This window comes from Micromonospora sp. NPDC049359, from assembly GCF_044466585.1.
Lineage (GTDB): Bacteria > Actinomycetota > Actinomycetes > Mycobacteriales > Micromonosporaceae > Micromonospora.
The window spans coordinates 1,259,336-1,315,250 of sequence record NZ_JBITMW010000001.1 but is presented as its reverse complement, the minus strand read 5'-3'; the positions used below and the strand labels follow the sequence as shown (position 1 = coordinate 1,315,250).

Here is a 55,915-nt window from a genome sequence, read left to right as displayed (position 1 = left end):
GACGACTTCCAGCGCGGGCCGTCGCGCACCAATCTGGCGCTGAGCAGGACGAGTCCGAGCAGGCCGACGAGCCACGCCGCCTCGACGAGCGCGGGTCGTACGCCCACCGCCTCGGGGAAGTACGACGTGGTCTGCAACAGCGCGATGACGCTCCCGTTCGGGTGGATGACGCTGATGGTCCGGTACGGCTGCGGGAGGAGAGCGGTCGCCACGGCACCGCCCGAGGCCGCGTTGCCGATCGCGATGAAGATCAGCCACGTCGGGACCACCGCCCACCGGCCGATCAGGATCACCATCAGCGTGCTGAACAGGCCGGTGACGGCGATCTGGGCGGCCAACGTACCCCAGAGGGCCGGCAGGGGCGCCGGAAGCGCCCCGAGGATCGGACCCACGGTGACCGCCAGCGCGATCCCGCCCACGACGGCGAGGCCGGCGAGAATGGCGAGCCAGGTCCGCAGCGGCACCCGGCCGACGTTGATCCGCAGTTGCAGGGCCGTCAGGAAGCCGAGCAGGGTCGCGGCGATCATCACGTAGAACGCGGCCAGACCCGAACGGTCGGTGTCGGGCAGCGGCCGGACGTCCGTCACGAGCAGTTCCCGACCACCCTGCTCGTTGAGCTGTAGAGCGGCGTTGCGCAGCACCTGGGCGAGTGTGTTGCCGGCGGCGCTGGCGACCAGCAGCCGCGACCGGCCGGGTTCCACCACCAGCGCCGCGTAGACCCGTTGTCGCTCGATGGCGCGCTGGGCTTCTCCGGCGGTCGGGTAGCTCTGGTACCGCAGCGCGCCGCGCATGCGCGACCGCAGCTCCTGCGCGACCCCCGCGTCGGCAGTCGCGTCCCCGACGAGCGCCGTCGGGATGCGGTTCGGCGGCGGTCGGTCCAACGCCAGGGTGTACGAGGCCACGAAGGCCACGGCCAGCGCGATCCCGACGGCCACGACGGTCAGCACCGTGCTGAGCTCACCGGGTTTGTGCTCCCCGTCAGCCGTGTTCTCCGTCAAGAGAGTTCCCCCTGGTTCGCTTCGCGGTAATGACGAGCATGCCCTCGTCCTGTCGCACCCGTGCCGCGAACAGGGTGATCACCTGCGAATCGAATGGGGAAAGGCGAAACCAAATGTCCACCGTACGGCTCGACGCAGGTGCCGATGATCTGAATTCGGTGCGCAGGACAGCGCGACCCATCGTCGACAAGGGATACTCTCCGGGCCCACGCCGATGGTCAATTGACCTCGCGAGCAAGGAGAACCCCACCTCACCATGCCTAGAAGACTGCTCTGCGTGCTGATGTCCGCCAGTCTCGCCGTTGGTACGGCGCTCGGCGTGACACAGCCGGCGCAGGCCGCCGACCCCTCCGTCGACGGTGGTGGCCGGGCGAACGCCGGCATCGCCCCGGGCGCGCGCAGCTCCGCGATGGCCAAGAGCGCCGCCATCCCAGCGGGTTACACGGTCCGGGGAATCGACGTCTCCAGCCACGACCACAACCTCGGCCCGATCAACTGGCCGGCCGTCGCGGCAAGCGGCGTCAAGTTCGCCTACGTCAAGGCTACGGAAGGTCGGACGTACCTCAATCCGTATTTCGCCGAGGACTACGCGGCCGCCAAGGACGCCGGACTTCTCGTCGGCGCGTACCACTTCACCCGGCCGGACAAGCGCGACCCGATCAACGAGGCCAACTTCTTCGTCGACAATGCGAAGTTCGCCAAGGACGGTCAGACCCTCGTGCCGATGGTCGACATCGAGTGGCCGTACTGGAGCGGAGCGCCCACCTGTTACGGGCTCACCCCGACCGAGATGTCGAACTGGATCAAGTCCTTCACCGACCAGGTCAAGGCCCGCATTGGCCGGCCCCCGATGATCTACACGAACACCAACTACTGGAACCCCTGCACCGGCAAGAACGCGTCGTTCGGCGCGAACCCGTTGGACATCGCCGGCTACACCACGGCTCGTCCGCCACTGCCGGCGGGTTGGACCACGGAGGCCATCTGGCAGTACGCCGCCGGCAACCCGAGCCAGCCCGGCAACTACAGCCAGAACGTCTTCAACGGCACCTACGCGGCGCTCACCAAGCTCACCAGCACGCCGGTGGCCGCGCCTCCCGTCGCCCTCCGCTCGCGGGCGAACAAGCGCTACGTGGTGGCCGAGAGCGCCGGCACCAAGCCGCTGATCGCCAACCGCACCACCGTTGCCCGGTGGGAGCAGTTCGACGTGATCAGTGCCGGCGGCGGTTACGTCGCGCTCCGCTCGCGGTCCAACGGTCGGTACGTGAGCGCGGAGAGCAAGGGAACGAAGCCTCTCATCGCCAACCGGACCAAGGTCAGCACGTGGGAGAAGTTCACCATCGTCAACAACTCGGACGGCACGATCAGCCTGCGCGCCGCGGCCAACGGCAGATATGTGGTGGCGGAGAGCAAGGGCACCAAGCCCCTCATCGCCAACCGGACGTCGATCAGCAGCTGGGAGAAGTTCGACCGGATCTCCCTCTGATCGCCGCCGCCTGCCCGGTGCCCTGATCGCGGGGGCGCCGGGCAGGCGGTTCCGGGGCTACCGCTGCCCGCCGTCGAGGTAACGCAGCACCGCGGTGACCCGACGGTCGGCGCGGTCGTCCGGCGGCAGCTGGAGTTTGGCGAAGATGCTCCGGATGTGCTTGTGCACCGCGCCGTCGGTGACGAACAGCCGCTCGGCGATCGCGGTGTTACCGAGCCCTTCGGCCATCAGTCCCAGCACCTCGCGCTCGCGGGGCGACAGCTCGCCCAGCGCCGTGTCCGTCCGCCGGTTGCGGGCGAGCAGTTGGGCCACCACCTCGGGGTCGATAACGCTGCCGCCATCGGCGACCCGGCGCAGCACGCTGAGGAACTCCTCGACCCGGCCCACCCGTTCCTTCAACAGGTAGCCGAGGCCGACGGCGCCCACCGAGAACAGTTCGGTGGCGAACGCCTGCTCCACGTACGCCGAGAGGACCAGCACCGCGAGGCCCGGGCGACGTCGCCGGGCCTCCACCGCGGCCACGATGCCCTCATCGGTGTGGGTCGGCGGCATCCGTACGTCCACGATCGCCACGTCCGGCGCGTGCTCGTCGACGGCGACCAGGAACTCGCCCGGCGTACCCGCCGTGGCCACCACGTCCAACTCCTCCGCCCGCAGCAGCAGCGCCAACCCCTCGCGCAGCAGCGGGTCGTCCTCCGCGATCACGATCCGCACGGCAGCTCCACACGCATCCTCGTCGGTCCTCCCGGTGGGCTGGTCAGTGCCATCCGCCCGTCGTACGCCTCGACCCGCCGGCGGATGCCGGTGAGCCCGGAGCCACGCGCCTCGGCGGCGCCGCCGCGCCCGTCGTCCTCGACGGTCACCAGTAGCTGGCCCTGCTCACGACGGACGGCGACGTCCACCCGGCTCGCGCCGCTGTGCCGGACGACGTTGGTCAGCGCCTCGGCCACCACGAAGTACGCGGTGGCCTCGACCGATGCCGCGCAGCGGACGGCAACGTCGACCGTGAGCCGACAGGGCACCGCGCAACTCGCGGCCAGGCCCGCCAGCGCACCGGCAAGACCTCGATCGTCAAGCACCGGCGGCAGGATGCCCCGCACCACCGTACGGAGTTCGCCGAGGGCCTGTTCCGCCGCGTCCTGCGCCTGCCCGAGGATCTCGTCGGCGCGGTCGGGGTCACGCCGCACGGCCCGCCGCGCCGCCCCCAGCAGCACGTTGACCGCGACCAGCCGATTCTGCGTCCCGTCGTGCAGCGACCGCTCGATGCGGCGCAGCTCCAGCGCGTGGGCGTCCAGCGCGGCGGCCCGGGTGGCGGTCAGCGCGGCCACCCGCAGCGACAGGTCGATCCCCGGCGGCGGAGGCAGCAGCAACCGGCCGGGCCAGGCCTGGACCCGGGCCAGCGCCGGACCGAACCCGATCGCGGCGACCAGCCAGCCCACCCCGAGCAGGCCCACCAGGAGCGCTTCGGACAGCTCGTCCACGCGCCACCAGACGATCCCCGGAGCGCCGTCCTCGGGTGCGACCAGCCGGTACCAGAGCGGAAAGGTGATTTCCTGGAGGGCGTTGAGCGGCAGGGCGAGGCCGACCAGCCCCGACAGCAGTCCGATGACCGAGTGCAGCATGATCCAGCCGACTTCCCGGCGGACGAACGGATCACGTGCCGCCTCCCGCAGCCCCTCCTGCACCGGCCCCGGTGCCGGGATCGGCGCGCCCCAGCGGGACAGCCGGGCGCGCTCCCGATCGGCCACCGAACGCACCGCGCGCAGTGCGCCGGGCACCAATCCTCGGCCCAGTCCGGTCAGGCAGACAAGCGCCACGACCGCCGCCCACAGCAGCGCGCCCAACGCGAGCAGGGCGGTGCCGAGCCCGCCGACGAGGTGTTCGAGGGCGTCGACGGATGCCCGGAACCGGCCTCGCACGTACGCCATCGCCGCCCACCTCCCGCGCCAACATAGGTCACGGTGGGCACCCTCGGCAGCGTCCGCGGCGGAAAGTGCAGCCTGCTGTACCAGCGGTTGTCGAGCTGGGGGGATCGTCGCCGTGGGTTACCGCTTCGCCGCCATCCCGCCAGATCTGATCGGCCGTTCACGCCGAAGGCGTACCCGAATTGGTTCTAGCCGGTGGCGACCGCCGCCCGTCGGACGGACCCGGCGCGGGCCGCCCAGCGCCCGTCCTCGTGGCGTACCTCGATGGGGTGCGCGAAGGCCGCCGAGACCTGCGCGGTCGTGACCGTCTCGTCGGCCGGGCCGGCGGCGACCACGCTGCCGCCGTTGATCAGCATGGCGTGGGTGGTCGTCGCCGGAAGTTCCTCGAGGTGGTGGGTGACCATGATCGAGGCGAGGCTGGGGTGGGTCTCGCGGAGCAGGTCGATGGTCTCGAGCAACTGTTCGCGGGCCGCGACGTCGAGACCGGTCGAGGGTTCGTCCAGCAGCAGTAGTCGCGGCTGGCTGATGAGCGCCCGGACGATCAGGGCACGGCCGCGCTCGCCCTGCGAGAGAGTCGGCCAGCGCTCGTCGGCCCGGTCGACCAACCCGAACATGCCCAGCAGGGAATCCGCCCGGTCACGGTCGTCCCGGGTCGGCTGCCAACGCGGCGGCAGGTCGATCGACCCGACGAGCCCGGTCAGGACGACCTCCCGGATCGTCAAAGGTGACCGCAGCGGATGACGGGGGTTCACGTGACCGATCGCCCTGCGGAGCTGCTGCAGGTCGACGCGGCCGAGTCGTTGACCGAGGATCCGTACGGTCCCCGAGGTCGGGTGGGTCAGCGCACCGCAGAATCCCAACAGCGTGCTCTTGCCCGCCCCGTTCGGGCCGAGCAGCGCCCAGTGCTCGCCTTCGCCCACGGTGAGGTCGATGCCGTGCAGGATCTGCTTGCCGTTCCGCCGGAACGTCACGTCGCACAGTTCGACGACGGGAGACGGCGGGTGGGGCTCGGCGGTCCTGGGGAGCATGGGCCCTCTATCGGTACGGCGACGGTTGCCCTGCACCGTGCCACAGACCGGTCGTACGGGTCAGTGACCAGGGCCACCGCCGTCGTACGCGCCCCATCGGGGGTATCCCTCGACGGGCTCACTCGTTGGTAGCCGTGTGCCGCGCGCCATTCGGTCCGGATGTCCGGCGTCGTCGCGGCGGCGTGGGCGGACGACGGCAGCGGGGGCGGCGAAGCCATGACGAGGGCGGACCCGACCGGGCCACGACGCAAACCCAGCTCGTCGGCTCGGGCCACCCTCCTGGAGTTGTTCTTCGACGTCTTCTACGTGGCCGTGTTCGCGCAGTTGTCGATGCAGTTGGCCAATGATCCGACCTGGGCGGGGCTCGGGCAGCGACTCGTCCTGTTGTTGGCCGCCTGGTGGACCTGGTCGGTGACGGTGAACACCACCGAGTTCTACGAGCCGCAGCTCCGGGCGGTCCAGGGTGTGGTCGTCGGCACGATGGTCGGCGTGTCTCTGCTCGCGGTCGCCCTACCGGGGGCCTACGACGGGCGGGGCCTCCTCTTCGCCGCCGCGTACGTCGGCCTCCACCTGGCCCGGGGAATCATGCTGATCGTCGCGCTGCGTCCACGCCGGGCGCACGCGCGGGAGGAGCGCTTCCTCTTCTGGTTCGTCGTGTCCGGCGTGCTGTGGGTCGCTGGCGGCCTCGCCGAGCCGGGTTGGCGTACCGGCCTCTGGATCGGCGCGCTCGCGATCGACTACCTGGCGGCGGCGCTGCGCTACCCGACGCCACTGCGCGGACGGATACCGCTGGAGCAGTACAGCCAGTTGAGCGTCCATTTCGGCGAGCGCTATCAGCAGATCGCGATCCTGGCGCTCGGCGAGCTGACCCTGATGACCACGCTGACGTTCGGCAGCACCCCGTACACCCCGGCCCGCGCCGTCGCGTTCGCCGCCGCGATCCTCACGGCGCTGTTGTTCTGGCAGATCTACGTGTTGCAGAGCAACAAGCTCGTCGACCGCTCGGCGCACTCGCGCCCACGCCACTCGGTGTACCTCGCGCCGTACGTCTACGCCCTGGTGGTGACCGGGGTCATCGCCACGTCGGCGGGGGTGGACCTCGTACTCCACGAGCCCCTGCGGACCACCCCGGCGAGCTGGGTGGTCCTCATCGCCGGTGGGCCGGTCCTGTTCGTGATCGGGCGGATGAACTCCGAGTACGTACTCCTGGGCCAGCTACCGAAGTCGCGCCTGGCCTGGCTGGCGCTGCTGGTGGGCGCGACGCCCGTGTTGATGCTGCTCGACCCCGTCCTCGTCACGGTCGCCGCGGCGGGCGTCCTGGTCGGCATCACGCTCAGCGACACCTGGCGGCTTCGCGCCCGCGCCCTGGCGAGCTGAGGGCGCGGCTGCCGTCGAGGTAGACCAGATCGGGCCAATGAATCTACACTCATCTCTGTTAGCGCTCACACTCGTCCCAGTGCTGAGGCAGAACGCCGTGCCGATCCGACGATCGGCGCGAGCCGGGCCACGCCCGGCAGCCGGCGGCTGCTCGGTCCGGCCGGCCCCCTCTCGGATGTCGACTGCCCCGGGCGGCCCTACCGATCGGCCAACGCCCTCGGCCAGCTCTACCAACCAAGGGGAGATCCATGCGAACGAGGGCACGATGGCTCGCGACACTCGCCGCGCTCGGTGTCGTGATCGCCGGGGTGGTGGCACCCACCAGTCCCGCCAGCGCAGAGTCCAACGGTGGGGTACGCGTGATGCCGCTCGGTGACTCCATCACCGAGGGCACGCAGGTGCCCGGCGGATACCGCATCGGGCTCTGGCAGCGGCTCGCCGCCGGCCGGTACACGGTGGACTTCGTCGGATCGCAGTTCAACGGGCCAGCCAGCCTGGGCGACCACGACCACCAGGGGCATCCCGGCTGGCGGATCGACCAGATCGACGCGAACATCGTCAACTGGCTCAACACCCAGCGGCCGGCGACCGTCCTGCTGCACATCGGCACCAACGACATCCTGCAGAACTACAACGTGAGCACCGCGCCGAACCGGCTCTCCACGCTGATCGACAAGATCACCACCACCGCGCCCACCGCCGAGGTCTTCGTCGCCCAACTCATCCCGCTCTCCAACAGCAACCAGGAGAACGCCGCCCGGACCTTCAACGCGGCCATCCCCGGCATCGTGCAGAGCAAGGTCAACGCCGGTAAGCGCGTACACCTGGTCGACATGCACAGCGCCCTCACCACCGCCGACCTGATCGACGGCATCCACCCCACCTCCGGCGGATACGACAAGATGGCCGCCCGCTGGTACAGCGCGTTGCAGTCGGTCCCCGGCAGCATCGGCAACCCGAGCAGCGGCGGCGACCCGACCACCACCACCACCCTCGTGGGTACGCTGTCCGGCCGGTGCGTCGACGTCCCCGGCTCCTCCACCACCAACGGCACCCAGGTGCAGCTGTGGGACTGCCACGGCCGCACCAACCAGCAGTGGACCTACACGTCCACCAAAACCCTGACGGTGTACGGCAACAAGTGCCTCGACGCCGCCGGCTACGGCACCTCGCCGGGCACCCTGGTCACCATCTACGACTGCCACGGCGGAACGAACCAGCAGTGGAACGTCAACGCCAACGGCACCATCACCGGCGTGCAGTCCGGCCTCTGCCTGGACCCCTACAACCAGGGCACCGCCAACGGCACCAAGCTCGTCCTCTGGACGTGCACGGGCCAGACCAACCAGCAGTGGAGCCGTCGATGAAGCAGCCGACACGATGGCTGACGGCCGGGCTCGCGGTGGTCCTCGGCCTGGCGCTCGCCACGACGACCCGGGACGCGGCGGTCGCGGACAGCCCGTACCAGCGAGGCCCGGACCCCACCCTGGCCAGCGTGGCCGCCACCCGAGGTCCGTTCGCCACGACGCAGGCGACCGTGCCGGCCGGAAACGGCTTCAACGGCGGGTACGTCTACTACCCCACCGACACCAGCCTGGGCACCTGGGGCGCGGTCGCGATCGTTCCCGGTTACTCCGCGCTGTTCGCCAACGAGGAGGCCTGGATGGGCCCCTGGCTGGCGTCCTTCGGATTCGTGGTGATCGGCATCGAGACCAACAGCCGTACCGACGGCGCCGACGCGCGGGCCACCCAACTGCTCGCCGCGCTGGACTACCTCACCCGGACGAGCCCGGTCCGCAACCGGGTCGACCCGAACCGGCTGGGCGTCATGGGCCACTCGGCGGGCGGCGCGGGCACCCTGCTCGCCTCGCTGCGGCGGCCCACCCTGAAGACGGCGGTCGGTCTCGCGCCCGGCACCCCCGGCAACAACCTGAACATGTCCAGCACGCAGGTGCCGACCATGCTCATCTCCGGCCAGAACGACGGGACGGTCACGCCCTCGTACGTCCAGGGCATCTACAACAGCCTGCCGGCGAGCGTCGAACACGCCTGGGCCGAGCTGGCCGGCAACGACCATCTCTCCTTCACCAGGTCGAACCCGACCGAGATGCGGCTCCTGATCCCCTGGCTGAAGACGTTCCTCGACAACGACACCCGCTACACCCAGTTCCTCTGCCCGCTGGCGGACAGCCGGGGCGTGTCGCGGTACAGCGCCACCTGCCCCCTGGTGCCGCCGGGTGAACCGACACCACCACCCACCACGGGTACGCCCACCACACCGCCGCCCACCACGCCGCCTCCGACGACGCCACCACCCACCACGCCACCACCCACCACGCCGCCACCCTCCGACGCTGCCTGCACCGCGGCCTACCACACGGTCAACTCGTGGTCGGGCGGCTTCCAGGGTGAGGTCACGGTGACCGCGGGCACGACCGCCGTCAACGGGTGGACCGTCCGCTGGACGCTGGGCAACGGGCAGAGCATCAGCCAGGTCTGGAACGGCACGCTGAGCACCAGCAGCTCGACAGTGACCGTCCGCAACGCCACCTACAACGGCTCGCTCGCCCCCGGCGGCACGGCCACGTTCGGCTTCCTCGCCACCGGTACGCCGACCAACCCGTCGCCAACCTGCACCAGCCCGTGAACAGCCGCGTGGCGGTCGTCGGCCTGGAGTCCGCTGACGACCGCCACGCGGGTCCGAGCAGTTGCCCGGTCAGCGCCGTCATGCCCAGCGGCGCGGTCAGCGATCCTCGTCGTCGAGCGGAACCGGTTCGAGCGCGGGCAGGGGCAGCCAGAAGACGGGGATCATCAGGGCGTAGATGACCAGCCCGGCGGCGGGGGCGACCGTACCGACCGCCGCACCGAGGAGAGTCAGCACCGGTCCCGCCAGGAAGCGTCTCCCCACGAGCCTGCCCGCGTGCGCGCTGACCCGCGGATTCAACAGCCTCGGCGCGCGCATCGCGTACCACCAGAGGGCGTTGAAGAAGATCGCGCCCAGGCCGAAGGAGCCGCCGAAGAACAACACGGCGAGCGGCTCACCCGACCCGTTGCGAAAGGCCGCCGCGAGTACGGAGGCCGCGAACGGCAGGAACGCAACGGTCATCAGCAGCACGGTGTTGAGCAGGAGCACCCCTCGATCAGCGGCGACGACCTGGTCGAACATGACATGGTGGTTGGTCCAGATCGACGCGATCAGGAAGAAGCTCAGCACGTACGCCAGGAACGAGGGCCACAGCTCGACCAGACCCCGACCGAGGTTGGAGGTGTCCTCGGGCGGGTGGATCTCCAGCACCAGGAGCGTGATGGAGATGGCGAAGACGCCGTCGCTGAAGAACACGGTCCGGCTGGGGTCCCGGAGAGCGCTGTCCTGTAGCGCAGCCTCATCCCCCGGTCGTGTCCGCCGCCGGAAGCGCCACCGCCTGGCCATCAGCCTGCCCGGCCGAACGGACAAAAAGCCATAGATTGGAGCATAGTCGGGAAATCGTCCCGTCAACCTCCGACGTCGGGTGGAGAGGGCTGCTCGGGGGGTTTACCCATCGCGCGCATCGCGTCCGAGATGGCGATGCCGGCCAGGACGGCGACGGCGGTGCCGGCCACGGCCAGCGGCGGCACGAGGATCATCGCGGGCGCGACGGCGACCAGCAGGAGGGCGCCGATCAGCCGGGAGCGGGACACCCGCGCGAACACCGCGTGCTCGACCAGCATGCGTCCAGCCAGGAACAGCACCGGTCCGCCGAGGATGGCGATGATCCAGGAGGCACCGGTGGGCCCGAACGGATGGGTGATCACGATTTCGTAGCCGACGGCGATCGCGACGGTGCCGACGACCATGAGCATGTGGGCGATGAACGCCTCCCGGATGAGGTGCGCCGGGTCACGGGCGGCCGTGAGCGCCCCGGGCAGCAACTGGCCCGCCTTGAAGAGGTACACCCGGAACAACAGCACGGTCGTGGCGAACGAGACGGCGAACGCCGCAGCGGCGCCGCCCTCCTGGAACGACGTGTCGCTGTAGGCCGATCCGGTGGTCAGGATCAGCTCACCGAGCGCGATGATGAAGAACTGTCGGTACCGCTCGGAGATGTACTCCGCCGACACCGGCCAGCCCGGTCGGCTGGAGATGTTCCACGGCGCGGGGTAGAAGAGCAGCAGCGCCGTACCGTCGATGGCGAGGGCGAGCGCCCACAGCACCGTCCGCGCCGCACCCGGCAGCAGCGCTCCGACGATCCACGGGACGGCGGACATCGAGAACCACAGGAGCACCCCCGCCGCTCGACTCTGCGCCTTCAGACCGCGCAACGCCGGCACGATGACGAGGCCACGGACGATGTGCACCGCCACGTACGAGCCGGCGAAGACCAGACCCCCGGCACCGAACGCCTCCGGCACCGCGACCGCCATCATCAGGGCGCCGAGCATGGCCGTGTAGACCACGAACTGGACCTGCGGCCGCTCGGAGTTGTAGAGATCGGTGACCCACGCCGTGACGAACCAGAGCGACATGAAGGCCATCAGCAACAGGAACGTCTCGCCGACCTCGGCGAGGACCATTCGCCCCTCGGTCAGGTCCTCGACGAGCCGATGGGAGACCCGGTTGAGCGCGAAGACGAACACCAGGTCGAAGAAGAGCTCCAGGAGGCTCGGCCGCTGCGGCTGCTCCGGCTTGCGAAGCAGCGTTGCTGCGCCTGTCGACATCCCGCCGCCCGACCTTGCCCGGATTCTTCACCTGTTGGGAATTGATACCACCTTCGGCGGCCCATCGGGGCCGGTACGACATACCGCCGCCCTTTGGCGTCACCACCCGAGGCGTCCGGACCACGGAGACCGGCTTCCGCTCAGTCGTAGAACACGATGAACGCTGATGCGGAGTCGTTCGGGATCTCGTCTCCGCCACCCCTGAAATCCACTCCACTGTGCGCGGGAACGAACGTGATCCTGCCGCCGCCACTGCCGGCGGCGAAGCCGTGCTCGAAGACACCGATCGTGTGATTACTGCCGTTCCACACGGAGGACGCTGAATCGTTCAGGTTTTTTCCGTTGGTGTACTGGTACCAGCGGAAATCGGCGAAGCTGGCACCGGCATCGACGGTCCGGAACGCCATGGTCGAACCCGTCCAGCCAAAGTTCTCGTAGAAGCAGACCTCCACATACTTCTCGGCGCACCTGTACACCGCCTGTGCGGCCGTCGGGGCGACCGTCACCGAGACCACGACGGCCGCGGTGGTAGCGAACGTAGCCGCGAGAGCTTTGCGCTTCTTCACGTCATCTCCAACAAGAAATAGCCGGCAGAAATTTGCCACGAACCTACGGGCCAGTTCTTGATTCCTTCTGAACATCCCGTTCAGACGAGCTGCGGCGTTCTGCTCCAGGGCTCCGGCAAGAGCCCGAAAGGCCCCGGGCTCGAACGGCTCGCCCCACGGGAACGTCCCGGTCGTGCAAGGCCCGGAGAGCCCCGCAGACGCTCGCCGTACGCCACCGGTTCCAACCCCGCACCGGTCCCGACGGCGCGCTATCACGACCAGGTCCGGTACGTCGTCGCGAGTGATCAGGCGGCAGCGCCCGCCTTGAGGCGGGCGGTGATGTCGACGACCCGTCGGGCCTGATGGCGGGCCGCCTGGAGGACCACCTCGCCGGGCGGGCCGTCGCCGACCACGTGGGAGGTGCCGTAGGGGTTGCCGGCCTGGAACTGGACGGGGTCGGTGTAGCCGGGGGGCACGATGATGCCGCCCCAGTGGCAGAAGGTGTTCGCCAGCGCCAGGAGAGTGGACTCCTGGCCGCCGTGCGCCGTGTTGGATGAGGTGAACGCCGAGTACACCTTGTCGGCGAGCTTGCCCTGAAACCACAGCGGGCCCGTCGTGTCGATGAATGCGCGTAGCTGGCTGGCCGGGTTGCCGAAGCGGGTCGGGGTGCCGAAGAGCACCGCGTCGGCCCAGTCCAGATCGTCGTGGCTGGCCTCGGCGATGTCCGCCGTCTCCTGCAGGTGCCGGTCCCACTCCGGCCTGGCGCTGACCGCCGCCGCCGGTGCGGTTTCGAGCACCTTGCGCAGTCGCACGGTGGCGCCGGCCTTCTCGGCGCCCTCGGCGGCGGCCTGCGCCAGCGTGTGGATGGTGCCGGTGGAGCTGTAGTAGATGATCGCGACATGCACGGGTTCCACGGTCGATCTCCTCCCTCTGCGGTTCTGACCGGTACGACGAGACAGCGCGAGAAGATGTGAGGCGACCTGCGACCGCACAATTCGCGGCGACGGTTCGTCGTAAGGGGTGAGCCAGATCGTTCGAAGGAGTCGGTGAACCCATGGCCCACCCACCCGAGCGGCTGCACGACCGGCCCGATCCGAGCCTCAGCGCGATCATCAGCGAGCGCCGTCAGCTGACCAACCTGGCGTACCGACTGCTGGGCTCCCTGGGCGACGCGGAGGACGTCGTGCAGGAGACCTACGCCCGCTGGTACGCCATGTCCCCCCGACAGCAGGAGGGCATCGACGCTCCCGGCGGCTGGCTGACCACAGTTGCCAGCCGCATCTGCCTGGACCTGCTCCGCTCGGCGCGGGTCAGGCGCGAGCGTTACGTGGGCGAATGGATCCCGGAGCCGCTCCCCGACCGGGCCGAATGGATCAGCGGCCGGTCAAGCGGCGACGCCGACCCCGCCGACCGGGTCACCCTCGACGAGTCGGTCAGCATGGCCTTCCTGGTCGTCCTCGACGCGATGACCCCTGCCGAGCGGGTCGCGTTCATCCTGCACGACGTCTTCGGCTACCCCTTCGCCGAGGTGGCCGCGATCGTCGGCCGTACCCCCGGAGCCTGCCGTCAGCTCGCCACGTCGGCCCGCCGCCGCATTCACGTGCCGCGGCCCGATGCGGGCTCGTCGGCACGACGTGCCGATCTCGTCCGGGCCTTCAAACGCGCGTGGGAGGCCAAGGACATCGACGCGCTCATCGGCCTGCTGGCGTCCGACGCCACGGCGACCGGCGACGGCGGGGGGCACGTCACCGCCGCGCTCCGCCCGATCGAGGGAGCCGAGCAGGTAGCCCGCTTCTTCGTCGACCGGCCCACGGCGGCGGCCGGCGTGACACTTCAGGACTGCACGGTCAACGGCCAGCCCGGTCTGGTGGCTCGGCGGTACGGCGTCCCGGTGTCGGTGATGGCGTTCGACGTCAGCGACGACCACATCCACCACATCTGGGCCGTACTCAATCCCGACAAGCTCCGCTCCTGGAGAGCGACCTGTTGACCACGGGTCCACTGTGGAGGTTTTCGGGCGAGTGTCATGAGACTGTCATGTTTGGTCACCCGGCCGGGGGATACTTCAATCACGTTCGACTATCCACGGGGGATAGTGGTACGGGGGATCGGCTCAGCGGCCGAGTCAGTGCCGCCCGGCCACCGCCGCGCCGCAATGCCGGGTGAGATGATGATCAGGCCCGGTGTCTCCATGAGTTGCGGGGGACGACAGGACGTGCAGTCGCACACGCCAGGGCAGCAGTTCACGCAAGAAGGCGCTCAGGCCGGCTCGGTCGCGGGCTCACCGCAGGCGCCGGAAGTCGCCATCGATCGGCTGGCTCAGCTTTCGCAGGACCTGGAACAATTGGCCGAGGCGATCCTCGACCAGTGCGCGGATGTCAGCCAGCAAGATACCGAGTCCGATGCGGTTGAGCTGATCACCAAGGTGCTGACGCTGCAGACGCGCTCGGTCACCATGGTGGAATGCGCCGTCGCGCACGCCCGCTACCGAGGCGTCAAGTGGCGGCAGATCGGGGATCTGCTGGGCGTGAGCCGACAAGCAGCTCACGCCCATTTCAGCAACATCGTGCAGCAGCACCGGTGTCCCACGTGATCAGACCAGCAGGCGTGCGCCGGCCATGGCGAACAGGCCGGCGCCGAACGACCACAGGAACCGTCCGAGGCCCATGATGATGGCGACCGACACGTGCATGAGGATCGCGCAGACCATCCAGGCGATGAGCGGCCATCCACCGAGAATGAGGAAGATCGGGCAGGAGACCTCGATCAGGATCACGCTCCAGGCGGTGAGCCGCGTGATCGTGGGCCGGTTGAGCATGTGCCAGGCGATCTGCGCCGAGCCGAACCGCGGCGAGTTGACCGCCAGAGCGACCTGACGTCCGTGCCGCCACGCCGGCACCCGGAGCTTCGCCACGCCGCTCCACAGGTAGGCGAGGCAGACGTTCAGGGCGACCAGCCACGCCGCCCAGTCGGTCAGGGCGGTCGACGGCACCAGCCAGAGCACGCCGAGGCCGGCCAGCACGATCATGAGCATGATGTCCGCGCCGTCACCGAGCGGTTGGAGTGCGACCATCAGGTAACCGAGGATCAGAACGGCCGCCAGCCCTCCACCGGACAGGCACGCTCGCGGGTCGACGAGGAACCAGCCGCCGAGCAGGGCCGGCAGCAGGGCGATCATCCGGTGCGCGAGCACCCACCGCGGGCCGGCGGCGGCGTCCGGGCGCCGCCAGCGGGCCAGCCCGGGAAGCGCGGCGGTCAGCTCGGCGCCGGTCACCAGCAGGGCGATGCCGGCCACCCGGGCGGCCAGCGGGAACAGGTCGTCGGCGAAAAGACCGCTCGGGAACCATTCAGCTGTCATGACGGATCTCCGATCGGCTGCTTGCTGCGGGGAGGACGGGTTCGCGGGCGGACACGAAGATCGTGCGAGGCGGCGATGTGGTCCAGTACCCACGGGTCAGCACCAGCCGGAACTCGGCCCGGTCCGCAGTTGTGGGGTCGGCGGTCTGCAGCGCTGAGCGGCGTACCGACGCCATGACCCGCCGGTATGCGGGGTCGTCACGCATGTCGCGGCCGTCGGCCGCACCCCCGCTGATCAGCCGGTACGCCAGGATCTGCGCGCTCTGATCGGCGCGCTGGCTGGGCCGCCACATCGCGGACCACCAGCGCCAGCGGTTGCTCGTCAGCGGTGTCCAGGGGTGCTCGTCCGCGTCGGCCGAGGTGGCCGCCGCCGATCTGCTGTGCATCCGGTAGGACAGGTCGAGGTCGAACATGCCGAAGCGCTGAGCGAACAGCCCCCAGAACGGCAGGATCGACCGCAGCGTTGCGACCCCGATCCGGACCTGTCGCATCCGGCGGTCCACCGCCGGCACGAAGCTGATGATCGCGGCCGCGGTGTAGGCGGAGAACAGCAGCAGGAAGCACCACGCCAGGAGGTGACCGATCATCGCGCACCGACCGTGTCCGCCAGGGCCCGTGGGCCGGTGGCCTGGTGCCGGTCGCGCAACCCGGCCACGACGTCGGCCACGCGGGAGACGCCGCCGACCGCACGCAGCGCCCCCGTGCGCAGCACACCACCGATGTTGGCCTCCCCGGTGACGACGCCCCGCAGGGTGGCCGAGTCGGTCAGGATGCGGGCCCGCGGCAGGCACGGCCGGTCGCAGAACGACGCCTCGCCGGTCGCGGGGTCGATCAGCCAGGAGGACTGCCGGTCCTCGATCGTCACCAGCACGTGGTCCCGCAGGCGGTCCTGCTCGTGGGAGCAGAGCCGCGGGGCCGGATCGTCGCCGCCCAGCACGTCGGCCAGCGCAGTGACGGCAGACCGGCCCGGGCTTTCGCCCGCCGGCCCTTCGGACGGCAGGGCATTCCAGTCGGGTCCGACCTCCGGGTGGTCCAGCTGTCGCAGGCACTCGTTCATCCGCTGCATGAGGTCGGGCGGGATCAGGTGGATCGGTACGCGTCGTCCCGTACCCACGCTGTCGGCGGAGACCCGGTCGGTGAACGGCAGCTTGTGGTCGCCGGCGCCGATGTCGTGCTGTCCGGCGAAAGCCGACCGGGACAGGCCGGGGACGTCCTCGACGCCCAGGAATCCGGTCAGCCGGCGCAGCTCGCGGTCCGGGTCGCGGGCGAGGTCCTCGTACCGGACGCGCACCGTGCGGTCCGGGTTGCGTCGCTCGTAGCTCAGCAGCGCCTCGGTGTGATCGCACCAGTACCGCACGAGCGCGTGCACGGTGTTGCCGGGGGACTTCTGGACGTACTTCTCGAAACCGTACGCGGCGAAGCCCCAGCGGCTCGCGTCCAGGCCGGACATCACGAAGTCGAGGCAGTGCCGGTGCAGGGCGACGAAGCGGGCCTGCGGAAAGACGTCGGAGAGCAGCGGTGCCAGCCAGAGGTTATCGAGCGACTTGTCGCACCAGAGGCGCTTGTCGCGGGCCCGGGCGTACGCGCGCATCGGCCGGTCCACCGCCGTGCGGATCTCGTCGATCACCTCGGTCGGCAGCGGACCTCGACCACCGGAGAGGCAGACCTGCCGCCAGGCTCGTTCGGTGGTCTCGCACACCCGGGCCACGCTCGTCTCGGGTGGGCTCGCCAGCTCCGGATGGGCGTCCAGCAGAACCCGCAACAGGGTCGACCCTGACCGGGCGAAGCACAGGATGAAGACCGGGCCGTCGGTGCTGGTGCGCGGCTCGCTCGTCATGGCGTTACCTCCAGTCTGATCAGTTGACGGCGCTGACGTCGGTGAGGGACCGCGGGCCACCCGGGACGACCGTGAGCGGGGTGAGATCACCCGCGGTCATCCGCAGCGCCCGATCGCAGGCGCCGAGGACCGGCGCCGAATGGGCGACCACGATCCGGGTACCGGGCATCATCTGCAGCGCGGTGAGCACGGTCTGCTCGGTGCCCGGGTCCAGGTGGCTGGTGGGCTCGTCGGCCACCAGCAGGTCCGGCCGGGCCAGGAAGGCGCGGGCCAGGGCGAGGCGTTGCCGCTGCCCGCCGGAGAGGTGCATGCCTCGGCTGCCGATCGGAGTGTCGAGCCGCAGCGGCATCGCCGCGACGTCCTCCTCGACAGCGGCGAGCTCCAGCGCCTCCCATACCGCCCGGTCGGGCACGCCAGCGCGCCACGCCAGCACGTTGTCGCGGATAGTGCCAGAGAACAACTCCGGGTCCTGCGGTACGTAGGCATAGGACAATTCGCCGGGCGTCCGCCGGCCGCCTGCGTCGACGCGCACCCGGGTCACGGTGCCCGATCGCGGCTGGTACAGGCCGAGGAGAAGGTGGATGAGGGTGGTCTTGCCCCCACCGGTGGCCCCACCGATGCCGAGCAGTTCGCCGGGGCGCACCTCCAGTGACACGTCGTCGACCACATCGGCGCCGTCCTGGTGATAGCGATAGCTGACCCGCTCCAGCCGGATCGCCGCTCGGGCCGGCTGCCGGTCGGCGCCGGTGACGTCAGCGGTGTCCTGGCCGGTAGCCGTATCGCCGGCATGCGCGACCGGCGCCGGCGCTGCGCCGTCGATGATGTCCTCCAGCCGCTCCAGCTGGCCGCGGACCAGGAAGATGCCCTGCGCCCCGGTCACCAGGCGCCCGAGGGTAGCCAGGAACATGCCCGCGACGGTCAGCATGGCCAGGACGGAGCCGAGCCGTACGGTGCCGTCGGCCGCCAGCCAGACGCCGGTTAGCACGATGGTGATGGGGACGGCGAACTGCACGAGGCCGGTGAAGGCTTGCAGGGTCTGCAGTTCGGAGTCGCGCTTGAGGCCCCGGGCGGCCGACGCCGCGAAGGTCCGCAGCCAGCGTCCGGTCACCCCGGCTTCCAGCCGCATTGCCTTGATCACCGCGTAGTTGTTCACCGCGTCGACCGAGTTGATCTGAAGCTCGGCATCGGCGCGGAGTGCCTCCCGCTGGGCAGCCTCCACCCGCCGACCGAAGGCGACTGCGGCGCCCATCTGCAACGCGGCGCCCAGCAGCGCGATCACCGACAGGGCCGGCGAGACGGCCACCAGGGCGGCCAGATAGATCAGGGTCAGGGGCAGGTGCAGGCCGGCGGCGAGAAGCAGCAGGGTCAGGGAATCCCGGAGGGCGGCGTTGGCGGAGATCCGGGAGAGGATGTCCCCCGCCGCACGCTGCTCGAGGAATTCCAGGTCCTTGCCGAGGAGGTGGTGGACGAAGGCGGTCATCAACCGCGCGTCGATCCGGGCCCGTAGGCGCAGGACCAGTCCCGACTGCAGCAGAGTGCCCAGGAACTGCAGGCCCAGACAGCCGGCCGCCGCGACGCCGACCAGCCAGGGCGACAGGTGCCCCTCGCGGGCCACGGCGGCGTTGACCGCCTCGCGGGTGAGCAACGCCGGGCCGAGAGTGGCGGCGACCATGATCGCCGTGGCGGCGATCAACTGACCGCGCAACCCGCGAGAACTCCGCGTGATCACTCCCCGCAGGGACAACCGCGACGCGACGTCCGGCGACGAATGCTGCCGCCCGTCACCGGCAACGCCGAAGACGATCAGCGGCCCGGACATCCGCCGCGCAAGGGCCTCCGCATCGCAGCGTTGCCGGCCCTGCCCCGGATCGACCATCTCGACCTGGCCACCCCGCACACGGGTGAGCACCACGAAGTGGTTGCCGTCCACGTGCAGGACCGCCGGCATCGCGGTCGAGGTGACCGCGGCGCGCAGATCCTGCACGGCGTACGCCCGCGCGGTCAGTCCATGGGCGGTGGCCGTCGCTAAGATCCGGGCGACGGACGTACCGTCCCGGCCGCTACCGAGAGCGCGCTGCCAGAAGCCGGTCGAGGCGCTGCGGCCGAGAGCGCTGCCGACCATCGCCAGACAGGCCGCGGCGCAGTCCGACTGGGACATCTGCAGGATCGTCTGAACCCGTTTCGCCATCGCTGCCGCTACCTCCCGATCCGGTCCACGACCAGCACCAGCACTCCGAGCGCGAGCAGGATCCACACCGCGAGCGCCACCCACAGGCGGGTGATCGAGCGCTGCGCGGCCAGCCCACACAGCGCCGCACGTTCCACCCCGGCGGCGGACGCCTCGACGCCTTCGTACGGATCGGTGACGCTGTCACGCATCGCCCCGCGCTCCTTCCTCGACGGGCCCCTCCGGCGACCGGCAGCCGGCCGGCAGGCTGAGCGTCACGACGCGCGGAACGGCGCGTGGTTCCAGATGCCGCAGCAGACCAAAGCCGACGCCCGCGACGCCCGTGAACAGGCCCGGATCCGGCAGCGGCCGCGGCAGGCCCGTCCGCCAGCCGTGCCGCTCAGCGGCCGCGAGGAGTCCACCGAGGTGGACGCCGTACTCCTGCTCGCATCCGGCGGCTCGCAGCAGCTCCAGTGCTCCCATGGCGCCGTGGCAGAGGCTCTGGTCGTACCCGAAACCGTGCTCGACGGTCAGCCGGACCGCCAGGTCGATGTCGCGCTTCTCCTCGCTGTCGATCAGTGCGCCACCGCCGGCCGCCTCCTCGCCGAGTGCCAGTCGGACCAGTCCGATCCCGGCCCCGCCACGGCACCAGCTCTGCCGCTTGCCCTCCTGCGGCACTCCCTCGCGCGCCAGCAGGGCGTCGTGCCAGCCACCCGCGTCGGGACGGCGCTGCGAACGCTCGGCGTCGATGCACACCCGGGCGGCGGTGTCCCATCCGGCGCCGGGAAACAGGCCGGCTCCCCGACCGAAGGCGAGGGCTGCGCCGGACATGCCATGTGCCACGCCCGCCGGGATCTCCTCGGCACTCAGGACGGATTCCAGCTGCATCGCGGTCGATCGGAGGAACCGGTCGGCGGCCGCCGCGTACACCTCCGGGCCGAAGGCCGTGGCAAGCTCGGCCGCCGTGGCGGCGATTCCGGCGGAACCACCGAGCAGGTCCCAGCAGTCGGTCGGCAGCGGGGCCGGTGCCAGCCGGCCAGCGACGTCGCGGGCCCAGCGAGCCAGGCCGGGATCCCCGGCGGAGTGGCCGAGGCACGCTGCCACGTACACCGTTCCCCAGAGCCCGTTCAGCACGCCAAGCTGACGGTTGCGGGCCAGCTGCTCCAGCGTGCTGTGCTGCAGCACGGACTCGGCATCGACCAGCATCGCCGACCGGGCGGAGGTGGCCAGCCGGCTGCGTGATCCGGTGATCAGGTCCAGGTACCCCGCGAACAGGGCGATCCCGGCGACGCCGTCGTAGAGACCGAAGGGGCTCGGTCGCACGCCGAACATTCCGCTGGACACCTCGACACCGCCCAGCCACCAGGCTCGGCCGCGATTGTCGGCCATGTCGGCGGTCAGGGCGTCCCTGATGTCGGTCGCCGCGCGAAGGACGGTGTCGCTGTCCGGCGTTGCAGCGCGGACCGGGGAGTACGACTGCCGGTGCCGTGCATCGGCCGGGATGCGCAACAGTGACAGGGTGGCTCGGATGATCCCGGTCTGCACCCGCAGATCCTCGGCGGACAGCGAGCGCAGCCGCTGGCGGACCAGGTCCAGCCCGCTGACCAGCAGAGCCGACGAGTGCACCAGTTCGCCGTTGGAGAGCAGGTCGACATCACCCGCGCGGCGCTCGAACGTCGGTATGCAACCGTGCAGTAATCCGCGGCGTTCGCTGCCGAACAGATGGAGGGCGAGCTGCCGCTCGTGGGCGTTCGCCGGCCAGATCGTGTTGACGACTTCCTCTTGCTTGAGTGCCGACCGGGCGGCATCGGGATGGCCCAGCTCGTACAGCAACTTGCCGTACTGCCAGCTCGGTCGCACGATGTGCCGCACGCGGGCCCCGGCGAACCCGGCCAGGAGCTGGTCGAGGTGATCACGGTCGGCCAGGAACATTCGGTACGCAGCGACGAAACCGTCGGCGACCGTGTCCTCGTACCCGACCACCGGCACCACGCGGCCGTCGAGCACCGGCATGTGCGTCGCGTCCTCCGCCGGCAGGGACCGCATCACGAACTCGGACCGGCCGTGCTCGTCGACGCGCAGCTCGCGGATCTGCCGGGGCTGCCGCCGTTCGCCGACGGCGCCGAGCATCGAGAGGTCCAGGGCCGTCGGCAGGTCGCCGCGGTGGCCGGGTTCCGGCAGCAGACCGGAGTCCAGGACGGTGGTGGCCTTCACCCCACCCATCTCCTCGACACCGTCGCCACGGGTGCGGAAGGAGGTGGTGAACAGGCACTCGGGATCGACCAGGACGGGCGACCGGCCGTCACACAGCACGTTCTCGTAGTGCAGATCGGTCGCCCGCATCAGGTACGCCAGCGCAACGAGCGCTCCCGAGCGGCGATAGAAGGCCCGCACCTCGTCGGCCGAGCGAGCCGGCGACCACGCGACGAACTCCTGCCACCCGTAGCGACCGCGGTCCACCGATCGGGGAACCCGGGGGGCGAGTCCCGGCTCGTGGCTGTCCAGCCACTGCAGAACCGTGGTGAGCTGGACTTCCAGGGCGAGGCTGCGAGGCTTGTAGAGGAGCTGGGTGTCGTCGGCGAAGGTGAGCAGCAGCACCGCGCCCGGCTCGTGCAGGTCGCCCACGGCGCGTACGGCTCGCATCTGCCCGGCCTCGACCCCGCCGAGCAGCGGCGTGATGAGCGGACCGTCCGCGCGCAGCCTTTGCAGCATCTCGGTGAACGTGCGCAGGTATCCGTCGAGGATGTGCTTCACCTGGCGAAGCAGAGGGGCGTAACGGTCGGCGAATTCGGCTGCGGCGGGGCGGGCCGCGTACCGGACGGCCAGCGTCTTCGCCGCTTCCGCCTCGGTCCGCCGGGCAGTCGGCGCTTCTCCGGCCTTCCCGGCTTCGTCGACCGGGGCGTCGAGATCTTCTGCGGCCGCGCGACACGCGAGCCGGCGAACGTCGCCCAGCAGACTGCGGAGGTAGCGATCGGCCACCGTGGCCGCCGCCCCCTGACCCTCGGCGCGTCCCGCCTCGGTGAGGGCCCTGTGCAGGTCGGCGAGCCGGGGCCACAACGGCAGCAGTGGCCAGAGAACCGGCTCCTCGGTCATCCAGCCGACCGGCGACTCCGCCAGCGTATGCGGCAGCTCCGCAGGCCCGGATCCAGGCGCGTCACCCGCAGGTGGTGGGCTGCCGCCGACGGGAAGGGAGAGTCGGGTACGCAGTGCGTCCTCCGGCAGCGTCCGGAACGGCGGCACCGTGGACCAGCGCCGCATCAGGTCAGTCGACATGGAGCCTCCCCGCGTCATGGATGAGGACGGCCGCCCGCCCCGGTCGGGCCGGGACGGGCGGCCGGTGCACCGGACTACTCGGCGCAGCGCTTCCGCGCGATCAGGCGCAGAGGTTCGACGTCGTCGGGCAGACGACCGTCGGCGGGACGCTGCTGCTGCAGACGAAGGTGAAGAAGTCGAGGCTGTCGGCGGCGCCACCGACGATCGACTCCAGGTACATCTCGTCCAGCGGAGAAGCACCCGCCGGAACGGCCGGCATCGTGGCCTCCTCGGACCCTCGGTTCTGCCAGGCGTCCGTCATACCCTTGATGATCATTGCTCGTCCTCCCTTTCGTTCGTGCGAACAACGGAGACCCCAAGATATCCACAACAGTGACGGGCAACACCCCTTTGTGAATTACTCGGCATCCGCTCGACCGTCTGTCAAATTGGCATTGACGGACGCCTCTGGACACCTTGTCAAACAATTCTTGACAGAGCGGACCCGGCCCTCATTCCGAACGAGGCGCCCACAGATCCGGCCTCGCGTGCGAGCAAGCGGGGCGCGACGTAGGATCGTCCCTATGGGACTTGCCGGAGCAGGGATCGTACTGGGGGTGGCCGCAGTGGCGGCCTTGGCAACGATGCTGGCCAACGTGATCACCCGACACCGCCGACGGCGCCGCTGACCGCCGGCCTGCCCTTCTGCGGGCAGCGCAGTGTCGGAATCCGCGATACCCTTGGACGATGACGATCGTCCTTATCGTTGGATTGTTCTCACTGGTGGCTGGCGCCCTTCTGGCATGGCGCCCGATCGGGATGGCACGCCTGGTCGGCCACTTCGGCATGGTAAAATTCGACCCCGCAAGAACTACCGAGTACCGCACCGCCGGAATGGTGATGGCCGCACTCGGCCTCATCCTCTCCGTGATCGCATTGTTCGCCTGACCCGAGGCGCCTGCCCGCCGTTGCGGGCGCGATCCGGAAGGGTCGCCATTATCGCCTACTACTCCAACGTCACCTCCCCTGCCTGTGCTTGTGGTGGGTTCGTCGGGCGCGGCTTGAGGATCTTCGTCGCCAGATCGACCAGGGGCAGGGTGCGCTCTGCTGGGGAGCGCCACGGCGAGGACGGTAAGGACGGCCAAGGCGAGCATGTCCAGGGTGATAGACCGGTGCCAGCCGATCCGTAGGCGTCCCCAGTGGACAGTAGTACTGACCAGCGGAAACACATGATCAAGAGCACCAAAACCCGCCGGGATTAGCGGGTCTGAACCGACCCCACCCGAGACCCTGTACGGATCTGAACTACAGAGATCCCTTCACCCTGCGGGCCGAGGTCTTCCCCGAGCCCTTCCGGACGGGCGCAGGCTCCCTACGGACCGGGGAGGCCGCCGGACGGGGCGACGGAGCGAGCTTCCGGAGACCGGCGGGCTGGACGAAGAGTTGCCGCCGGGCTACCGCATCTCCCCGGGTGTCCAGCTCGTACCCCTCGATCCAGGCCCACCCGTCGTACGTGATCCGGTCTTCCAGTACGCGGATGAGCCGGAAGTAGAACGGCCGGGAGAACTGGACGCTGGCCGCCTGCGTGAGGTGCAGCAGGTCACCACCCTTGAACGGGCGCACGCCCCACCGCCCGTCGCCACGCCCCGATCCGCGCTCGGGCCACCGCGACCCTCGGACACCAGCCGTCCGGATGACAACGGCTACATCTCTGCATGCGGTGGTAATCGATCACCGTCCAGGAAAGCTCGACCTCGAACGGCACCGCGCTCACCGCGACCCCTCCCGCTCCGGGTGGGGTGGAGCAGGACAGGCGAACGGCCAGAGCTTCACGAGGTGCCTCCTACCTGGGCGAAGGTCTGACCTCAATCTAGTTCAACTTGTACAGTTCGTATAGCTGTTCCTATAAGTACAGAACGTTTGGTAGGTACCCAACGGCCCGCCCGTGCTAGGCGTCCATAAGGTGTCGATCATGATCGACGAGATGAGTCCGGTAGCGCTCTACATCCAGCTCGCGGATCTCCTCGCCAAGAAGATCGAGTCCGGAAAGCTCAAGCCCCGTCAGCCGCTCCCCTCCGAGGCCCACCTCCAGCAGGAGTACGGCGTGGCTCGCGGCACGGTCCGAGCGGCTATCCGCCTGCTGCGGGAACGGGGTCTCGTCGTGACGCTTCCAGCGCGCGGGACGTTCGTCGCCGAGAAGCCGTAGCCAACACCACCATCACTCACCGAGGCGTCAGCCAGGTGCGCGGTCACCGATCGGGCGTACCGGTAAGCGGTCCCCAGCACGGCGGCGAAGCCGATGAGCACGGTGTAGGACCAGGCATCGCCGGGACCGGTCAGCTCGCCGTAGCGGTGCGACAGGAAACCGACGAACGTCGCCGCGCCCAGCGCGGTCACCGCGACCACCGCGCGAAGGTCGGCCACCATCGCGGCGATGGTCGGGGCCGCCTCCGCTGGGGCTGGTCGGGCCGTCCGCTGCGTACGCGGCGGTCACCGCACTTGTGGTGGTCAACTTCTCGCGCGTCGCCGGCGGGTTGCGGACAGGGCGGATGGTGAGACAGCACGATCGAGCGGGGGCGGAATCGAGCAGGGAGCGACGGTGGGGATGGTGGTGGGTTCGGCCGCGGATTCGGAGTGTTGGTGACTCGACCGGGTCGGCAGTACCGCCAGCGCGATCAGCGCGCCGAGTAGGCCCGTCGCGGCGAAGCCCCAGGCTGGCGCGGCGGCATCGATCACCGCCCCGGCCAGCGGGGCGCCGAGCGCAACCCCTACCACCATCGCTGAGCCGTGCAGGCCCATCGCCTCACCCCGTACGCTCGCCGGCACCAGCCTGCTCACGGCGTCGGCGGTGGCCGCCACGGTCGGCGCGGTGAAGGCTGCGGACGGCAGCAGCATCAGGGCCAACAGCCACCACTGGCCGCTGCCCAGGCCGACCGGAACGGTGACCAGACCGAGGACCAGGGTGAGGATCAGCGACGGCACCGGGCGGGACAGCGCGCCGTAGGTGAAGCCACCGATCAACGAGCACGACGCCCAGAGCGCCAGCACCACACCGGTCCAGTCGAGCTGGCCAGCATCACGCAGCACCGCCACCACCGACACATCGATGCCGGCGATCACCAACGTGCCCGCCGCGCCGCCGGCGAGCAGTCCGATCAGCCGTGGGGTCAGCCACTGCCGGCGCGGCAGTGCCGGTGCCGGCGTCGTCGCCTCGTCACGCGCCCGGGTCGGCGGGTTCAGCACCAGCAGGGTGAGTCCGGCCAGCACGATCCCGGCGCCGACGGCGTACATGGTCAGGGTGGGCGAGACCCTGGTGGCCAAGGCCACCGCCCCGGCTGGCCCGATCATGAAGCTGAGTTCGACCGACATCGAGTCCAGCGCGTACGCCTGACGGCGTTGGGTTGGCGGGACCAGCGCGGCGATCGACTGCCGGACCACGGAGAAGACCGGGAGGGTGAGCAGCCCGCCGACGAACGCGGCACCGAGCAGCACCGGGTACGGCAGAACCGGTGCCGTAGCCCAGAACAACGCCGAGACCGCTGTGGTCAGCAGCAGCATCGGCCGCAGGCCACGTCGGTCGACCAGCCGGCCGAGCAATGGCGCGCCGAGCGCCGAACCGACCGTCATCGCGGCCCCGACCAGCCCGGCTGCGAAGAAGCCGCGGCCCAGATCGAGGACGTGCAGCGTCATCACCACGGCGGTGGCCGCCACTGGCACTCGGGCCAGGATCGCTACCAGCAGCAGCGGCCGCAACCCTGGCAGCGCGAGCGCGTCCCGGTACGGCTTCACATCCAACACGGTCCGCACCTCCCGGGCCGCCCTTGCCTAATACGGGTAGTTCCTAGTTACGGCTTCGGCCGGGTGACCTCACCGATCCAAGGCGATCCAGTAGCGCCTTACTGGACCGTGCTCGGTGTCGCGGATGCCCTCGAGGACGCCGCCGTGGTGTTCGATCGTCCGGGCCGACGCGATGTTGTCGGCCAGGCAAGGGATGAGGACGCGATCTAGGCCCAGGACGACGCGAGCCTCTGTGAGCATCTCGCCGAGTGCCCAACTCGCCAGTCCTCGGCGGCGCGCGGACGGCCGGACGCCGTAGCCGATCTGGCCGATCTCGTCATCGAACTTGTGCCGGAGGGCGATACCCCCGAGTACGTGGCCGTTCTCGACGATCCACCGGGGTGAGCCGTGCTGTTCGTCCGGACACGGATCGCCGGCCGGATGGACCATTCGGACCCGCGCGTGCACCCAAGCGGCGAAGCCTTCGGGCGAGTCCACATCGTCGTCAGCCCTCAGGCCGAAGCCGTCCTCGTGAAGGCCAGGGCCCCAGTCGTCGCGGCATTTCAAGAACGCGGCGTGCAGGCGGACAGTCGGCAGAATCAACTCGGGCATGAGGTCACGTTATTAAGAGCCGGACCGCCGGGCGAGCCGCGTCTTACCAGAATTGATCATGCCCAGAAGGCGATCCAGCTCCATATAGTCCATGTGCTTCGACAGCAACCAGAAGGTGCCGTGCCGCCCTCCTGGGCAATGTCAGCCTGGTCAAGGACGCAACCCAGATGACGAAAGCCAGGCACTTGGCAAGCCCCACGGACGGCCATTTTGTGACTTGCGTCATACCCGAGTGGCCGTAACCGTCGGCGATCCTCCGACTCGCCGCCCGCGTGCGGTCAGCAGTTCGGCGGCCTGGGGTTTGTAGAGCCGCTGCTGCGGGCCTTCCCGACCAAGCCAGCCCACGCCACCCTCCGCTTCGGCGAGCCGGACGACCCGACCGCCGTCGAGCGGCGCATCGATATATGACCGCCCGATAACCCTCCTCAGAACAGAGTTCCAGACCGAACGTCAAGCATGTCCTGGGACGTATTCGTCAAGCGGGTGGTCGGACCAGACAATCACCGGTGGCGATTGTCCGCCGCCGACTGCCGCGCGCCACATGTCCGCCAGCTGATCTGCCACACCTCGGCGCACTGATCGCGGCAGAGGGTGAACCCGATTTCGCTTGCGCGTCCGCCGTGCACAGCGGCACCACGCGGGCTTGGCCGAAACGTATACATTGACCAGCGCCGGTTTGCTGTCGATGGATCGAGACGCCATGAACTACCCGACGCCGCCACCGTTTCCCCCGCCGCCACCGCCTCTTCTGCCCCCACCGCCACCGCCACTGCCGCCGCAACCGGCACGGCCGCGACGGCTTTTGCTGCTGTTTGGTGGCCTGGCCCTGGCGTTCCTGCTGATCTGCACGATCGGCGCGCTTGTCGTGGTGCCCCGCTTCACCGGCAACCCGGGTGGCAAAAAGGAACGGGCCACTGAGGCGCAGGTGGCGGTGAATACCGCCGATCAGGAGTTGAGACAGGCGGCTGAGCGGCTGCTCACCACGTCGGCGGTCCGCTACCAGGGGTCGTTCTCCGGACCGGACGGCGACCGCATCAGCATGGACGCCCAGGTGACAAACGAAGGCACGGTGCGAGGCAAGCTGATCACTGGCGGCCAGACCGCCGAGATCCTGGACCTTGGCGATCGTACGTTCCTCAAGGTCGGCGAGGCGTTCTGGCGTAAGGCCGGGATCACCGACGGGCGCGAGAAAAAGTTTGCCAACCGGTGGGTGCGGGTCGCGGGCGACCTCTTTGGATTCGACTTCGGTGACGTCCTGGCGCCGGCTCTGCTCGCCACCGGCATGGTGCCGAGCATTGAGGAAAACGGCTATCCGCAGCAGGAGGAGTCACTCGGACTCGGCGTGGTCACCTCGGTGGATGGCGTCGAGGCACGAGCGGTGGTCCTCGACGGTGTCACGTACCTGATCAGTACGGCCGAACCGAAACGGCTGTTGGGTATGAGCACCACCCCGGTGGCCGAGTCGGGGAGCGGCTTTCAGACGATCGCGCACCGGGTGAGTGACGTCGAGTTGCGCGCCAAGCTGCAGGTTCTCACCGACGACCAGCGGCAGTTGCTGTTCGACGAGGTGAAACGTCAGATGGGCGTACTGGCGCAGTCCCTCGACAGCATCGTCCAGGTGTCGCTCACCGGCGACGCGAGCCTCAGCCCCTGCACCACCAACGGCTGCACCGCGAACCTGAAGCTCCGCAGCAGGGTGACGTCGGCATCCAAGTACGTGACGATCGACAAGCAGGTCACCGTCGAGGTGAACATCACCATGACGTTGGACGGCAGGCCGGTGCAGACCTGCCCGGAAGTCCTGATCATGAAGCCGAAGGACACCAAAACGGTACGGTGCCGCGCGTCGTACTACATCCCGCCGGCCCGGAAACCCAAGACCCACCAGGTGTATGCCGCGTACACGGCGGTCGCCCGGGCGGTCACCACGGCGGATGCCAAGAAGATGGCCGCTGACCTCGCCGACGAGATCAAACGCAACGGCACGTTGGGCGTCAAGCCGGCGGACAAGCCTCATGAGTACCTGCCGACCGGCGCGAACCCGCCGGCCCTGAACACCCGTCAGCAGCAGGCGAAGACCCGCGTCGAACAGCTCGCGAAGCAGGCTTGCAAAGACGTGCAGCGGTGGCCCGGAGAGTCCCCGCAGCACTGGGGCGACCGGGTGCACAAACGACTCGCCGAGCTCGTCGGTGCGGAACCGGCATCGGCCAACCTGTTCGCGGAGGTCGGCTACCGCAACGGTCTGCTCGCCAGGAGGTGGAAGAATCCGGTCACCGCACGAGAGGGCTGGGAGAAGGGCGCCAAGGCGCCGGATGTCGTGCTCGGCGTGGACGAACTGCGACCGGAACTCATCCTCGACCTGAAGACCGGCGCCAAGGGGCTCGAAACCAAGTGGTACGGGGACCTACAGAACCAGCTCCCAGCAAGGTATCGGAACGTTCCGGCGATCACCGTTCGATGCTGAGAAGGGGATGATCACGTGGATGTCGGCAGGTGGGAAAAGGCCGTCGACGCGTACCTGCTGCCCGCTCTGGGTGATGGCTGGCGTGCTGCGGAGGGCCGACTGGTGCGGGGTCCGGTCGGCTGGACCGCCCAGACGGTGCAACCAATTCCACCACTGCGCCGGCGGCCCAATTTCCAGGTCGAGGTGATCGTCTGGTTGCTCGCGGTGCCAGCGGCCGACGGCCACACGTGCTCACGGCGGCTGGAGGGAGTGTTCCCGGAGCCGGACGCCCTGGCCGGCTACGAACCGGTGATGGCCGACATCCGGGACGTCGTACTCCGGGAGGGCATCCCGTTCCTGGACCGTTACGGAGATGTCGAGGGCTTGCTCGCTTACCGACTGGAGTGGGAAGCCCAGGACGCGGAGCGTGGCCTGACCGACCCCGACATACGTGCAGCCGAGGAACTCGCCTACCTGCATGTGATCCGCGGTGACTGGGACGCCGCGCTGGCGGCTGCGGCGCTGGCTGAGGAGGCCGGCGAACTGAACCGTTCCCGCCCGCACCCGATCGCCTGGGAGGATGAGATCCTCGAACGCGTTCGTGCGGTGATCGCCCTCGGCCCGGACGGCGCCCGCGAGGCCCTCGCCCGCAACGCGGCCACAACGGCGGCCGCGTTGTCCCTGCCCTACTCCATGCCGCGTTGAAGCGCCAGGGCGAGCGGATGAGCGGCACCGAGGCGGATTAGAACGTTGCGGTACTTCGCCGCTGTGCGGGAACGGAAAAGGGCCGTCTCGGTTTCCCGAAACGGCCCTGATCTTGTGCGCCCGAAGGGACTCGAACCCCTAACCTTCTGATCCGTAGTCAGATGCTCTATCCATTGAGCTACGGGCGCTCGTGCTCAGCCAGTGTACACACCCGGCTTTCGCGCGGAGACTCCGGGATTCGAACCCGGGAGGGGCTTTAAGACCCCAACCGCATTAGCAGTGCGGCGCCATAGACCAGACTAGGCGAAGTCTCCCTGGTGGCCCGCAGACCACCGCGCCCGAGGATACAGGTCGGCACCCACCGGGGGCAAAACGACTTCCGGGGTACGCCGACCCGGGCAGCGCGCCCCGGTATTTCACCGCTGTGCGGGGGCGTGATCGGGACTACGCTCCATCGATATGCAGGAGCAGCCGCCCAGCGAACCGACCCGCCAGGAGCCTGCTGAGCGCCCGCGTCGGCGCCCGGCGCGGGCCACGTTCACGCCGCCGCAGGCGACCGATCAGCCTGCCGAAACGGCACCGGCGGCACCGGCGAGCCCGCGTCCCCGCCGGGCCAAGGCGGCGCCGGTGATCTTCCAACCGCCGGATCCGGACCGTCCCCTGCCCCGGCAGACAGAGCCCGCCCCCGCCCACCCGGAGAGCACCCCGGTCAAGCCGCCCGCTGCCGCCAGCGACGCGCCGCACCCCACCAGGGAACCCGCCGGCACCGCGGCGCACCCCACCAGGGAACCCGCCGACGACACGGCACACCCCACCGAGGAACCCGCCGGCACCGGGGCGCACCCCACCAGGAAGTCCGCCAAGAAGGCAGCTCAACCCGCCCAGGGCGCAGCTCGACCCGCCCAGGACGAGGCGCTTCCCGGCGCGGCGGGAGAGCCGACGGGCCAGCCACCGAGGGCGCGGGCGCCCCGGCCCCGGAAGACCGCCACCAGCACGGCGGCCGTCGCACCGACACCACCTCCGCCAGCGCCGGTCATCCCGGATGCGACGCCCGTCACACCAGAGCCGACCGAGATCACGCCAACCCCTCGCAAGCGCGCCACGCCCACCCGTAGAGCCGCCACGGCGAAGGCGGGCGCACCCGCAGTCGCACCGGCACCCGCGCCGGAAGCGGCTTCCGCGATCACCCCCGAGCCGGCCGCAGCGGCGGTCCCCCCGGGCAACCCCGAGGCGGCTTCGACGCGTACCCCCGAATTGCCGGCGGTGGTCGCGCGCCTGCGCGACCATCCCGGTTTCGCTCCGGAGTTCCTGGCGATGGAGGCGGTGCGGACGCTCGGACCCGGCGCGGCCGAGTGGACGCGGCGGCTGCGGGACCGCTACCCGGACGCTCCGGCGGACGGTCTGGCCCGGCTGGCGACCCGGCGGTACGTGCGGGCGGCGGGCGCGGGAGGGGCGGCGGCGGCGCTGGCCGGTCTGTTCGCGCCGCTGGCGGAGCTGGTGTCGGTGCTCTGGACCCAGGCGAACCTGGTGCTGCACCTCGCGGCGGCGTACGGACGCGACCCGGCGCATCCCGATCGGGCCGAGGAGCTGCTGGTGTTGACCCAGGTGCATCCCGACGCGGCGAGCGCGCGGGCCGCGCTGCTCGGTGCGCGGGAGGCCGGTGATCCGGTGGAGGGGACGTGGCCGAAGGCGGCGGAGGCCGCCTGGCGGCTCGCCGCGCCGCTCACCGCGCAGGCCGGCGGGTGGGTGGCGTTGCGGTTGGCGTCCCGACTGGTGCCGGGGGCGGCGGTGGTCGCCGCCACGCTCGGCGACGCGGCCGCGGCCGATCGGCTGGCGGCGCGGGCGGTGGCCGCCTACCGGCCGCACCGGCGCTGAGCGGTCACAACCAGTCGAACCACTCGCGGGGCAGCGACGCGTAGCCGACGAAGGCGACCACGTCGAGCACGGTGTGCGCGATGACCAGGGGCATCACCCGGCGGGTACGCAGGTAGAAGAGGCTGAACACGACGCCCATCACCGCGTTGCCGACGAACGCGCCGAAGCCCTGGTAGAGGTGGTAGCTGCCGCGCAGCAGCGCGCTGGCCGCGATGATCGCGGCGAGCCGCCACTGGAGTTGGCGCAGTCGGGTGACCAGGTAACCGACCACGATCACCTCCTCCAGCACGGCGTTCTGCACGGCGGCGAGGATCAGCACCGGGACCGCCCACCAGACCTTCGGTAGCGCCGCCGGCACCAGCGTCGCGTTGAGGCCGAGGTGCGCCGCCACCCAGAACAGGGCCAGGCCGGGCAGGCCGATCAGCGCGGCCAGGCCGGCGCCCCGGGCCAGATCCTGGCCGGGCCGCCGCGCGTCCAGGCCGAGGGTCCGCGCCGGGTCGCCGGGGTCCCTGCTGATCAGGTGTACGGCGAGCAGCACCGGAAGCAGCGCGAACACGATGCCGAGAAGCTGGTACGTCAGGTCCAGCCAGGGGCGGGCCGACGCGGAGGTGTTCAGGGCGGCGGTCTGCTTGGAGAGCGGGCCCTCGGCGGTCAGCTTCGCGATGATCGAGACCACCGCGTAGACGGCGGACTGGCCCAGGGACAGGCCCAGGACCAGCAACGTTTCGGTCCCCAGCAGCCGGCGGGACACCGGGCGGGTCAGCTCAACGGTCACCGCACCACTCTGCCCGACGGACCGGCCAGCGGGCAGGGCCGACCGGCCGGCATGAACCGATCGCACATTCTGTGCGACCGGTGCACACGCTCCGTGGAGATTCTATGGGTGCCCGATCCGCTGCCGTCTGGAGAAGGAGCACCGGTGGACGATGTCGCACGGTTGCTGAAGGAGAGCTGGACCCTGGTCGAGGAGGACCGGGAGCGGCTGACCGGGCACTTCTACGCTCGGGTGTTCCTGCTCGATCCCGCCCTGCGCCAGCTCTTCCCGGTGCAGATGGCCGGCCAGGGTGACCGCCTGCTGGAGGCGATCATCACGGCGATCCACACCGTGGACGACCCGGAGAGCTTCGACGAGTTCCTGCGCGCGCTGGGCCGCGACCACCGCAAATACCACGTCGACGACCGGCACTACGCCACGATGGGCGTCGCGCTGCTCGACGCGCTGCGCAGCACCGCCGGCGACGGCTGGAACCTGGAGTACGACCAGGCGTGGCGGGACGCGTACGCGGCGATCGCCGCCAAGATGGTGGCCGGGGCGGCCGACGACGACAACCCGCCGTTCTGGCACGCCGAGGTGCTGACCCACGAGCGCCACGGCCCCGACATCGCCGTGCTGACCTGCCGGGCCCTGCAACACCCGCTGCCCTGGCGGGCGGGCCAGTACGTCAGCCTGGAGCTGCCCCGCTTCCACCCGAGGGTGTGGCGGAACTACTCGGTGGCGAACGCCCCGAACGACGACAACGTGCTGGAGTTCCACGTCCGGAGCCCCGGCGCGGGCTGGGTGTCCGGGGCGCTGGTCCGCCGGGTGCGGCCCGGACACCTGCTGCGGCTGGCGGCGCCGATGGGGTCGATGACCCTGGACCGCTCCTCCGAGCGGGACATCCTCTGCGTGGCCGGTGGCGTCGGGCTCGCGCCGATCAAGGCGCTGGTGGAGGAGTTGGCCACCTACAACCGGACGCGGTGGGTGCACGTCTTCTACGGCGCCCGGCAGGCGACGGACCTGTACGCGCTGGCCGCGCTACAGGATCTGGTGGCCACACACCCGTGGTTGTCGGTCACCGCCGCGTGCAGCGACGACCCGGACTTCGACGGCGAGCAGGGCGACATCCCGGACGTGGTGTCCCGGTACGGCCCGTGGACCACGCACGACTGTTACGTCTCCGGATCGGCGCAGATGGTCCGGTCGACGCTGCGGGTGCTGGCCGCCGACGAGGTGCCGCCGTCGACCGTCCGCTACGACACGTTCGGCGATCTCTAGACGTTCCTCCCCCCACACCGGGGCGCGTGCCCCTGCCCCCTGGGGCGCGCGCCCCGGTCCCCTCGCTGTCTCAGTAGCGCCAGGGTCGCCCGGTCTCCCGGTACTCCTCGACCGGCACCAGCGGCACGCCCGGCGCCATCCGGTCCACGTAGAGCCGGCCCTGAAGATGGTCGATCTCGTGCGCGACGAGCCGGGCCATGCCGAACTCGAACGACGTGATGATCCGGCTGCCGTCCCACTGGGCGTGTTCGACGTCGAGCCGCAGCGGCCGGGGCACCAGACCGCGGTGGTCGAAGAAGGAGAGGCACCCCTCGTACTGCTCGTCGGTCTCCGGGTCGGCGTCGACCACCCGGGGGTTGAGCAGGACGACCGGTTCCGCCGAGCGGTCGGGGGGTCGGACGACGGCCGCGGCACGGCCGATGGCGAGCTGTGGGGCGGCGATACCGACCCCCTTGCTGAACGGGTGCAGCTCGTCGAGTCGGGCCAGCGCCATGATGAGGCGGTCCACGATCTCGCGGGCCGCCTGCTCCTCGCCGGGGAGGTCGAACTGTCGCACCGGCTGTCGGAGCAGGTCGTCGCCGCGCTGCACGATGCCGATCCCGCGCATGCGGTCGCTGGGGCGGACCCGGGTGGCGCCGGGGCCGACGTCCGGCTCGGTGTCCGGCCGAGCCCGGAAGCGCCACTGCATCCGGTAGCGGGCGTTCAGCGGCGGGTCGTCGGTCTGCCAGTCGACGATCGCCCGGTCACCCTCGTCGTGCCGCTGCGGGGCCGTCCGCAGCGGGCCCTCCTCCGCCGAGAGCGAGGTCTCCACGCCCCAGACCTGCGGATCGAACGCCGCCGGCAGATCCAGGCGTACGGCGAGACGCCGGGTGGGCAGCCGGACGGCCCGCTGGAACCAGGGGCCCCACTTGTCGTGGCCGACGCTGTACGCGTACTCGATGGTGGTCCGGTCGCCGGGGTACAGCGGAAAGCGGCGTTCGCCGTTCTCGAAGAGGAGCCAGATCTCCTTGAACGCGTCCCGGTCGTGTTTCGCCCGCCAGTGCATCGGCTCGGAGTCGCCGGTGCCGTCGTCGCGTCGGGCCTGTAGTTGCAGCTCGGCGAAGGTGAGCGGGTGTTCCCGGTGGTGCCGGTTGGAGCGACCGGGATCGTTCGGGTAGCGGTCCACCGCGACGCGGACGAGGTAGCGGGTGACCGGCTCGGTGCCCGCGTTGTACAGCTCGCGGCGGATGACGCACCGGTAGCCGTCATCGGTGTGGGTGAGGGTGGCCAACTCCCGCTCCACCACGAGGCCGGTGCCGGGGGGCAGCCACTGGCTGGACAGCGGGGGTTCGCGCTGCGGTTGGCCGGAGCGGGCGTGCCGGAGGTCGTCGTACTCGCGGAAACGCTGCCAGATCGCGCCGCTGGCCTCCAGGACGGCCTCGGCGCGGCGGGCGAAGTCCTCGGTCGGGCGGTGTCGGCGCCCTTCGACGTGGCTCACGTAGGACGGGTCGAAACCCATCAGCACGGCCAGTTGTTTCTTGGAGAGGCCCCGCCCGGCGCGCTGGCGGGCAAGCTCGGCCGCAAAGGACTCGGCAGCCCGCTCGAGGGGTGAGGTCGTCATCGGCTTCCTCGCGGCCGGGAGTATCAGTTTCACGTTCCGTGGCCGAGCGCACACTCATCTGGCATGTTCCCGACACACCGCTTGACAGCTCATGTCTTGCCGCCTGTGACGGCGGCCGGCGGTGGCAACCCCCGCCGGGCGGCTGGAGTCCTTATCCCCGTGAGAGTTGATCCGAGTTTCGACAGCTTCGTCGAGCAACGGTCGGCGGCGCTCCTGCGGCTCGCGTTCCTCCTCACCGGGGATCGGGGCCACGCGGAGGATCTGCTGCAGACGGCCCTGCTGCGCACGATGCGTCGCTGGTCGAAGGCCCGCGAGGCCCCTGAGCCGTACGTCCGGCAGGTCATGGTCAACCTGTCCCGGGACCGGATCAGGGACCTGCTGCGACGCCCACGCGAGACGGCGCTGCCGGACAACCCCGACGCCTTCCGCTCCACCGATCCCGGATTCGACGGCGTCGGGGAGCGGCAGACGGTCGCCACGGCGCTCGCCCAACTTCCCGTGCGGCAGCGACAGGTGATCGTGCTCCGGTACTTCGAAGACCTCTCCATCGAGCAGACGGCGGAGCTGATCGGCTGCTCGATCGGAACGGTCAAGTCGTACACCTCCCGGGCGCTGGCGCGGCTGCGCGAACTACTCGGCGACCTTCACGAAACCGAAGAGGCAAGGACCCTGCGATGACCGCTCTCGACGACGAACAGCTGGGCCGCCTACTGGGCGACCGGCTCCACGAGGAGACGTACACCATGACCGCACCATCGAATCTCACCGAGACCCTGCACCGTAAGAACCGCCGTCGTACCCGGGCACTGGGTCTGGCCGTGGCCGCGCCGGTGGTCGCCGCCGTGGCCGTGGGCGCCTCGCTGGCGTTCGCTCCCGGAGGCGTGGGAGGCGGCGGCGCCCCGAAGGAGGCGCCGGAGATGCTCACCGTCGGCTACGTCGCCGAGCAGACGGCCACCGCCCTGGGCCAACTACCGGGGTACGTCCAGCACGAGACCGCCAAGCACCAGGGCCGGGACGGCAAGCAGGCGAGCCTGATCGAGCTCTGGGCCGACCGCACCACCAGCCGCGAGCGGCAGGACAACAAGATCTACTACGGCGACGTCCGCTCGTACACCGTGGCGCTGGACGGCTCCACCGCCGTCGAGCTGAACCATGACAAGAAGAAGTGGTGGACCTACCAGGTCTCCTCGCTCAAGCCGGCCGACACCAAGCAGGTCCAATACCTACCGCCGTCGCTCAACCCCAAGGACCTCAAGCGCGCCGTCGACAGCGGGAAGGTGACGCTCGTCGGGAAGGAGCGGCTGGACGGCAGGCAGACCGTGCACCTGCAGTGGCTGGGCGGCCCGGACAGCGCCATGGACACGGCGAAGACCGCCGAGGAGTCCATGCAGATCTGGGTCGACGCGAAGTCCTACCAGCCGGTCCGGGTCGTCAACAAGGTGTTCACCGGCACCACCACCAGCGACTACGAGTGGCTGCCCCGCACGAAGGAGAACCTGGCGAAGGTCACGGTGACTCCTCCGGCCGACTACCGGAAGCTGCCGTGCACGCCCACGCCGGCCAAGGACTGCGGCTTGAACGATTAGGGCTCTTTCATAAGGGCCGGCTCTTGTGAAACAGGCCCTCAAGTCGCGTTTACGAGGCCCCGGATCGCGGTACGCGGTCCGGGGCCTCTCGGCCTGCCCGAACACGGCAGCCGCTGTCGCCCGGATTACAGAACACTCGGGTATGCCGGCGAGCATGGTTAGGCTAGCCTTAGCTCAGGACGGCATCTGACCGTCCGCCGGGGGAGGCTCCTCGGCCATCCGGACGGGGGACGGCTCAGGTGACTGCGGTGATGCCGAGGCGGGACGTGACCGCCACGCCGCTCGCCCCCGTCACGGCCGCGCTGCGGACCATGTTCGGCACCGACGACCTCCCCGGGCTCGCCCGAGGGCTGCTGGTCGACGACGAGCTGGGCTGGGCGCCCGCCACGACCCTGGTCGACGGCACCCGCCTGCCGGAGCTGCTGCGCGCCGCGAGTGTCCGCTGGGGCGGCACCCCGCACGCCTGCGCCGCGCTGGCCTGGAAGTCGTACAGCTACTGGACGGCGCTGCCGGTCGTGCTCGGTTGGGCCTCGGCCCGCCGGGTCCCGCTGCTCCACCCGTCCGACGTGCTGATCCACTTCGAGGACCACCGGCCCCTGATCACGCTGGGTCTGCGCCGCGGCACCACCGTGGCGGTCCTGCCGAGCGACCCGCTGGCGCTGTCCGGCCTGCCGGAGGTACGCGTCGTCGCGGGTGAGGCGGAGTTGCTCGCCGAGCTGCGGGCCTCCCTGCTCGACGCCCACCTGGCCCCGCTGATCGCGGCGATCCAGGCCGAGGTGCGGGTGGGCACCCGGACGCTGCTCGGCTCGGTCGCCTCCGGCATCGCGCACGGCATCCTGCGGGGTGCCGACGCGCTGCCCGGCTCGACGGTGCAGAGCATCGACACCCTGCTCGGCGCGCTCGACCTGGCCGACCTGGTCGAGCTGGTCCCCGGCCCGGCCGGCGAGCCCAGCGTCCAGCGCCGCACCTGCTGCCTGGCCTTCACGCTGCCCAGCCCCAAGGTCTGCCAGGGCTGCTGCGTCCGCCAGGGCTGACCCGCTTTTCAGTCGGTCAGCGACCGGACGTCCCACACCCACACGCCGCCGGTGAAGGTCGGCTGGATACCGGTCAGCTCGGTCATACCGCGACGTAGCTCCATCTCATGCTCGTGCGGTCCGAGGATCACCACGCCGGTCCGCCAGTAGCGCAGGTCGTCGACCGCCTTGACCCGACTCTGCGGGGTGATCGGCGGCACCGCGCCGGTACGGCGGATGGTGGCGAAGAAGCTGCTCGTGGGTCGCGGCGGCGCGGTGAACAGCGCGACCTTCGGCGGCTGAGCGCTCGGGCGGGTGTCCGGGCCGAGGAAGTAGCCCCGCGCCAGCGGCATGTCGAGCCGGGTGACGGCAGCCCAGCGCAGCGGCTCCGCGTAGGTGGTGTCCGGCAGCGGCAGGGTCACCACACTGCGCCCACCAGCCACGTACGGCCGCCAGGCCCCACTGGTCACGAAGGTGGGCACCGGATCCAGTTGGACCACCGGCAGCGGGGTGGGCAGGATCGGCAGCAGGGCCATCGTCAGCACGGTCGCGGTGGCGAAGCGGATCTGCAGCCGGGCCGCCGGTCGGGCGCGGGCCAGCTCGCGGGCGCGCTCGGCACCGTAGGCGAGCAACACCCCGATGATCGGGGTGATCGCCAGCGCCCACCGGGTCGGCACCACCGAGTGCAGGATCGGCAGGTTCTCCAGCGCCGCCCAGGGCCCCGGCACCCCGGTGCCGCGATTGTTGAAGCGGATCTCCCGGCCGAGCGAGAGCACCGCGAAGAGCAGCCCGAGCCCGGCCAGCGCGAGCACCACCGCCGAGCGCCGCAGCCACCAGACGAGGGCGACCACCAGCACCAGCAGCGACCAGCCGAAGAAGCTGTTCTCCTCGGTCGGGTTCTTGGCCAGGCCGGCGGCGGTGCGCGGGCTGCCGGCCAGCGACTCCCGGGAGTACGCGACGAACGAGGCCAGGTCACTGGAGTAGCCACGGATCAGGCTGGACAACCCGGAGTAGGCGCCGGGGCCGAAGAACTGCACGTACAGCGGGTACGCGAGCAGCGCACCGGCGACCACGGCGGCGACGGCCAGGCCGGCGAGGAACCCTCGGGTCCGTGATCGCAGAGCGGGGCGAGCGAGGGCCAGCGCGCCGACGACCACGCCGAGCCCGATCGCGGTCATCAGCAGGATCTCCAGGTTGAGAAACGCCTGCCAGACGATCACCAAGGCGAGCAGCACGCCGTTACGCAGCCAGCGGCCGGGGTCGGCGAGCCGCAGCGTACGCCAGATGATCAGCGGGACGACGAACTGCGACACGATGTTCGGGTGGCCGTTGGCGTGCGACACCATGGCCGGCGCGAACGCGCAGAAGCCGGCGCCCAGCCAGGCGGGCCCGCGACTCTTGACCAGGACGCGGGAGAGCAGGAAGTACCAGGCCGTGGCGGTGGCGATCATTCCGAGAGTGAGAAAGAGCAGGAATGACGCACGTGGCCCGAACAGCAGGGTGATCGGCATCATTGGTAATGAAATGGATAATACGGACGTGTTTGCCATGAGGTTGACGCCGTCCGGCACGTTCATCTGGTCCGAGTGGAACGGGTACGCGAATTGCGTGACCACCCGCGCACCGTGCGCCATCATCCATTCGAACTGCGACTGGTCCGAACGGTTGTCGCGCACTCCACTGCCCGGGTCCCACCAAAGACGCCCGGTGATCCAGAAGGCGAGCACCACGAAGCTCAGCACGGCGGCCAGATCGGCCCACTTCCCGTTACGGCGCAACCGATCGCCGTCGCCGGGCTCCTCCACCCGCGACGCGGTGGACGGACCGTCGCCGGGAGCGTCCGATTCGGGAGTAGTCATGACAATTCATAGGGTAGTCAGCGTATGACGGTGCCGTGACATGTTTCGAGGTACTGCCGTACTATGTGCCGGGTTCGCCGACCGCCGATCACGTACCCACCCCCCGACCCGCAATTCGGCCAACAGCTCCCCCGATTCCGCTGCCATCCAAGCGGATGATTCACTCTGTCGGTCCAGGCACGGGTCGAGTTCATATCGTGAGGAATCGACGCATGGCAGAAATCACTGGGGACCAGCGCGTCCAGTCCGAGGTGCTTGAGGGCCTGGCGATGGCCGTCAATCACCGTCGCTGGTTCGTCGAACTGGCGGTGCCGTACCTCGGTGACGACCCGATCGAGATCGGCAGCGGCCTCGGCGACTACGCGTTGGAATGGTCGCAGCGGCTGCCCCGGTTCACCGCCACGGAGGCCGACCCCGACCGGCTCGTGCAGCTCAAGGAGCGGCTCGCCAGCCAGGCGGGTGTCGACGTCCGGCAGATGCTGCTGCCGCACAACGATCGGGGAAACTACAGCGCCGCGGTCTCGTACAACGTGCTGGAGCACATCGACGACCACGTGGGCGCGCTGCGCAGCATGCGTGACCTGGTCCGACCCGGCGGCGCGGTGATCATCATCGTGCCGGCGTTCCAGTTCGCCATGAGCCCGGCCGACATCGCCACCGGCCACGTCCGCCGCTACACGAAGAAGACGCTCGGTACGGCGATGACCGAGGCCGGCCTGACCGTAGAGAAGATCCACTACGCGAACGCGCTCGGGTTGATCGGCTACTTCATGGCGACCAAGGTCTTCCGGCTCATGCCGAAGGAGGGCCCCATGGTCAAGGTGTACGACACCCTGGTCCTCCCCGCCACGAAGGCCGCCGAGCAGGTCGTCCGCCCCCCGTTCGGCCAGTCCGTCTTCGCCGTAGCCCGCGTCCCGGCCTAACCCTTCCTACCCGCGCCGATCTTGCACTTCCTGTTGCCGTAACGTCCCCTTTGCGGGGGTATGTCGGCACAGAAAGTGCAAGATCGGCGCGGTGGGGTTACTCCTTGGTCTGGTGGGTGGGGCGGATTACCGCCCGCGCCAGGGTGTGGAAGGTCAGGTTGAAGCCGACGTAGGCGGGGCTCGCGTCGGGGGTCAGGTCCAGGCGGTCGACGTCGAGGGCGTGCACCGCGAAGACGTACCGGTGGGGGCGGTCACCGGGCGGCGGCGCCGCGCCCCCGTACCCCTGCTCGCCGTAGTCGTTGCGGACGGAGAACGCTCCGCCGAGATCGGTGCCCGCCGCGCCCCCGGCACCGGCGGGGAGCTGCGTGACATCGGCCGGCACGTTCACCAGCACCCAGTGCCAGAAGCCGCTGCCGGTCGGCGCGTCCGGGTCGTAGCAGGTGACGGTGAAGCTCTTGGTCTCGGCGGGGAAGTCCGACCAGGTGAGCTGCGGCGAGACGTTCTCACCACCGGCGCTGCCGTGCGCGTGCCGGACGTCCATCGGCTCGCCGTTCTGCACGTCGTCACTGGTCAGGGTGAACGAGGGAACGGTCGGCAGCAGCTCGTACGGGTCCGGGGCGATCGGTCGTTCCAGGGTCATCGGTACGCGTCCTTCCGGAGTGGGCAGATACCAGCCTCTTCATACCCCTTTCCACGGCGTGGAACGACCGATTGGTCGGGGTGTGCCGGATCACGGGAGCGGGCTAGGGTGATGCCCCTGAAGCGTTCCACGGGGGGAATTTCTTGCTCAGCATCTGGCGGGACTTTCTGGTCGCCGTCGTCGGCGTCCTGCGCAAACCGGACGAGCGGGCGCTCGCCGAGGAGCGTCGACGCGCCGTCGAAAAACTCGCCGACACCACGATCCGCGAAGCCCGACGGGACGAGCCCGAGGGAAAGTAGTCGTCGCCGTGTCAACGGGCCCAGGAAACGAAGCGCTCGTACAGCTCGCCCGCCGGGATGGCAGGCAGTTCAATCACCGCCACCGCGTGCAGGCTGCCGACGTACATGGACAGGCCGATCCGGTCCCGCCCGTAGGCCTCGGCCAGGCGGACTCGGGCCGGCGCACACGGCCAGGGCGTGTCCTGTTCACAGCTCCGGCAGGTCCATTCCGGGCGGCGTGGCACGTGGAAATCGGCGAGCCGGCCATCCAGCGCAGCGGCGGCCCGCTCGCCCTGGGCCGCTCGGGCTCGCACCGCCGCCGTGACGGTGGTCGGCACCTCCCCGATCATCGACCCGCACCGGTTTCCGGCCTATCGGCGGACTGGTCACGAGCCTGAGCCAGCAGCCGCGCCCGCGCCGCCTCCTGCTCCGCCCGTTGGATCGCCGGCCCAATGGCCGTCCGTGGTGCGGCGAGCGACAGCCACCGGAATCTCCGGCGCAGCGAACTAAAAGGCCAAACCATCGTGGCGTCCTCCCGCCTCAGGGCGTGGCGGCCTGGCCGCTGCCCCTCCGGGTCGACGGCTGCCCGCAACACCTACTGCAATCGCGAGGACACGCTATGGAGTTGGGAGAACCGCTGAGGGTACGAGACGTACCCAGCGACAGGACGTACCCCTAGAGTTCCGGCACCGCTATCCGGCTCTCCAACTGAATCGCCTCAGCCCGAATCGCCGCTGGCGCCTCCCGAGCCAGCCTCCCCGCCAGTTCCTGGGCGGCTGGCGAGTATCGAACGGTCTCCGGAGACGTGGTCTCGGCGAGACCCAGCAAGTGAAGTGTCGCCTCCTGCGCTCCCTCAAGATCAGCGGATCGGGCAAGCTCGACATAGTGTCGGCCGCGCCGCTCAGTCGACGGGATCGACGCCGGATCGAGCGAATGCGCACGCCTTTGGGCCTCATCCGGATCCCCTAGGTCCACTGCGCACATCACGGCGTACACGTCGACCAAGGGCCGCGACACCCGGGTGCGAAGGCCGATGAACTTCGCTGGTAGCGCCTGCTCGACCACCCGACGGGCGGCATCTAGATCCGACCACGCGCCCTGGTCACCGGTGCGGGCCCTCGTCAAGGCGGTACAGAGGAACAGGTCCGCTAACATCTCCGCCCACTCGGTGCCCCCATCGGCGACCCGGGGTTCGATCAAGGCGCGAGCCTCCCGCAAACGCTCCAACGCTTCGTCACCGCGGCCGACCGCCCGCAACAGGTGTGCCGCGTACCAGGTCGACTGAGCGATGGCGAGAGGGTCGTCGGCGTCAAGGGCCGCAGCCATGCCTCGATCAACGGTCAGCCAGCACAGCTCACGGTCACCGTGCCAGGCGAGGTATGCCTGTGCGAGATGATGCGCCTGGGCGAGCAGCGCGAGGCTTGCGCGCCGGTCGTCGCCGGTGTGCAGCCGAGCGGCGCGCTGGGTGGCGTCGAGTAGGCCGGGCAGGATGACGCTGACCTCCGTGCGCTGATGCCGCGAGGTGTGCCAGGTCTGCCACGCGGCATCCACGGCACCTCGCAAATAGTCAGGGGAGTCTGGCGTACCGGAGACGGTGATCTGCCAAGCGGTCAGTGCGCGACGAACGTCGCCGATGGCGGGATGGCTTGGGCGTCCGTCGAGCGAGAGGGTCACCTGCGGGCCGAACAGGTCGCCGAGGTCCCGCACGCCAAGGTGTGGAGCAAGCTGCTGAGCGGCCCGCAACGTCAGGCTTCGACGCCCGTTCTCCACGAACTTGACGGTGGTCGGAGAGAGCCCGGCAAGGCCGGCGAGTTGTTCGCGGGACAGGCCAGCAGCGCGACGAAGCCGCTCGACGCGCTGGCCGGGAGTGAGTTGCTGATCGGACATGGAGGCACCTCGCAGCATTGGGTACATCGCGTACCCCCGACCGTACGCCGCAATGAGGTGTCCGTCGATGGCCCGAGGATGCGGGTTACTAGCCCAGGACAACATCGCCACCTTATCGGCCTCAAGATCTGGCCAATGCGGCCATGGCCAGGCAGAACACTATCCAAGCCATCGACCGCCCAACGACACAGATGCGGCACAGGGATCGCTCGGCCAGGGCGCTGGCGTCGCGCTCGCGGAGCAGCCTTGTCGCACCCTCCTGCCACTCTCAGAAGGCGGGTTGGACACTGCTGCATGGGCGGCACTCCTAAGACCCCAAGCCGGTAAAGGCGTTTCGGGCAAAAGGACGGAAAGATGACCAACGGGGGCGATCGAGAATTCGAATCCTTAGACATCGTCCGCGCGGAGCTCGACGTTGAACGGACTGCGCAGGAGAAGCGCGCCGAGACTGTCGACAGCCGAGCCGGCCAAGTTCTTGGATTCGCCGGCGTGTTGGCCGGACTGGCACTCAACAGCAAGTCAGGATGGGCGCTGCCCGGCGCGGTGGTCGCAGCCGCTGCAGCGACCTTGGTGGCTTCGATCCTCCGGCCACGAATGCAGGCAGGGATATACCCACGGGGCCTCTACCTGGGCTACATCAACAAGAAGCCAGACTGCACGAAGCGCGTGGTCCTCGATACACGGATCGCAGATTACGAGAGCAACAAGGACCAGTTGGACATAAAACTCAACCGCTTGGATTGGGCAGTCCGGCTCCTAGTCCTCGCCATCACCCTGGTGGTGTTGGCACTCTTAGCTGTGATCCTCAGATGAGAAGGGGGAAAGAGATGTCCAATGAAAGACAAGATCAACAGGGTGGGAGCGGCACCAACGACTCGCCGAAGCCTGCGGATCCTCCCGTCGTCATTAAGCCGGACCCAACCATCAGTGAGATCGGCAGGCGAGACGACGACCGTCCGAGGCACTTCAAGACTCGATAACAGGAGCCCCGACTTCCATCTAACTGAATTGTCAAAGGTGGTTAATCGCATGTCGACAGGCTACGCAGAGGGACGGGACGGCGAACTAGTAGAGGCTCTCATCGCAGCCCTTGCAGAAGGCGGGGATGTGAGTCGGGAATGGCTATACAACGCAACTGCACCGCTGGCTCTTGCCTTCTATTTCGGCGAGGAATTCGATCGCAACCACGATCCGGCATTGAACCTCTCAGTGTTGCGGCGGAGGCTTGGCGAAGTGCTGCGTGTCGGAGTTACCGAAGATTTCTTGGTTAAAGCGGTCCGAAATGGGATAACCGAATTCTTCGAAAGATTCGCGGACACGGCGGAAGCCGACAAGAACCGGCAGGAGATCCGCGACAAAATCGACCGGGCGCTTACAGACCCGGCACAGTTTCAGGACTTGAAGGCATACATGCCAGGCGCGAGCCTCCTGAGTGATGAGGAGTTCCGGGAACGCCTAGGCAGTCTCGCCAATAAGATATCCCCTACCAGCGCCGATGAGGCCGTCGGACACTGGCGCAATATCGAGCTATGGACGGGACTGACGGAGAAGCACCTCCCTGACAAAGCTTTCGATTCATGGAGCAGTCAGAGGGTGCGCAAGTCGCGCCGTCAGACAAACTAATCGAGAAGGATGCCAAGCCCTTGATCCCATGGAGGGATTTGATGACCTTTACTCCAGACCTAGGTGACGTGCCGGGATGGATAAGTGCCTTATCCACCGTCAGCGCATTAGGCATTGCTGGCTACGCCGCGAAAGCTGCTTTCCATCAAGTGAAAGAGGCTCGAAATCTTCGGGAAGCTCAGGCGCAGCCCTTCGTAGTCATAGACTTTGAGCCCACGCGAGGGGTGGGGCACCCCTTCATGGACTTGGTGATCAAGAACGTGGGCCAGACAATGGCCCGCGATGTACGCTTCAAGTTCTCGCCAGAACTGCTGAGCACGCTGTACGAAGATCCAAGCGCGCCAACCAAGCTATCCGACCTTTCCGTATTTACAAATGGGATCGCTTCAATTCCGCCAGGCAGAGAGTACCGGATTCTCTTTGACAAGATGCCGGATCGATTCGCGAATCCCAAGATGCCACGCCAGTATGCAGTAGAGATTTCGTTTGGCGACTATAAGGGCGTGCCACAGGAACCACTGACCCAGATCCTTGACCTTGAAGTGTATTTCAGTGCTCTGATGATCTCAGAGCACGGCACTCACCACATCGCAAAGACCCTGCGGGCGTGGGCAAAGAAAAACGGAGTCACCCACTTTTAGCTCGGCCACTCCCGACGCGATGACATATCTGCGATAAAGCCCGGCATTCAGCCGCTTTCCCGGCCGATCAGCACAGCGGCTATCTCTCCCATGCTGGTGACCACCGCGCCCGCCCCGGCGAGCCGGAAAACTTCGACCTTCGCCGGTCGATTCGCGTAGCCGACCACCGCGACCCCGGCGGCTCGCGCTCCCTCGATGTCGGAGAGGGAGTCACCGATCAGCACGCACCGAGCCGGTGGCTCGCCGAGAGCGCGCACGGCTTGCAGAATCGGTTCCGGATTCGGCTTCATGCGGCCTGGCTCGGCGTACGCCCGCCCGACCACCGGCGAGACGTACCCCGCAATCCGGTGCGCTGTCAGGTAGGCCGCCACCGCGCCGGCCGAGTTGTTGCTGACCGCCGCCACCTGCATCCCCGCCTGGCGGGCAGCCACAATAACTTCCCTGCCGTACGGCGTGGGCTCGGCGGTCTCGACGGCCCTGCGTTCGGCCGCGCAGAGCGCATCCTCCACGCCCAATGGGCCGGGCACAGCGTGCATGTGCTGCTCAAGGTCTACGCGTCGTGCATCGACGGACAGGACGAGGCCGCACGTAGGCGGATCGAGGGAGCGCTAGGCACCGAGCCGACCGAAGGGCCGGAGAGCGCCGACACGTAGACGACACAACCAGTGAGACACGGCAGTCCCAAGCGAGACGAAGTGAGACTTACTCACGATCTATAGACATGCCCCCTGACCGGCGTTCGCGCTGGTCAGGGGGCATTTTTGCTGTCCAGATGGGCGGAGGGTGTGGGATTCGAACCCACGAAGACATCGCTGCCTTACCGGTTTTCAAGACCAGCGCCATCGGCCACTAGGCGAACCCTCCCGGACCGGCACCCGTGGGTGCGCGGCCGTGAACAGTCTGCCACGGCACCCGGCGGCCGGCTCGGCGTCCCTCCCCGAAAAGCGCCGGCCAGGCGGCAGCTCCAGCGTCCACTGTGGCGCTGATCGACTCGGGTCCCCGGAAACCGGGGCGTCCCGCGCGCCCGGATGCCCCGGTTTCACGGAAGCCGAGTTGACCAAGCCCGCGGACCGCCCGGTTTCCCGCAAGCCGGGGAACCAAGCCCGCGGGCCGCCCGGTTTCACGGAAGCCGGGGAACCAAGCCCGCGGACCGACTGGTTTCCCGCAAGCCGGGGGGACCAAGCCGACAGGGACCGCGTCGCCGCGAGGGGTGCGTCTGCGGCGGCGAGCGCGGCGGGTGAGACTGGGGGTATGCGAGCCATCACCGTTCCGCAGCCTGGTGGACCCGACGCGCTGGTCTGGGCCGAGGTGCCCGATCCCGAGCCCGGCCCGGGTGAGGTGATCGTCCGGGTGCGGGCCAGCGGGGTCAACCGCGCCGACCTGCTGCAACGGCAGGGGCACTATCCGCCGCCGCCGGGTGCGCCCGCGTACCTCGGTCTGGAGTGTTCCGGGGTGATCGACGCGGTCGGCCCGGAGGTGACCGGGTGGGCGGTCGGCCAGGAGGTCTGCGCGCTGCTGGCCGGTGGCGGGTACGCCGAGCGCGTGGCGGTGCCCGCCGGCCAACTGCTGCCGGTGCCGGCCGGCGTGGACCTGGTCGACGCCGCGGCGCTGCCGGAGGTGGCCTGCACGGTGTGGTCGAACGTGGTGGGGGTGGGTCGACTCACCGCCGGCGACACGCTGCTGGTGCACGGCGGGGGCAGTGGGATCGGCACGTTCGCGATCCAGTTCGGGGCGGCGCTCGGCGCCACGGTCCTGGCGACCGCCCGGACGACGAAGCACGCCCGGCTGCGCGAACTGGGCGCGGCGCACACGATCGACTACCGGGACCGGGATTTCGTCGAGGAGGTCCGTGAGGCCACCGACGGCCACGGCGCGGACGTCATCCTCGACATTCTGGGCGCTTCCTACCTGGGGCGGAACGTGGAGGCGCTGGCCACCGGCGGCCGGCTCGTGGTGATCGGGATGCAGGGTGGCCGCAAGGCCGAGCTGGATCTTGGCGCGTTGCTGACCAAGCGGGCCAGCGTGTCGGCGACCGCGCTGCGCTCCCGGCCGCTGGCCGAGAAGGCGGCGATCGTGCGGGGCGTACGCGATGAGGTGTGGCCGTTGGTCGCGGCTGGCGCGGTCCGCCCGGTGGTGGACCGGCGGCTGCCGATGGCCGAGGCGGCCGAGGCGCATCGGCTGGTCGAGTCGAGCGACCACGTCGGGAAGGTGCTACTCACCCTCGGGTGAGGCGGGCGGCAGCATGAGGCGGGCGCCGGGGCCCTGGGCGGCGAGGGTGTCGCCGGGGTTGTAGAGCATGCAGCGTTGCAGGGACAGGCAGCCGCAGCCGATGCAGCCGTCGAGGTCGTCGCGGAGCTTGGTGAGCAGCCGGATCTTCTCGTCCAGCCGGCCGCGCCAGCTCGCGGAGAGGCGCTCCCAGTCCTGCGGGCTGGGGGTACGGCGCTCGGGCAGCGATTCCAGCGCGTCGCGGATCTCGTCGAGCGAGACGCCGACCTGCTGGGAGATCCGGATGAAGGCGACCCGCCGCAGCTCGGCGCGGGCGTAGCGGCGCTGGTTGCCGCCGGTGCGGTCGGCGCGGATCAGGCCGAGGCGCTCGTAGTAGCGCAGCGCGGACGGTGCCACGCCGGAGCGGACGGACAGCTCACCGATCGTCAACGCGTCCTGCATCACCGGGTCCTTGAGTTGAAGTGGACTTCAACTCAAGGTTACCGGCGATCAACGCGCGGAGGAGACCGCCGGGCGACGGCGGGCGCGCTCGCGACCGAGGATCCAGATCGCCTCGACGCCGTCCTTCCAGGTGATCTTCTTGCCCTCTTCGCGGCCCCGGGCCCGGTAGCTGATCGGCACCTCGTACGGGCGGATCCGGCGGCGCAGCAGCTTGCCGGTCACCTCGGCCTCCATGCCGAAGCCCCGCGAGCGCACCTCCAGCGACCGGTACAGCTCCACCGGCATCAGCTTGAAGCAGGTCTCCAGGTCACCGATGTACGAGTTGAAGAGGACGTTCGCCGCCATCGTGACGCCCTTGTTGCCCATCACGTACCAGAAGCTGTAGGCGCTGTGGCTGCCGAACGTGCGATTGCCGTAGACGACCGTGGCCCGCCCGTCGAGCACCGGGGCGAGCAGCTTCGGGATGTCCTGCGGGTCGTACTCCAGATCGGCGTCGAGGATGACCATGTATTCGCCCTCGGCGCTGTCGACCGCCGTCTTGATGGCCGCGCCCTTGCCCGCGTTGCGCTGGTGGGTGATCACCCGCAGGCGCGCGTCGTCGGCGCGACCGAGGACCTCGCCGGTGCCGTCACGGCTGCCGTCGTCGACCACGACCAGCTCGATCTCGCAGGGGTAGTCCACCGCCAACGCCTGCTTGAGGGCATCCGCGATGCGTTCTTCCTCGTTGTAGACCGGCATGAGGATCGAGAGCTTCACGGGAATCTCCACGGTGGCGACAACACGTCGGGCCTAGCCTAGCCTGGCTGGTCAGCCCAACGGTGGCCGCCACCGTCGGACAGCCGGCGTGGCGGTTTCAGCCCGATGGTGTTTACTTCCCGCCATGTCGGCTGCCGGCCCCCTGCTCGCGGTGCTCCCCGCCGCCTCGGTGCTCCTGCTCACGATCGCGTCGAAGCCGCGCGGGACGTCTGCGGTGGCCCCGTCCCGGCTCGCCGCGGTGCGCGCCGCGCTGCTCACCGGCGCGTACGCGGTGCTCGTCGTCGAGGTGCTCGGCGCGCTGCACGCCCTGACCCGGCCGGCGTTCGTCGCCGCCTGGCTGCTCTTTCTCCTCGCCGCCGCGACGGCGGTGGCTCTGCGCCGGCGTCGCGACACCCCGGCCACACCGGCCGCCGCCGCGACGCCGCAGCCGGTACCGGTGGGCGCGGCGGTGCCCGCCGGCGCCGCGCCGGACACACCCGCCCCGGCCGTCGACCACGGCCCGGTGGGCGGGCGCACGGCCGCGCCGATCCAGCCCAATGGAGTACGCGCCAGACTGCTCACCCGGGCGACCGAGAGTTGGCGTACGGCGGGTCGGGGCGAACGGCTGCTCGCGGGCGGCATCGGCGGCCTGGTGCTGCTGGAGCTGCTGATCGCGCTCTTGGCCGAGCCGAACAACTTCGACTCGCAGACGTACCACCTGCCGAAGGTCGAGCACTGGGTGGCCCAGGGCGACCTCGACTTCTGGCCCACCGCCATCCACCGGCAGGTGACCATCCCGCCCGGCGCGGAGTACCTGCTGCTGCACCTGCGCCTGCTCAACGGCGGCGACGCGCTGCACAACCTGGTGCAGTGGGCCGCCGGGGTGCTCTGCCTCCTGGTGGCCGCGCGGATCACGGCGCAGCTCGGCGGCGGCCGGCGAGCCCAGTTGATCACCGCCTTCGTGCTGGCCAGCACCCCGATGGTGGCGCTACAGGCCACCAGCACGCAGACCGACCTGGTCTGCGCGGCGTGGGTGGCGTGCGCGGCGACCCTCGCGCTGGACGGTCTGCGCCGACGCACCGGCTGGGGAACCGTGCTCGGCCTGGGGGCGGCCACCGGGTTGACCGCGGTGACCAAGACCAGTGGCCTGATCGCGGTGGGCCCGCTGCTGGTGCTCTGGGGTCTGGCCCAGCTCCGGCTGGCCCTGGCGGCTCGGCCATCAGCCGCCGAACCGTCGGGTCGGGCGACGACCGCTGGGGCGTCGGCCGGTCGGGCGCGGCCATTGTTCCGGGTAGTTACCGGCTCGGTGCTGATCATGGCGGTGGCCGCGCTGGTGGTCGGCCCGTTCCTGGCCCGGGTGACGGCCGAGTTCGGGCACCCGTTGGGCCCGCCCCGGCTACGTGAGTCGATCCCGATGGAGCGGCACGACCCGGCGTCGATCCTGGTCAACGCGCTGCGCATCGGGCACACGGCCTTCGACACGCCGGTCGCGCCGCTGCGAACCGCCGGCGCGGACGCGATCATCGGCGGCGCGGAGGCGATCGGCGTCGACCCCCAGGACCGGGCGATCACCTTCGGCCGGGAGGTGTTCCCGGTGCCGGCCTGGTACCCGGACGAGGATCGGGTGGCGTTCCCGATCGCCGGGTCGGTGGCGCTGCTCGGCGCGCTGGTCGCCCTCGTCCGCCCGCGCCGGATCGATCCGGCGCAGGCGGGGCCGCTGCGGGCGTACGCCGTGGTGGTGCTGGCCGCCGTGCTGCTGCACACCTCAATGATCAAGTGGCAGCCGTGGGGCAACCGACTGATCCTCTACGCCCTGGTGCTCGCCGTCCCGCTCGCCGGCCTCTGGCTCGACGCGCTCCTGCGCCGTCACGCCGACCGGACGCCGGAGCCCGCCGAGGCGGATCGGAGGCGACGCTCGGTGGCCGCCGTGGCGGTCGTCGTCGTGCTCGCCACCTCGGCGCTGGCCGGAGTGCTCGCGCTGTCGTACGGCTTTCCCCGCCGGCTCGTCGGCGCGGGCTCGGTCTTCACCACCTCGGACTGGGACACCCGGTTCCTGCGCCGGCCCGAGTGGGCCGACGAGTTCCGCTGGGCCGCGGCGGCGGTCCGCGAGAGCGGCGCGCGCCGGATCGGTCTGGTCGAGCGGAACGACGACTGGGAGTACCCCTGGTGGCTGCTGCTGCGCCAGCCGGACGGCAGCTCCCCGGATCTGGTGTCGTTGCAGTCGGTCCTGCCGGAGCGACCGCCCGCCGACCCGGCAACGGTGGACGCGATCGTCTGCACCGGTAGCCAGCCGGCCTGCGCCGAGCTGGTCCCGGCCGGGTGGCGCTTGGAGTTCCGCGACTACGTCGGTTACGCCCTGCCCCCGGGTCGCTGAGACGACGGCAGGCGAGGGCCCCGCACGTACGACGTGCGGGGCCCTCGTTCGACTACTTGGCGCGCGGGATGAGGACGAGCCGGGCGACGCCCTTGTCCCCGTCCTTGGTGCCGGCGACGCCGACCGTCGTGCCGACCTTCACCTCGCTGGGCTGCACCGTCGACCGCTTCTCGACGACGCGCAGGTCCTCGCCGAAGGTCCACGTCATCGTGAAACCGTCGGTGGACTTGACGGTCATCGAGTCGCCGTCGACGGCGGTCACCGCGCCACGCTGGACGGCGACGGTCTGCGTACCGTTCTCCTTGGTCTGCACCACCGCCTCGCCGTGCAGGGTGTTCTTTCGCAGCAGCACGCGGGCCTGGTGGCGCTTGCGCAACTCCTCGCCGCGCTTCTGCTTACCCTTCTCGGCCGCCGTGGGGGAGGGTGCGGGCGTCGCCGGGGCGGCGACGGTCTGCACGTCCAGGTCGTTGGCGTCGAAGCCCATCGCGGTGAGCGCCTGGCCCTCCACACCCATCGCGGCGGCGACCTCGACAGCCGCGTCCCGCGCGGGCTGGCTGGCCACCTCGGCCGCGCCGCATCCGCTGACGCCGAGCGCCACCGCTGCGAACAGTGCCGTGGTGCCGGTGACGAATCCCCAACGTGGCATGACTCTCCCTCTCGTCCGTGGAGCCTTCAGCCTTCCCCGCGAGGACGAGCGGACCGTCAGGCCGATGTACGGGTCCGGTAAGGATCACCGGGCAGCCGGACCGTGAAGGCGGCGCCACCCTCGGGCGCGTGACCCGCGACGATCTCCCCGCCGAGCCGGCGCACCAGCCCGGCGGCGAGCGCCAGCCCGAGTCCGCTGCCCACCTTGCGCACCCCCCGGTACCGCTCGTGCAGCGCCCCCCGCTCGAACGCCACCGCCAGGTCGTCGTCGGTGAAGCCGGGCCCGCCGTCGCGGACCTCCAGCACACCGCCGGCCGCCGGGTCCGGACCGACCGGCCGGACCGCGAGCACCACGGGCGCACCCGGGGGTACGACCCGCAGCGCGTTCTCCAACAGCCCGTCCAGCACCTGCCGGATCCGACCCGGATCGGTGTACGCGGACACCGGCCCGCCGGGCGTCTGGAGGTGGAACGGCACCCCGACCGCAGCGCAGCGGCCGGACCAGGTGGGCTCCGCGTCGGCGGCCAGTCGGGTGAGGTCGACGGGTACCGGCTCCAGCGGGAAGTCGGCGGCCTCCAACCGGGCCAGCGCCAGCAGGTCGCCGATCAGCCGGTCGAGGTGCTGGGCCTCGGCCAGCATGGTCCGGCCGGTGTCGGCGGTGCCGTCCGCGTCGATGACCCCGTCGGCCAGCGCCTCGGCGTACCCCCGGATCGCGGTCAGCGGGGTGCGCAGCTCGTGCGAGACGGACAGCAGGAACTCCCGCTGCCGGCCCTCACTGGTGGTCAGCGCGGCGGCCAGGCCGTTCAACGCCTCGGCCAGGTCGGCGACCTCGTCCGGCGACTCGACCGGCACCCGCACGGCGCGGTCGCCGGCGCGCAACCGGGCGGCGGCGGTGGCCGCGACGCGGATCGGTCGGGCCAACCGGCGGGCCAACAGGAGACCGGCCACCACACCGGCGGCCAGGCCGGCCAGCAGCGGCAGCCACAGGCTGAGCAGCACCTGCGCCCACAGCCCGTCCGACGTGGCGCGGGAGAGCACGACCCCGTTGCCGTCGGGCAGCGCCCGGCCCTCCACCAGGGCGCGGTGCCCGTTGACCGACCGGCGGGCCGACACGTTGCGGCCCTGCCCGATCCGCTGCACCACGCGCGGCGGCAGGCCCGCCCGGTCGACGGTCCCGCGCCGGATCAGGTACGCGTCGATGCCCTGGTCACGGAGTTGCTGGATGAGCTTCTCCTCGTCGGCGGCGCGTCCCCGGTCCAGCCGGGTCCGCAGCACCTCGGCGGCGAGTCGCGCCTGGGCGGCGAGGGCGTCCTGATCGCGTCGCTCCGCGCCCCGGATCGCCAGCGGCACGGCGACGATCGCCGTGACGAGCACCGACACCAGTGCCACCGCACAGGTGACCAGCACCGCGCGGGCGGTCAGGGTCCGGCCGAGCCGGTTGCGCCGGGGGGCGGCCGACTGGCGGTCGCCGACCACCGGCAGCGCCATGGTCGGCGACTCGACGCGTACCGGCTGCTCAGGCATCGACCGCGTACCCCACGCCGCGGTGGGTGCGGATGACGCTGGCCGGGCCGAGCTTCGCGCGTACCTGCGCGACGTGCACGTCCACGGTGCGGGTGCCGGCGTGCGCGGCGTATCCCCAGACCCCGGCCAGCAACTCCTCGCGGGTGAAGACCCGCCCCGGCCGGGCCATGAGATGGGCCAGCAGGTCGAATTCGGTCGAGGTGAGCTGCACCGGCAGCCCTCCGGCGGTGACCGTCCGGCGGGCCGGGTCGAGGGTCACCGGGCCGACGACGCGCGGGCGTTCCGCGCCCTCCGGGCCACCGGCGCTACGGCGCAGCACGGCGCGTACCCGGGCGACCAGCTCGCGCGGGCTGAACGGTTTCGTCACGTAGTCGTCGGCGCCCAACTCCAGCCCGACGATCCGGTCGACCTCGTCGTCGCGAGCGGTGAGAAAGATGACCGGCGTCCAGTCGCCGGCCTCGCGCAGCCGTCGGCAGATCTCGGTGCCGGGAAGGCCGGGCAGGGCGATGTCCAGGACGCAGGCCACCGGGCGCAGCCGGCGGGCCGCGTTCAGGCCGGCCTCACCGTCGCGTTCGAGGTGGACGCCGAACCCGTCGCGGCCCAGGTAGAGCCGTACCAGGTCGGCGATGGCCGGCTCGTCCTCGACCACGAGGACGAGTCCGCGGTGCGGCGGTTCCGAAGTCACCGGCCCATGATTCCCGACCCGGTGGCTCGGCGCGATCGGTACGTGTTCGAGTTCGGTAAAGGCGCTCGTCGTACGGCGTCAGCGTACGACGGCGGGACGGAACACGCTGGGCCGTACGGGGGCGGGCGTGTCGCCGATGGTGGCGAGAACCCGTTCGCGGGGTGCCCGCAGACGGGTCCGAAAGGCGTGGTTGAGCAGCGCGTCGAGCTGCCACACCTGCTTCGGGTGGGTGGTGCGGATGAGGAACCGCTCGCGGATCCCGTCGATCGCGGTGGCGGCCAGCTCGACCGAGTGCAGCCGCGGGTCGGGGCTCCACGTGACGTTGCTCAGCTCGCGCAGCTCGGTGTTGAGGTGCAGGCGCAGTCGGTGCAGGAGTCGGGTCTGCTGGGTCACCACCAGTCGGCGGTGCGTGAGCAGCAGCAGGTAGTCGCCGGTGACCGGGCGGTCGGGGCGGCTACAACGGGTGACGAGGATGGTCGCGTCACCGGAGCCGACGCAGCGGCGGAACACCGGCATGTGCCGGCTCACGGTCTGCACGGCGAGGCCGGCCTCGGTGGCGGCCGGGAGGAACGTTCGGGAGAAGACGTCCATGACCTGCCCAACGACCTGCCCGGCGGGGTGACGTGGGTCACGGCGAATTTTTGGAAGTTCCACGCCGGCCCGTCGCACTGCCTGTCCGATTTCCGACCTGGACGGATGCCGGTCAGCTTTCGGGCTGAAGCGGGGTAGCGGCGAACAGCTCGGCGAGCCACCCGGGCACCGCCTCGGCGTACTCCGCGCGGGCCGGGTCGGTCGTGTCGAGGGCCCGCCGCCAGGAGAGCGACCGGCTCACCGCGCCCAGGTTCATCGCCAGGTCGGCGGCCTCGACGAGGGTGCGGCGGTCGTAACGGTCGGTCCACGCCTCCAGGTAGGCGTCGCGCAGCCGGGCCAGGCTGGCGTCGTCGGCGGACAGCGCGGTGGCGTACCGAATGGAGCGCAGGGTCACCAGCAGCGTGCCGAAGGGGTGCGCCACCGAGGCGTCGCCCCAGTCGAAGTAGCGGTACCCGGCCGGCCCGGCGAAGACGTTGCCGTCGTGCAGGTCGTCGTGCTGCACGGTCGCCTCGATGCCGATGTCCGCGAGC

The 55,915-nt window shown here is 70.0% G+C and carries 53 protein-coding genes, 3 tRNA genes and 1 pseudogene (2 of these 57 cut by a window edge); 22 read left to right on the top strand and 35 right to left on the bottom strand.

The features are described 5' to 3' along the window. On the bottom strand, nt 1-998 hold the 5' portion of the coding sequence (locus ACIBTX_RS06175; protein ID WP_357131753.1) for a hypothetical protein. It extends 7 nt beyond the left edge of the window; only the first 998 of its 1,005 coding nucleotides appear in the window; its start codon is at nt 996-998; the stop codon falls past the left edge of the window. 256 nt (nt 999-1,254) lie between these two features. Between ACIBTX_RS06175 and ACIBTX_RS06170 the strand changes: the two genes are divergently transcribed. Next, nucleotides 1,255-2,484: a GH25 family lysozyme gene (locus ACIBTX_RS06170; protein ID WP_396832111.1), complete on the top strand. Its 1,230-nt coding sequence runs from the start codon at nt 1,255-1,257 to the stop codon at nt 2,482-2,484. 57 nt (nt 2,485-2,541) lie between these two features. On the opposite strand, the gene ACIBTX_RS06165 is transcribed toward ACIBTX_RS06170, so the two are convergent. The 3 genes from ACIBTX_RS06165 to ACIBTX_RS06155 all read right to left on the bottom strand — a co-directional run bounded on the left by ACIBTX_RS06165 (nt 2,542) and on the right by ACIBTX_RS06155 (nt 5,437). Then, on the bottom strand, nt 2,542-3,198 hold the full coding sequence (locus tag ACIBTX_RS06165; protein ID WP_357131747.1) for a response regulator transcription factor: 657 nt from the start codon (nt 3,196-3,198) through the stop codon (nt 2,542-2,544). Then, a complete protein-coding gene (locus ACIBTX_RS06160) occupies nt 3,186-4,412 on the bottom strand; it encodes a sensor domain-containing protein (protein ID WP_357131744.1) in 1,227 nt (408 codons plus the stop codon). The genes ACIBTX_RS06165 and ACIBTX_RS06160 overlap by 13 nt, the downstream gene beginning before the upstream one ends. A gap of 185 nt (nt 4,413-4,597) precedes the next feature. Then, nucleotides 4,598-5,437, bottom strand: coding sequence for an ATP-binding cassette domain-containing protein (locus ACIBTX_RS06155; protein WP_357171814.1), 840 nt, complete (start codon nt 5,435-5,437; stop codon nt 4,598-4,600). Between the two features lie 216 nt (nt 5,438-5,653). On the opposite strand from ACIBTX_RS06155, the gene ACIBTX_RS06150 reads away from it, so the two are divergent. The 3 genes from ACIBTX_RS06150 (at nt 5,654) to ACIBTX_RS06140 (ending at nt 9,461) form a co-directional block, all read left to right on the top strand. Further along, nucleotides 5,654-6,814: a low temperature requirement protein A gene (locus ACIBTX_RS06150; protein ID WP_396832109.1), complete on the top strand. Its 1,161-nt coding sequence runs from the start codon at nt 5,654-5,656 to the stop codon at nt 6,812-6,814. Between the two features lie 248 nt (nt 6,815-7,062). Beyond that, nucleotides 7,063-8,181: a ricin-type beta-trefoil lectin domain protein gene (locus ACIBTX_RS06145; RefSeq protein ID WP_357171812.1), complete on the top strand. Its 1,119-nt coding sequence runs from the start codon at nt 7,063-7,065 to the stop codon at nt 8,179-8,181. Further along, the gene (locus ACIBTX_RS06140) at nt 8,178-9,461 is read left to right on the top strand and encodes a cellulose binding domain-containing protein (RefSeq protein ID WP_357171811.1); all 1,284 of its coding nucleotides are present in this window, start codon (nt 8,178-8,180) and stop codon (nt 9,459-9,461) included. Before ACIBTX_RS06145 ends, ACIBTX_RS06140 begins: the two co-directional genes overlap by 4 nt. A gap of 96 nt (nt 9,462-9,557) precedes the next feature. On the opposite strand, the gene ACIBTX_RS06135 is transcribed toward ACIBTX_RS06140, so the two are convergent. The 4 genes from ACIBTX_RS06135 to wrbA form a co-directional block, all read right to left on the bottom strand. After that, nucleotides 9,558-10,154, bottom strand: coding sequence for a TMEM175 family protein (locus tag ACIBTX_RS06135; RefSeq protein ID WP_357171810.1), 597 nt, complete (start codon nt 10,152-10,154; stop codon nt 9,558-9,560). A 152-nt stretch (nt 10,155-10,306) separates the two neighbouring features. Further along, nucleotides 10,307-11,509 (bottom strand): low temperature requirement protein A, encoded by a 1,203-nt coding sequence (locus ACIBTX_RS06130; RefSeq protein WP_357131726.1) that lies wholly within the window; start codon nt 11,507-11,509, stop codon nt 10,307-10,309. Nucleotides 11,510-11,649: 140 nt separating this feature from the next. After that, nucleotides 11,650-12,075: a peptidase inhibitor family I36 protein gene (locus tag ACIBTX_RS06125; RefSeq protein ID WP_357131723.1), complete on the bottom strand. Its 426-nt coding sequence runs from the start codon at nt 12,073-12,075 to the stop codon at nt 11,650-11,652. 284 nt (nt 12,076-12,359) lie between these two features. Then, a complete protein-coding gene (wrbA, locus tag ACIBTX_RS06120) occupies nt 12,360-12,968 on the bottom strand; it encodes an NAD(P)H:quinone oxidoreductase (protein ID WP_357131720.1) in 609 nt (202 codons plus the stop codon). A gap of 140 nt (nt 12,969-13,108) precedes the next feature. Here wrbA and sigJ point away from each other — a divergent pair, with 140 nt between their 5' ends. Together sigJ and ACIBTX_RS06110 are read left to right on the top strand one after the other, a co-directional pair. Further along, nucleotides 13,109-14,044 carry an RNA polymerase sigma factor SigJ gene (gene sigJ, locus ACIBTX_RS06115; protein WP_357131717.1) on the top strand — a complete coding sequence of 312 codons (936 nt, stop codon included), beginning with the start codon at nt 13,109-13,111 and terminating at the stop codon, nt 14,042-14,044. A gap of 225 nt (nt 14,045-14,269) precedes the next feature. Then, nucleotides 14,270-14,647 (top strand): hypothetical protein, encoded by a 378-nt coding sequence (locus tag ACIBTX_RS06110; RefSeq protein ID WP_357131714.1) that lies wholly within the window; start codon nt 14,270-14,272, stop codon nt 14,645-14,647. Here the strand turns inward: ACIBTX_RS06110 and ACIBTX_RS06105 are convergent, their stop codons facing one another. The 7 genes from ACIBTX_RS06105 to ACIBTX_RS06075 all read right to left on the bottom strand — a co-directional run bounded on the left by ACIBTX_RS06105 (nt 14,648) and on the right by ACIBTX_RS06075 (nt 23,004). Beyond that, nucleotides 14,648-15,412: a hypothetical protein gene (locus ACIBTX_RS06105; RefSeq protein ID WP_357131711.1), complete on the bottom strand. Its 765-nt coding sequence runs from the start codon at nt 15,410-15,412 to the stop codon at nt 14,648-14,650. It lies immediately after the preceding gene. Next, nucleotides 15,402-15,998 carry a hypothetical protein gene (locus tag ACIBTX_RS06100; RefSeq protein ID WP_396832108.1) on the bottom strand — a complete coding sequence of 199 codons (597 nt, stop codon included), beginning with the start codon at nt 15,996-15,998 and terminating at the stop codon, nt 15,402-15,404. The genes ACIBTX_RS06105 and ACIBTX_RS06100 overlap by 11 nt, the downstream gene beginning before the upstream one ends. Then, nucleotides 15,995-17,248 carry a sulfotransferase gene (locus ACIBTX_RS06095; protein ID WP_357171807.1) on the bottom strand — a complete coding sequence of 418 codons (1,254 nt, stop codon included), beginning with the start codon at nt 17,246-17,248 and terminating at the stop codon, nt 15,995-15,997. The genes ACIBTX_RS06100 and ACIBTX_RS06095 overlap by 4 nt, the downstream gene beginning before the upstream one ends. Nucleotides 17,249-17,267: 19 nt before the next feature. After that, the gene (locus ACIBTX_RS06090; protein ID WP_357131702.1) at nt 17,268-19,436 is read right to left on the bottom strand and encodes an ATP-binding cassette domain-containing protein; all 2,169 of its coding nucleotides are present in this window, start codon (nt 19,434-19,436) and stop codon (nt 17,268-17,270) included. 8 nt (nt 19,437-19,444) lie between these two features. Continuing rightward, entirely contained in the window at nt 19,445-19,627 is a 183-nt protein-coding gene (locus ACIBTX_RS06085) for a hypothetical protein (protein WP_357131699.1), read from the bottom strand. Beyond that, entirely contained in the window at nt 19,620-22,688 is a 3,069-nt protein-coding gene (locus ACIBTX_RS06080) for a type 2 lanthipeptide synthetase LanM family protein (RefSeq protein ID WP_396832107.1), read from the bottom strand. Before ACIBTX_RS06080 ends, ACIBTX_RS06085 begins: the two co-directional genes overlap by 8 nt. A 100-nt stretch (nt 22,689-22,788) precedes the next feature. Beyond that, nucleotides 22,789-23,004, bottom strand: coding sequence for a hypothetical protein (locus tag ACIBTX_RS06075; RefSeq protein ID WP_357131693.1), 216 nt, complete (start codon nt 23,002-23,004; stop codon nt 22,789-22,791). 410 nt (nt 23,005-23,414) lie between these two features. On the opposite strand from ACIBTX_RS06075, the gene ACIBTX_RS06070 reads away from it, so the two are divergent. Further along, nucleotides 23,415-23,615 carry a hypothetical protein gene (locus ACIBTX_RS06070; RefSeq protein WP_357131690.1) on the top strand — a complete coding sequence of 67 codons (201 nt, stop codon included), beginning with the start codon at nt 23,415-23,417 and terminating at the stop codon, nt 23,613-23,615. A gap of 357 nt (nt 23,616-23,972) precedes the next feature. Here ACIBTX_RS06070 and ACIBTX_RS06065 read toward each other — a convergent pair whose 3' ends face one another. Further along, nucleotides 23,973-24,290 carry a hypothetical protein gene (locus ACIBTX_RS06065; protein WP_363660858.1) on the bottom strand — a complete coding sequence of 106 codons (318 nt, stop codon included), beginning with the start codon at nt 24,288-24,290 and terminating at the stop codon, nt 23,973-23,975. A gap of 349 nt (nt 24,291-24,639) precedes the next feature. Between ACIBTX_RS06065 and ACIBTX_RS06060 the strand changes: the two genes are divergently transcribed. Continuing rightward, nucleotides 24,640-24,873 carry a GntR family transcriptional regulator gene (locus ACIBTX_RS06060; protein ID WP_357131684.1) on the top strand — a complete coding sequence of 78 codons (234 nt, stop codon included), beginning with the start codon at nt 24,640-24,642 and terminating at the stop codon, nt 24,871-24,873. Nucleotides 24,874-25,175: 302 nt separating this feature from the next. On the opposite strand, the gene ACIBTX_RS06055 is transcribed toward ACIBTX_RS06060, so the two are convergent. Next, on the bottom strand, nt 25,176-26,456 hold the full coding sequence (locus ACIBTX_RS06055) for an MFS transporter (RefSeq protein ID WP_357131833.1): 1,281 nt from the start codon (nt 26,454-26,456) through the stop codon (nt 25,176-25,178). 78 nt (nt 26,457-26,534) lie between these two features. Beyond that, nucleotides 26,535-27,056, bottom strand: a complete 522-nt coding sequence (locus tag ACIBTX_RS06050) for a GNAT family N-acetyltransferase (RefSeq protein WP_357131681.1) — start codon at nt 27,054-27,056, stop codon at nt 26,535-26,537. A 607-nt stretch (nt 27,057-27,663) separates the two neighbouring features. Between ACIBTX_RS06050 and ACIBTX_RS06045 the strand changes: the two genes are divergently transcribed. Together ACIBTX_RS06045 and ACIBTX_RS06040 are read left to right on the top strand one after the other, a co-directional pair. Continuing rightward, nucleotides 27,664-29,520, top strand: coding sequence for a hypothetical protein (locus ACIBTX_RS06045; protein WP_363660857.1), 1,857 nt, complete (start codon nt 27,664-27,666; stop codon nt 29,518-29,520). 15 nt (nt 29,521-29,535) lie between these two features. Next, nucleotides 29,536-30,204, top strand: a complete 669-nt coding sequence (locus tag ACIBTX_RS06040; protein WP_357171801.1) for a hypothetical protein — start codon at nt 29,536-29,538, stop codon at nt 30,202-30,204. A 115-nt stretch (nt 30,205-30,319) separates the two neighbouring features. Here the strand turns inward: ACIBTX_RS06040 and ACIBTX_RS06035 are convergent. Together ACIBTX_RS06035 and ACIBTX_RS06030 are read right to left on the bottom strand one after the other, a co-directional pair. After that, nucleotides 30,320-30,392 (bottom strand) — tRNA-Arg (locus tag ACIBTX_RS06035). 35 nt (nt 30,393-30,427) lie between these two features. Then, a tRNA-Ser gene (locus ACIBTX_RS06030) sits at nt 30,428-30,518 on the bottom strand. 313 nt (nt 30,519-30,831) lie between these two features. Here ACIBTX_RS06030 and ACIBTX_RS06025 point away from each other — a divergent pair. Then, nucleotides 30,832-32,079, top strand: coding sequence for a hypothetical protein (locus tag ACIBTX_RS06025; RefSeq protein WP_357171800.1), 1,248 nt, complete (start codon nt 30,832-30,834; stop codon nt 32,077-32,079). A gap of 4 nt (nt 32,080-32,083) precedes the next feature. On the opposite strand, the gene ACIBTX_RS06020 is transcribed toward ACIBTX_RS06025, so the two are convergent. Then, on the bottom strand, nt 32,084-32,854 hold the full coding sequence (locus tag ACIBTX_RS06020; RefSeq protein WP_357131669.1) for a CPBP family intramembrane glutamic endopeptidase: 771 nt from the start codon (nt 32,852-32,854) through the stop codon (nt 32,084-32,086). A 144-nt stretch (nt 32,855-32,998) separates the two neighbouring features. Between ACIBTX_RS06020 and ACIBTX_RS06015 the strand changes: the two genes are divergently transcribed. Next, nucleotides 32,999-34,114, top strand: coding sequence for a globin domain-containing protein (locus tag ACIBTX_RS06015; protein ID WP_357131666.1), 1,116 nt, complete (start codon nt 32,999-33,001; stop codon nt 34,112-34,114). Between the two features lie 70 nt (nt 34,115-34,184). Here the strand turns inward: ACIBTX_RS06015 and ACIBTX_RS06010 are convergent, their stop codons facing one another. Beyond that, entirely contained in the window at nt 34,185-35,714 is a 1,530-nt protein-coding gene (locus ACIBTX_RS06010; protein WP_357131663.1) for a peptide deformylase, read from the bottom strand. A 159-nt stretch (nt 35,715-35,873) separates the two neighbouring features. Here ACIBTX_RS06010 and ACIBTX_RS06005 point away from each other — a divergent pair, with 159 nt between their 5' ends. From ACIBTX_RS06005 to ACIBTX_RS05995, 3 genes are all read left to right on the top strand, one after another. After that, nucleotides 35,874-36,392 (top strand): SigE family RNA polymerase sigma factor, encoded by a 519-nt coding sequence (locus tag ACIBTX_RS06005; protein ID WP_396832106.1) that lies wholly within the window; start codon nt 35,874-35,876, stop codon nt 36,390-36,392. Continuing rightward, the gene (locus tag ACIBTX_RS06000; protein WP_396832105.1) at nt 36,389-37,300 is read left to right on the top strand and encodes a hypothetical protein; all 912 of its coding nucleotides are present in this window, start codon (nt 36,389-36,391) and stop codon (nt 37,298-37,300) included. The genes ACIBTX_RS06005 and ACIBTX_RS06000 overlap by 4 nt, the downstream gene beginning before the upstream one ends. A 251-nt stretch (nt 37,301-37,551) precedes the next feature. Further along, nucleotides 37,552-38,334 (top strand): IucA/IucC family C-terminal-domain containing protein, encoded by a 783-nt coding sequence (locus ACIBTX_RS05995; protein WP_396832104.1) that lies wholly within the window; start codon nt 37,552-37,554, stop codon nt 38,332-38,334. Nucleotides 38,335-38,342: 8 nt separating this feature from the next. Here ACIBTX_RS05995 and ACIBTX_RS05990 read toward each other — a convergent pair whose 3' ends face one another. Then, nucleotides 38,343-40,172 carry a hypothetical protein gene (locus ACIBTX_RS05990; RefSeq protein ID WP_396832103.1) on the bottom strand — a complete coding sequence of 610 codons (1,830 nt, stop codon included), beginning with the start codon at nt 40,170-40,172 and terminating at the stop codon, nt 38,343-38,345. A gap of 212 nt (nt 40,173-40,384) precedes the next feature. On the opposite strand from ACIBTX_RS05990, the gene ACIBTX_RS05985 reads away from it, so the two are divergent. Beyond that, a complete protein-coding gene (locus ACIBTX_RS05985) occupies nt 40,385-41,095 on the top strand; it encodes a class I SAM-dependent methyltransferase (protein WP_357171798.1) in 711 nt (236 codons plus the stop codon). A gap of 97 nt (nt 41,096-41,192) precedes the next feature. Here the strand turns inward: ACIBTX_RS05985 and ACIBTX_RS05980 are convergent, their stop codons facing one another. Next, complete coding sequence (locus tag ACIBTX_RS05980) at nt 41,193-41,735, bottom strand: YbhB/YbcL family Raf kinase inhibitor-like protein (RefSeq protein WP_355048705.1); 543 nt, start codon at nt 41,733-41,735, stop codon at nt 41,193-41,195. A gap of 143 nt (nt 41,736-41,878) precedes the next feature. Here ACIBTX_RS05980 and ACIBTX_RS05975 point away from each other — a divergent pair, with 143 nt between their 5' ends. Further along, on the top strand, nt 41,879-42,034 hold the full coding sequence (locus ACIBTX_RS05975; RefSeq protein WP_396832102.1) for a hypothetical protein: 156 nt from the start codon (nt 41,879-41,881) through the stop codon (nt 42,032-42,034). Between the two features lie 11 nt (nt 42,035-42,045). Here the strand turns inward: ACIBTX_RS05975 and ACIBTX_RS05970 are convergent, their stop codons facing one another. Together ACIBTX_RS05970 and ACIBTX_RS05965 are read right to left on the bottom strand one after the other, a co-directional pair. Further along, nucleotides 42,046-42,351 carry a hypothetical protein gene (locus ACIBTX_RS05970; RefSeq protein ID WP_396832101.1) on the bottom strand — a complete coding sequence of 102 codons (306 nt, stop codon included), beginning with the start codon at nt 42,349-42,351 and terminating at the stop codon, nt 42,046-42,048. Between the two features lie 337 nt (nt 42,352-42,688). Further along, nucleotides 42,689-43,900 carry a helix-turn-helix domain-containing protein gene (locus ACIBTX_RS05965; protein ID WP_396832100.1) on the bottom strand — a complete coding sequence of 404 codons (1,212 nt, stop codon included), beginning with the start codon at nt 43,898-43,900 and terminating at the stop codon, nt 42,689-42,691. 354 nt (nt 43,901-44,254) lie between these two features. On the opposite strand from ACIBTX_RS05965, the gene ACIBTX_RS05960 reads away from it, so the two are divergent. The 3 genes from ACIBTX_RS05960 to ACIBTX_RS05950 all read left to right on the top strand — a co-directional run bounded on the left by ACIBTX_RS05960 (nt 44,255) and on the right by ACIBTX_RS05950 (nt 46,164). Further along, complete coding sequence (locus tag ACIBTX_RS05960; RefSeq protein WP_396832099.1) at nt 44,255-44,713, top strand: hypothetical protein; 459 nt, start codon at nt 44,255-44,257, stop codon at nt 44,711-44,713. Between the two features lie 216 nt (nt 44,714-44,929). After that, nucleotides 44,930-45,523: a hypothetical protein gene (locus ACIBTX_RS05955; RefSeq protein WP_396832098.1), complete on the top strand. Its 594-nt coding sequence runs from the start codon at nt 44,930-44,932 to the stop codon at nt 45,521-45,523. Next, complete coding sequence (locus tag ACIBTX_RS05950) at nt 45,478-46,164, top strand: hypothetical protein (RefSeq protein ID WP_396832097.1); 687 nt, start codon at nt 45,478-45,480, stop codon at nt 46,162-46,164. The genes ACIBTX_RS05955 and ACIBTX_RS05950 overlap by 46 nt, the downstream gene beginning before the upstream one ends. 47 nt (nt 46,165-46,211) lie before the next feature. Here the strand turns inward: ACIBTX_RS05950 and ACIBTX_RS05945 are convergent. Both ACIBTX_RS05945 and ACIBTX_RS05940 read right to left on the bottom strand, forming a co-directional pair. Further along, nucleotides 46,212-46,673, bottom strand: a pseudogene (locus tag ACIBTX_RS05945) (HAD family hydrolase); the annotation flags it as partial. Between the two features lie 268 nt (nt 46,674-46,941). Next, nucleotides 46,942-47,028, bottom strand: a tRNA-Ser gene (locus ACIBTX_RS05940). 387 nt (nt 47,029-47,415) lie between these two features. On the opposite strand from ACIBTX_RS05940, the gene ACIBTX_RS05935 reads away from it, so the two are divergent. Next, entirely contained in the window at nt 47,416-48,393 is a 978-nt protein-coding gene (locus ACIBTX_RS05935; RefSeq protein ID WP_396832096.1) for an NAD(P)H-quinone oxidoreductase, read from the top strand. Here ACIBTX_RS05935 and soxR read toward each other — a convergent pair. Together soxR and ACIBTX_RS05925 are read right to left on the bottom strand one after the other, a co-directional pair. Beyond that, a complete protein-coding gene (gene soxR, locus ACIBTX_RS05930) occupies nt 48,376-48,831 on the bottom strand; it encodes a redox-sensitive transcriptional activator SoxR (RefSeq protein ID WP_357131626.1) in 456 nt (151 codons plus the stop codon). The genes ACIBTX_RS05935 and soxR overlap by 18 nt on opposite strands. Before the next feature lie 48 nt (nt 48,832-48,879). Further along, nucleotides 48,880-49,587: a glycosyltransferase family 2 protein gene (locus ACIBTX_RS05925; protein ID WP_355240514.1), complete on the bottom strand. Its 708-nt coding sequence runs from the start codon at nt 49,585-49,587 to the stop codon at nt 48,880-48,882. A 124-nt stretch (nt 49,588-49,711) separates the two neighbouring features. On the opposite strand from ACIBTX_RS05925, the gene ACIBTX_RS05920 reads away from it, so the two are divergent. After that, complete coding sequence (locus ACIBTX_RS05920) at nt 49,712-51,940, top strand: hypothetical protein (RefSeq protein WP_396832095.1); 2,229 nt, start codon at nt 49,712-49,714, stop codon at nt 51,938-51,940. 52 nt (nt 51,941-51,992) lie between these two features. Here the strand turns inward: ACIBTX_RS05920 and ACIBTX_RS05915 are convergent, their stop codons facing one another. The 5 genes from ACIBTX_RS05915 to ACIBTX_RS05895 form a co-directional block, all read right to left on the bottom strand. After that, nucleotides 51,993-52,586, bottom strand: a complete 594-nt coding sequence (locus tag ACIBTX_RS05915; protein ID WP_396832094.1) for a hypothetical protein — start codon at nt 52,584-52,586, stop codon at nt 51,993-51,995. A gap of 56 nt (nt 52,587-52,642) precedes the next feature. After that, complete coding sequence (locus ACIBTX_RS05910; protein ID WP_396832137.1) at nt 52,643-54,073, bottom strand: histidine kinase dimerization/phospho-acceptor domain-containing protein; 1,431 nt, start codon at nt 54,071-54,073, stop codon at nt 52,643-52,645. A 28-nt stretch (nt 54,074-54,101) separates the two neighbouring features. After that, nucleotides 54,102-54,794: a response regulator transcription factor gene (locus ACIBTX_RS05905; protein ID WP_357131613.1), complete on the bottom strand. Its 693-nt coding sequence runs from the start codon at nt 54,792-54,794 to the stop codon at nt 54,102-54,104. A gap of 78 nt (nt 54,795-54,872) precedes the next feature. Then, nucleotides 54,873-55,385: a hypothetical protein gene (locus ACIBTX_RS05900; RefSeq protein WP_396832093.1), complete on the bottom strand. Its 513-nt coding sequence runs from the start codon at nt 55,383-55,385 to the stop codon at nt 54,873-54,875. A gap of 112 nt (nt 55,386-55,497) precedes the next feature. Beyond that, a protein-coding gene (locus ACIBTX_RS05895) for an aminoglycoside phosphotransferase family protein (protein WP_396832092.1) crosses the window boundary here: on the bottom strand, nt 55,498-55,915 show its 3' portion. 596 nt of this gene lie beyond the right edge of the window; 418 of the gene's 1,014 nt are visible here — the last part of the coding sequence; the start codon falls outside the window, past its right edge; the stop codon is at nt 55,498-55,500.

Bases quoted from the DNA above. Each gene is read 5' to 3' on its own strand.
- ACIBTX_RS06170 (WP_396832111.1), top strand. From the start codon at position 1,255: ATGCCTAGAAGACTGCTCTGCGTGCTGATGTCCGCCAGTCTCGCCGTT.
- ACIBTX_RS06160 (WP_357131744.1), bottom strand. From the start codon at position 4,412: ATGGCGTACGTGCGAGGCCGGTTCCGGGCATCCGTCGACGCCCTCGAA.
- ACIBTX_RS06155 (WP_357171814.1), bottom strand. From the start codon at position 5,437: ATGCTCCCCAGGACCGCCGAGCCCCACCCGCCGTCTCCCGTCGTCGAA.
- ACIBTX_RS06150 (WP_396832109.1), top strand. From the start codon at position 5,654: ATGACGAGGGCGGACCCGACCGGGCCACGACGCAAACCCAGCTCGTCG.
- ACIBTX_RS06145 (WP_357171812.1), top strand. From the start codon at position 7,063: ATGCGAACGAGGGCACGATGGCTCGCGACACTCGCCGCGCTCGGTGTC.
- ACIBTX_RS06140 (WP_357171811.1), top strand. From the start codon at position 8,178: ATGAAGCAGCCGACACGATGGCTGACGGCCGGGCTCGCGGTGGTCCTC.
- ACIBTX_RS06130 (WP_357131726.1), bottom strand. From the start codon at position 11,509: ATGTCGACAGGCGCAGCAACGCTGCTTCGCAAGCCGGAGCAGCCGCAG.
- sigJ (WP_357131717.1), top strand. From the start codon at position 13,109: ATGGCCCACCCACCCGAGCGGCTGCACGACCGGCCCGATCCGAGCCTC.
- ACIBTX_RS06105 (WP_357131711.1), bottom strand. From the start codon at position 15,412: ATGACAGCTGAATGGTTCCCGAGCGGTCTTTTCGCCGACGACCTGTTC.
- ACIBTX_RS06100 (WP_396832108.1), bottom strand. From the start codon at position 15,998: ATGATCGGTCACCTCCTGGCGTGGTGCTTCCTGCTGCTGTTCTCCGCC.
- ACIBTX_RS06095 (WP_357171807.1), bottom strand. From the start codon at position 17,248: ATGACGAGCGAGCCGCGCACCAGCACCGACGGCCCGGTCTTCATCCTG.
- ACIBTX_RS06090 (WP_357131702.1), bottom strand. From the start codon at position 19,436: ATGGCGAAACGGGTTCAGACGATCCTGCAGATGTCCCAGTCGGACTGC.
- ACIBTX_RS06085 (WP_357131699.1), bottom strand. From the start codon at position 19,627: ATGCGTGACAGCGTCACCGATCCGTACGAAGGCGTCGAGGCGTCCGCC.
- ACIBTX_RS06080 (WP_396832107.1), bottom strand. From the start codon at position 22,688: ATGTCGACTGACCTGATGCGGCGCTGGTCCACGGTGCCGCCGTTCCGG.
- ACIBTX_RS06075 (WP_357131693.1), bottom strand. From the start codon at position 23,004: ATGATCATCAAGGGTATGACGGACGCCTGGCAGAACCGAGGGTCCGAG.
- ACIBTX_RS06070 (WP_357131690.1), top strand. From the start codon at position 23,415: ATGACGATCGTCCTTATCGTTGGATTGTTCTCACTGGTGGCTGGCGCC.
- ACIBTX_RS06060 (WP_357131684.1), top strand. From the start codon at position 24,640: ATGATCGACGAGATGAGTCCGGTAGCGCTCTACATCCAGCTCGCGGAT.
- ACIBTX_RS06050 (WP_357131681.1), bottom strand. From the start codon at position 27,056: ATGCCCGAGTTGATTCTGCCGACTGTCCGCCTGCACGCCGCGTTCTTG.
- ACIBTX_RS06010 (WP_357131663.1), bottom strand. From the start codon at position 35,714: ATGACGACCTCACCCCTCGAGCGGGCTGCCGAGTCCTTTGCGGCCGAG.
- ACIBTX_RS06000 (WP_396832105.1), top strand. From the start codon at position 36,389: ATGACCGCTCTCGACGACGAACAGCTGGGCCGCCTACTGGGCGACCGG.
- ACIBTX_RS05995 (WP_396832104.1), top strand. From the start codon at position 37,552: ATGCCGAGGCGGGACGTGACCGCCACGCCGCTCGCCCCCGTCACGGCC.
- ACIBTX_RS05990 (WP_396832103.1), bottom strand. From the start codon at position 40,172: ATGACTACTCCCGAATCGGACGCTCCCGGCGACGGTCCGTCCACCGCG.
- ACIBTX_RS05985 (WP_357171798.1), top strand. From the start codon at position 40,385: ATGGCAGAAATCACTGGGGACCAGCGCGTCCAGTCCGAGGTGCTTGAG.
- ACIBTX_RS05980 (WP_355048705.1), bottom strand. From the start codon at position 41,735: ATGACCCTGGAACGACCGATCGCCCCGGACCCGTACGAGCTGCTGCCG.
- ACIBTX_RS05965 (WP_396832100.1), bottom strand. From the start codon at position 43,900: ATGTCCGATCAGCAACTCACTCCCGGCCAGCGCGTCGAGCGGCTTCGT.
- ACIBTX_RS05960 (WP_396832099.1), top strand. From the start codon at position 44,255: ATGACCAACGGGGGCGATCGAGAATTCGAATCCTTAGACATCGTCCGC.
- ACIBTX_RS05955 (WP_396832098.1), top strand. From the start codon at position 44,930: ATGTCGACAGGCTACGCAGAGGGACGGGACGGCGAACTAGTAGAGGCT.
- ACIBTX_RS05950 (WP_396832097.1), top strand. From the start codon at position 45,478: ATGGAGCAGTCAGAGGGTGCGCAAGTCGCGCCGTCAGACAAACTAATC.
- ACIBTX_RS05935 (WP_396832096.1), top strand. From the start codon at position 47,416: ATGCGAGCCATCACCGTTCCGCAGCCTGGTGGACCCGACGCGCTGGTC.
- soxR (WP_357131626.1), bottom strand. From the start codon at position 48,831: ATGCAGGACGCGTTGACGATCGGTGAGCTGTCCGTCCGCTCCGGCGTG.
- ACIBTX_RS05920 (WP_396832095.1), top strand. From the start codon at position 49,712: ATGTCGGCTGCCGGCCCCCTGCTCGCGGTGCTCCCCGCCGCCTCGGTG.
- ACIBTX_RS05915 (WP_396832094.1), bottom strand. From the start codon at position 52,586: ATGCCACGTTGGGGATTCGTCACCGGCACCACGGCACTGTTCGCAGCG.
- ACIBTX_RS05910 (WP_396832137.1), bottom strand. From the start codon at position 54,073: ATGGCGCTGCCGGTGGTCGGCGACCGCCAGTCGGCCGCCCCCCGGCGC.
- ACIBTX_RS05900 (WP_396832093.1), bottom strand. From the start codon at position 55,385: ATGGACGTCTTCTCCCGAACGTTCCTCCCGGCCGCCACCGAGGCCGGC.